Here is a 56,597-nt window from a genome sequence, read left to right on the forward strand (position 1 = left end):
CCGGGCACCTGCGGTCCATCGTCGGCGGGCTGACGGTCGAGCAGATCATCCGGGAGCGGGACCGCGTCGCCCAGGAGGTCAAGGAGGGCAGTCACACGGAGATGGAGAAGCTGGGCATCGTCGTGGACGCCCTCCAGATCCAGGAGATCGTGGACAATTCCGGCTACATCACCAACCTGGCGGCGCCCCACGCCGCGGCCGTGGCGAGCCAGGCCCGCATCGCCCAGGCCAAGGCGGACCAGGAGGCCACCGAACGGGAACAGGAAGCCTCGGCCCTGAAGGCCATGTACGAACGGGACACCGCCATCAAGCGCGCCGGTTTCCAGGCCGAGACCGAACAGGCCAAGGCGCAGTCCGCGCAGGCCGGGCCGCTGGCCCAGGCGCGGGCGTCCCAGGAGGTCATCGAGGAACAGACCGCGCTCGCGCAGCGCCAGGCCGCGCTGACCGCACAGCGGCTGGAGGCCGAGGTGCGCCGCCCCGCCGACGCGGACGCGTACCGGCAGCGGACCCTGGCCGAGGCCCGCCGCGACCAGGCGAAGTTCGAGGCGGACGGCGAAGCGTACGCACAGCGCGCCCTCGCCCAGGCCGAGGCCGACGCCAACACGGCACGCGCCGCCTCCCTCAGGGACGGCAACCAGGAACTCATCGCCGCCAACCGCATCGTCGAAAACCTCCCCGCCCTCGCCGACGCCGCCGCCCGCGGCATCACCGGATCGAACCTGACGGTCCTCAACGGCGCGGAGGGCGTCGGCGAGATCGTCACCGGCATCGTCGCCCAGGGCCTGGCCATCCTGGACACGCTCAAGCAGTCGACGGCACGGGCGGGGAACGACAGCGCGCGCAAGGACGAGCACACGGACGGCTCCGAGCCCAGGCTGCTGCCTGAGCGGGTGAGGGTGGAGGAGAAGTAGGCGCGGCTGCGGGGTGGGAGTGGGCCGTGACGGGGTCAACTCGGCTTACACCTGAGGACCATGTCCTCCGGCTTCTTTCCCCTCGGCTACGGGCCGCCGGTACCCGGCTCGCGACGCCCGGCCTCCGGTCGTCACCACGGTCGAGGCGACCCGGCGTTGACCTCGGCCAAGCGGACCGACAGTTCCTCGCGGGCCGTGGCAGGACGCACCGCTCCCGGTTCCGCCTCCCACTCTTCCCCACCGCATACCGCTCGCAGCACCAGACGCGATCCCGCCTGCCCCACCACGCGGCCCACACGGTGGCGCTTCGCATCGTAGGCAAGGGCACAGCACGGAAGGTCATCCCCGAGCACGACCCGCTCCCCACTCGATGACCTCGGCCAGTCGCAGCGCCACGTCGGCCCGTACCCGGCCCAGTTGCACCAGGCCCAGGTCCGGCGACGCCGTATCGGCGGTGAGGGACGGCAGGACGATCCCCGCCCTGCCGAGCGCCGCGTGGAGAGCGTCGGCCGCCGCGTCGGCGTCGGTTTCCCTCTGGGGGTGTGAGTTGGTCATGGCAGGGACGTTAGGAGAAGGCTCAGCAGGCCATCCGGGGATTTTCTCGCTTCTCTCCGGGGGCCCGGGAATCTTCTCGGAACTTCTCCTTCGGTCCGCTCCCGCGCCGTGCCCCGGCACACCGCGGTCGTTGAAGCTGTCAGGACCAGGACCGGGAAAGGACGCCACCATGAGGCGGCTGCGCTTCAACGGAACGGGTAGCGGCATCAACGGCTGTCCGTCGGTGCACGAGGACCTCGACACCGAGGAGGTCATCGTGCATGGACCACCCCTCACCGACCCCACCGATCTCGCTCAGCTACGGCACTTCTCTCCCGGCGAGACGGCCATCGTCGTGCTGCGCGCCCTGCTGGTCGACTTCGGCCCGAAGGAGGTCATCCGAGTGCCCCGGATCATCGACTTGGACGCGTTCAATCGTCTGTTCACCCAGTTCGACCGCACGGCGTGGCGGCTGGAGAGCCGTACCCGTTACGCATCGGACGAGGAAACGGACACCTATCGCCAGTTCACCCGCGGCGGGCGCGTGGACTGGAGCGGAGCCGACCCGGAATGGTGCGCGGAGCGCCGGGCGCAGCATGCGCTTGGTAAGCGGTTTGAGCGCGTGCGGGTGGTGGACGACCCGCCCACCACCGGTCAGCTCTACTTGCTGGACAATGCGCGGCGGAACAGTGCCGTGGGCGAGGACATCCGCAATCTGCGGCGCCGTGACGCCGACCGGCTGGGCCTGCCGAACGAGGATTTCTGGCTCTTCGACTCCCGGCTGGTCGCCCTGCTGCGCTTCGGTCAGGACGACCGGCTGACCGATGTGGAGCTGATCACCGAACCGGCCACGGTGTTGCGCTACGCCCAAGTGCGGGATGCTGCGACGCACTACGCGGTGCCGTACGAGACGTTCGCAGCGGAGGTGTCATCCGCGAGGTAGGGGTGCCAGGTGAGTACGGATTTCCGGCAAGCGCGGGTGGCTCTCGGCGTCCGGCTGAGAGAACTGCGCCGCTCCTGCGGGACACGGCTCACCCAGGTACAGCTCGCCCAGCGCCTTGGCTGGCCACCATCCAAGATCAGCAAACTGGAGACCGGCCGGCAGACCGCCAGCACCACGGACGTACGGGCCTGGGCCGAGGCCACCGGCCGGCCGGAGCAGGCCGAAGAACTGGTCACCCGGCTGGCCGGTCTCGAATCACACATCCGCTCCTGGCGCCGCCAGCTCGCCACCGGTCACACGGCCGTCCAGAACACTCTCAGCACTGAATTCGCGCGGTCCTCGCTCTTCCATGCCTGGGAAGGCTCGATGATCGTGGGCGCCCTCCAGACCGCCGAGTACGCGCGGCACATTTTCACCCGTTACGCGACCCTCCAACGCTCTCCGCGCGACACCGACGCCGCGGTGCGTGCCCGTATGAAATGGCAGGAAGGGCTCTACCGGCCAGGAACGCGATACCGCATTCTCATGTGGGAGGCGGCGCTGCACGCATTGGTGTGCCCGCCCTCAGTCCTGGCCGCCCAGCTCGACCGACTGGCCGGCGCCATCGGCCTGGACACCGTGGAACTCGGCATCATTCCGCTCGGGGCCTCGCTCAGAATCCCTCCCGCAAATGGTTTCTGGGTCTTCGACGAGCATCTGGTCATCGTGGAAACCTGGCATGCCGAGCTATGGGTCGACGACCCGGACGCCGTCGCCGTGCACCTGCGCACCTGCGCACCTGGCAGACCTTCCGGGAATCCGCCGTGTACGGGTCCGATGCCCACCAGGTGATCGCCCGGGCGCGGCGATCCCTCAGCACGCCCTGAAGATCCCAGCGTGCCGAAGACTTCCCCTGACGATTGCGCAGGAGATTCAGTGGTCCGTCCACATCGACTGGCCCACCACAAACACACCCGGCGGTGAACGCGACAGTAACGCAACAGGCATCCAGAAACTGATCCTCTGTACTGGGGTGTTTCGCTCGGAACAGCATATGGGGCAGTTGTCCTCCCTTACCTGGCCATTGTTAAGGTCCTGTCCGTGACCCACCCACTCCCCCATTTCCCCTATCACCCCGACCCCGTCGCCACCGGCGCCGTCGTTCCTTCCGAGGAGGGCTGCGTCCGCTGTGGGCAGGCTCGCGGATTCCTCTACAGCGGTCCGGTCTACACCGGGGAGAATCTCGACGACCGGCTCTGTCCTTGGTGCATCGCGGACGGAAGCGCCGCCGAGCGCTATGACGCTCATTTCACCGGCGGTTTTCTGGGTGATCGGAACGTGGACGCCTCGGTGCGGGAGGCCGTGGACCGTCGTACGCCGGGCTTCTCCGCGTGGCAGGAGCCGCAGTGGTTCTTTCACTGCGGTGACGGTGCCGCGTTCCTCGGGTGTGTGGGGGCGGCGGAACTCGCGGACCATCCCGAGGCCATTCAGGTATTGCGGGAGGAGGCCGGTGACTGGGGCTGGCCCGCCGATCAGGTCGAGCACTATCTCGCTTCCCTGGACAAGGACGGCGAGCCGACGGCTTACCTGTTTCGGTGCCGGGTGTGCGGTACGCACCTGGCGTTTTCCGATTTCTCGTGAACGCTATTGACGTCATGAGCGCCACGAACGCCATGAAAGCCGCGAAAGCCATAGAAACCATGAAAGCCATGGAAACCGTGGAAGCGGGCTGGCAGGCGGTGCGGGAGGACGGGCAGGTGCGGCCGGAGTTGCTGGACGCCGCTTACGCCGAGCCCCGCCTGCGGCAGTTGTTCCCGTGGACGGGTATGGGCGAACTGCATTTCAGCCGGTGCACCGAACCGCGGTGGACCTGGGACATTCCCTATATCCAGCCTCTTGCCGACGGCGGCTACCGGGTATCCGGTCCGTCCCGCTCGCGGACGGTGGGCGTGGCGGAGACCGTGGCCGAGGCCGTCGCCATGGTGGTGGAACGGCTGCCGGCCGGCTGCAGGCCCGCCTACCTCGGCACCCCGGAAGAACTCGCCGCCCAGGAAGCCGCCGTCGCGCGCGAGCGCGGAGAGGATCGGTCAAGTGGATTTCCGTAGGACGGCGGGCATCGGAAGAGCTAGTTTTCGTTCTCTGTAGGACAGCGGACGCCGGGAAAACTGGTGTCCGTCCTCCGTAGGACGACGGACGCTGGGAGAGCTGGTTTCCGTCAGAAACAGGCATCGGGAGGACGCGCCCCCTCGGAGCGACGAACGCGTTCGATAACGCCTCGGCCCCGTCCCCACACCTGTGCGATGCTCCCTGACCATGAACACGGAAGCTGACGCACTGCCGTGGGACGAGGCGGCGAAGGTCGTGGACGTGGTGCGCCGCGTCCTGGGAGACGGTGTGGTGGGGGCGTATCTGCACGGGTCGTCGGTGGTGGGTGGGCTGCGGCCGGATAGTGATCTGGACGTGCTGGTGGCCGTGCGGCATGGGGTGACCGGGGCGGACCGGCGGCGATTGGTGGACGGGCTGCTGGAGGTTTCCGGCCGCCACGGCGAGGACGTCAGCGAAGACGTCCGCGGGGGCGTCAGCGAGGGCGTCAGCGAGGGCGTCAGCAAGGACGTCCTCGGAGGCGTCCGTGGGCGCTCTCGTGGGCCGCGTCCCGTCGAGGTGACCGTCGTCGTTCGGGATGACGTCGTGCCGTGGCGCTTCCCGCCCGTCAGTGATCTGGTCTACGGGGAGTGGCTGCGGGAGGAGTTCGAGGCCGGGAAGGTGCCCGCGCCGGGGCCGGATCCGGATCTGGCGATCCTGCTCGCCGGCGTCCGGGAGCACGGACGCACCCTCGTCGGGCCGCCTGCCCGCGAACTGTTCGCCCCCGTACCGGACGAGGACGTGCGGCGCGCGATCGCCGACAGCCTGCCCGATCTGCTCCACGGGCTACGGGGTGACGATCGCAATGTGGTGCTCACTCTGGCGCGTATGTGGGTGACGTTGTCGACGGGCGAGATCGTGCCCAAGGACGTCGCGGCGCGGTGGGTGCGGGACCGGCTGCCCGCCGAGCACCGGCCGGTGCTCGACCTGGCACGGGACGCGTACGTGGGCGAGCGCGCGGATGACTGGTCGGGGCTGGTGGAGGACGTTGACGCGTTCGCGGAGTTCGCGGCGGCGATGATCGCCGGGCTGGCGCGCGGGGAGTGAGGAGGTGAGGGACGGGGGCATGGTGCCGGTGGAGTACCGGCGCCGTTTGTCCGCCGCCCCCATCACCCCCCCCCACGCGGACCGGTCCGCCCCGGCGTCAGGGCGTACGCAGACCGACGATCACTTATTCGCCCTCGGTGGCGTGCCAAGTGATCGGCTGCGCCCCATGCCCCTTGCCCTGGAAGACGACGACGGCCGGGCGGTCGCTCTTGGGAAGCATGTGGATGGAGCACTGGACCACCGTGGCGTCCGGCTTGACCATCTTGTAGGGCACCGACTCCGGGCACTGCGTGACGCCGTCGCCACCGATGTCGATCAGCAGCAGCTTTCGCGCCTGCTGCCCGCCGGCGCCCCTCAGTTCCACGCCGTCCTGCATGTCCGGATACAGGTCGTGCTCGCCGGTGTTGCGATATTCCACGGTGACGTAATACGGGACGAGCTTCTTCTCGTCCGCGCTCAGCTTGAAGTGGCTGAGGTCGGCCACCGTCCCGGCCTTGACGCTCTTGGGTGTGGCCTTGATGGTGACGGTGCGCTCGTGGCTGTCCTGCCAGAGGCCGTCGGTGGGCTTGCCCGCGGGGAGGACGCCGTCGGTGTCGCCGGTGGCCTTGCCGTCGCCGGCCTGCCAGATGACCGGTTCGCCGTCCTTGTCGGTGTACGAAACGGTCGTGGGCGCCTGCTTCGGCGCGAGCATGAAGATCTCGCACGCCTCCGCCGAGGCGCCCGGGGCCAGCGTCTCCGACCCGGACTTCCTGCACTGGTCCGGCAGGCCGGAGCTGGTGGCCAGCGGGTTGGACATCAGCCACATCCGCTCGCCGGGCTCACCGTCCGCGCCGACGACGGCGAACTCGCTGCCCAGACTCGCCCGGTGCAGCGCCTCTTTACCGGTGTTGACGTAGGTGAAGGTGAGGTAATAGGGCACCAGGCCCTTCAGGTCGTCGTCCAGGCGGACCCGTTCGAAGTCCGCCTCCGAGCCGCGCGCCAGGCTCTTGGGCGCGATCCGCAGTTCGTGCACCTGCTTCTTGTCGTCGGTCCAGGTGGCCGGGCGGGAGGTGGTCTCCACCCGTACCGGCTGTGCGGCGGCAACGGACCGGGACGCCTTCGGCGCCGCCTTGGTGCCCGATGGCCCGCCACCGCAGCCGACGGCGAGCAGCATCAGCACGCTCGCCCCCGCCACGCCCGTCATCCGCTTGCGAGCCCGCATGGAAACCCCCGTCGATCCGTGTTCCGTACTGCCGTACCGCGCGTCGTCCCGTGCCGGGCACCGCGGTGTTTTGCCTGGTCCGGGCATGTGCGGCGGACCGGCCCGCCAGCTTAACCACCCGCCCGCCGGCCTCCCGGCCCGGCCCTCCGCGGCGTCCGGACGGCCCCGCCCCTCCACGGCGTCGGCGTCCGGACCCGGCCCGGCGGGACAGGCCCTCCGCCCCCACACCCGCCGATCCGCTGACGGGGCGACCGGCCGGGGAACGGCACCGGGGAACGGCGCCAAGGAATGGTGCCGAGGAACGGCGCCAAGGAATGGTGCCAAGGAATGGTGCTGGGGAACGGCCGGTTGGTGGTTGGTGAGGGGGCGCTGACGTGTGGCGGGGCGGGGGTCAGCGCAACGTTAGTGGGACGTCAGTTCTCCAGCACTGGGACGTAAGTGACGGGCAGCAGACTCATTCCTGTCAACGAACGACGCACGGCCCGCCAAACGACCTCGGCGGTCCGTGCCCTCACCCACGGGGGAGATCCCTTGCGTACGAACCGCAGCCGCGCCGCCATCCTCGCCGCCACGAGCACCGCCGCGCTCACGCTGTCCCTCATCGCCGGTGCCGGTGCCGCTTCCGCCGCCAAGCCCGCCGCGAAGCCCACCACGAAGACCGCCGCGTCGGCGCCCGCCTGCACCACCAAGGACGTCAAGATCAGCGCCGCCTTCCAGGACGGCCCGCCCTACACCCACATCGTCCTGACCGCGAAGAACACCACGCGCCACAACTGCAAGCTGAACGGCTTCCCGGAGATCCAGTTCCTCGAAAGCCACCGGGAGAACGTGCCGGCCGTCCCGAAGAGCAAGCCCGCCGCACCTGTCGTCCTCACGCCGGGCGCCCCCGCGTACGCGCTGGTCCGGGTGTCGGGCGGCGGTGTCGACGAGGACGTCGAGCCGGTGACGGACTTCTCCGTCACGCTCCAGGGCAACGGTGGCATGGCCGCCGTGAAGGCTCCGGGTCACGGCATCGCCGTCAACCCGTCGAAGTGGAAGACCGGCTACTGGACGCACGAGCTGCGCAACGGCGCGGACGACTTCTGAGCGGACGACTTCCGCGCAGACGGCTGCTGAGCGGACGGCTTCCGAGCCGCGGCCCCGCTCTCCGTGACGGAATCGGATCGGAGAGCGGGGCTTTCGCCGATGCTCTGGTGGCTTCCTACCGTGTTTTGTTCTTACCGCGATCCGTCCTGACCACGACCCATCTTGACCACGGTCCGTCCTGACCGCGATCCGTCCTGACCACGGTCCGTCCTGACCGCGCCCCATCCTCACCACGATCCATCCTGACCGCTGCCGGTCTAGATCAGATGCGCCAGCCACGGATGCGATCCGCCGCCTGATAAACGCTGGCTTTGCCGGCCTGGATGTCGCGCACCAGGTCGACGAGGGCACCGTACGGCGGATCCAGTCCCTCACCGGCGGCGTTCATGTAGGCGGAGGCGACCTGGCAGGCGTACAGGGAATTGCGGTACGGGAGGGGCTGGAGGCGCACCAGGGTGTGCAGGAGCGCGGCGGCGCGCCAGGACGCGTCGGGCTCGGCGGTCGTGGGGCGCGGAATGCGCGTCTTGTGCCGGGCGACGGCCGCGACGAGCGCGGAGTAATCCGCGACCGAGACGTCTTCGGGCACGGCCTGTTCCTGGACGTCGAGGAGCCAGGGAACGTCGATGTAGAGCACCATCAGGCGGCTTCGGCTCCCTGTCGGCGCCCGGCCGGGGGCACCTCGTCGGGGAACGCCTCGTCGAACTCGGCACGGTGCGCCTCGCCCCAGGAAACGGCGTACCGGACGAACTGGCGGCGGTGTTGTTCCCGCAGCGGCAGGTCGTGCACGAACTGCTTGAGGGACTTGCCCTCGGCCGCCGCCGCGGCGCGGACCTCTTGCAGTTCCTCGTCGGTGAAGGTGATGTTCAGCGATGGCATGCCCGCATGGTACCTAGTTGGTACCTAGGCTGGCGAGCGAACGCCCCGGCGGGCGCGAGGGGCGGTCGACAGCCGGGAAGCCACGTGGGTGACCGGGCGCCGGTCACCTGCTCTCATACCGCAGCCGCGGACGGCTGATCCTCTACGGCCCACCGCGCAGGTAACGGGCGGCGGCGTCCACGAAGTCGTCATGCGCGGCCACCGCCGCTTCACGTGCCCTGGTCAGTCCGTCCCTGCTGGACCACGCGCCGTGCATCGCGTACGTCAGCGCGATCATGCGGTCGGCGGTGGCCCGCACGGCCTGGTCCTCGATGAGGAGGCGCATCGTGACCAGCGGGCGAGCGACCATGCCGCGGGTCTCGTGGCCCTCTTCTCGCAGGGCCTCGATCCGCTCGTCGCCAGCACGCTTGAGGACGGCGTCCCCGCGCTTCCAGATCGCCCTGCGATGGTCGCTGACGGCACAGGCCAGCACCGTGACCGCCTCCAACTGATCCCGGCGGATCGCCGCATCGTGGTTGACGCGCACCGCGCGTTCCGCGGCGCGCTCCTGGAACAGGCCGCTGACGATCGAGCCGAGCAGAGCGCCGACAATCGCCAGAGCGGCAGTCACGAGTGTCGCCAACACGGTCCCTCCCCAGCAGACACAGACCCGCCCGGTCTCACACTCGCCGCTTGAGTCCGAGCCTGTCAGGTGTCAGGCGGCTACGAGCACCTTGCGCCCGGAGTAACAAGCGCGCAGAGCAACAAGCTCACAGAGCAACGAGCGCCCGGAAGGCCAGTGCTCGTAGATACCGACACCCGGAAGGCCAGTGCTCGTAGATACCGAACTTGGCCGAACAGCACGCGGATACTTGTGAGGCAAGCGCGAAGCGAGCCACTTGAGTCACGTGCCTGATGCCTTTCTCGGTTCCGAGATAGCCGAAGCTCCCTGGAGGAGGGCGAACGGCCTCCTCCCCTCACACGGCCCAGGTGATCGTCTGTTTGACAGGGACGCAGTGATCAGGGAAACGGTCGGACCCCGGGGAGCCGTCCTCGCGCCGCCGGAGCAGGTGATCCTCGACGCGTTCCCACAGCGGTACGGGTCCGCCCTCCTCCACGATCCAGCGGTCGCCGTGGCGACACAGCGCGGCCCAGGACGCCGTCCCCACGTCCAGGAAACGCCCCGCCGCGGTCCCGTCCTCCCGGACGGTGAGCCGTGCGTGCCAGCTCGGAGGAGTACAGCCGACCGCCGACGGTGGCGAGAATCCGTCCCCCGGTTTCACCTGCTCCAGCCACTCGGCGGGGATGCGCGGCACCGCGCAGGTGGCGATCAGCCGGTCGTACGGTGCCCCCACGACCCACCCCTTGCAGCCGTCACCGCCCCTAAACTTCGAACGGCCCCGGACGCGGCCCGGCCGAGCGCGGACCGGGCCCGGGCCGAGACGTTGTCGTCCACCTCTACGGAGAAACACCATGTCGAAACCCCCGCTTCCGGAAGCGGCCATCGCCATGCTGAAGAAGGCCAATCCGTCCGTCGTCACGACGCTCCGTCCGGACGGTCAGCCGGTCTCGACGGCCACCTGGTACCTCTGGGACGACGGCCGGGTCCTCATCAACATGGACGAAGGCCGCAAACGGCTGGAGCACCTGCGCAACGACCCCCGGGTCACGCTGACCGTGCTCGACGAGGGCAACTGGTACACGCACCTCAGCCTGATCGGCCGGGTCACCGAGTTCCGCGAGGACGAGAACCTGGCCGACATCGACCGGCTCGCCCGCCACTACCTCGGGGAGCGGTACTCGCGGCGGGATCGCCGCCGGGTCAGCGCCTGGATCGAGATCGAGCGCTGGCACGGCTGGGGAACGCTGAAGGACAACAGCCAGGCCGGGTGACGCGCAGGTTTCGGGCAGACGTGCCGGTGCCCGTCCGTCCCCTCTCGCCGGACGGGCGCGCCGTCACCGCCTCCGACCGATGCCGTTAGGATCCGAACACCAGAGCCCGGCCCGTTCCACGCCGCACCGACTGCGTTCCCGGAGGCGACATGAGCAGCGCCCTTCTTGTGATGGACGTCCAGCGGGCCATCGTGGACATCGCCGACGACGGCTCCGGATACCTGCCACGCCTGCGCAGGGCGATCGACGGGGCGCGGGCGGCGAACCTCCCCGTGATCTACGTGGTCATCGCGCTCCGTCCCGGCTTCCCGGAAGTCGGCACGCGCAACAGGGCTCTCGCCGCCATCGCGCAGGCCGGACTCCACGTCGAGGGCGCCCCCGGCACCGAGATCCACCCCGAGATCGCGCCACAGCCCGGCGACGTGGTGGTCACCAAGAGGCGGGCGAGCGCGTTCTCGGGCAGCGACCTCGACGTGGTGCTGCGGGCACGCGGTATCGACAGCCTCGTACTCACCGGCATCGCCACCAGCGCTGTCGTGCTGTCCACCCTGTGCCAGGCGAACGACCTGGACTTCGGCCTCACCGTCCTCTCCGACGCCTGCCTGGACACCGATCCGGAACTGCACCGCGTCCTCGTCGAGCGCCTGTTCCCGCGGTGGGCGGACGTCGTCACCGTCGACGACTGGCTCACGTCGATCACGCCTCGATAGACGATCGCGCGTCATACTCGACAGACGATCGCGCGTCATAGAAGACCGCCTCATCAGCAGCGGACCAGACTGATCACGCTCCCCGAAGCCCCTCCCCTCCCCCTTCCTCCACCGCTGTCCGTTTTGGCGGTCGCCGAGGTCGTTACGTACGCTCTCGAACACACGGGCGCCGTCAAGAAAGCGTCAACGGCGCGTCAAAGGGCGCGGGGAACTGTGGTGGATCAAGAGACGGTACGGCCGTACCTCGTCGGTTACGGCGACATTCTGCGCGAGGTGGCCACCACGGGCCGTCGGCTCACGCGCGCCGAACTCGACGCCCGGCGGGCGCTGGGCGAGCAGGCCGCCGACGACGGGCACAGCCTGCGCAGGCTGGTCCGGGAGCACCTGAGTGCCACCCGGTGCGCGTGGCCCCATCCAACCGGGTCACCGGAGAGCGTGCTGGCGGCCGTCGAGCAGGCCGTCGACGCGTTCGCCGAGGGGTACGAGCGGGCGCAGCGGCTCGCGGTCCGCCAGGAGGAGGCGGCCCGTCGGGAGTTCATCGACGACCTGCTCTACGGCCGCAGCGATCTCGGCCGGCTCGCCGAACGCGCCGAACGTTTCGGGCTGCTCCTGTCCCAGACCCACGCCGTCGCCGTCGCCAAGGGCCCGGATTCCTACACGGACGCCGACCCCGTCGCCCGCCGTGTCGAAAGCGCCCTGATCAGCCGGTTCGGCGACCGGCACTTCCTGCTCACCACCAAGAACGGGCACCTGGTCTGCATCGCCCCCGGCGATCAGGACGACCTCCTGCAATATTTCGCGCGGCAGGCGTACGCGGCCACGGAGGGCGGCCGGATCGCGGTGGGCCGCAGCCAGCCGGGCGCCGGCGGGGTGGTGCAGTCGTACGAGGAGGCGCTGAGCACGCTCGACCTGGCGGAACGGCTCGATCTGGACGAGCCGGTGGCCCGCGCCGCCGATCTGCTGGTCTATCCCGTCCTCACCCGGGACCGGCAAGCCATGATCGACCTGGTGACCGGCACGCTGGGCCCGTTGCGGCAGGCTCGCGGCGGACCCGAGCCCCTGCTGGAGACGCTGGAGGCCTACTTCGAAGTCGGCTGCACCGCCGCACAGGCCGCCCGCCGCCTCTCCCTGAGCGTGCGGGCCCTCACCTACCGCCTGGAACGCATCCACCAACTGACGGGCATCAACCCCGCCGACCCGATGCACCGCTACACCCTCCAGACGGCGGTCATCGGGGCCCGGTTGCTGGATTGGCCGGCCAGGGAGTTCTAGGCGTTCGTCCGGCGCGTCCCGCCCTCGGGAACGCGTGGGCCCGCCTCCCCCGGTCTCTACTCGGGGAGACGGGCCACTCGCTCCGAGCAAACGCGTCAGGGCTGACGGAACCTGCCCTCGCACACTCCGGCGACGAATCCGCCGAATACCTCGGAGGCGAAGAGCAGGGCAGGCCCACTCGGATTCTTGGAGTCGCGCACAGCGATCCCGGCGTGCGTACGCGTCACGTCAGCGACTTCCACGCACTGCCCTTCGCTGCCCCCGCTGTAGGAGGACTTCCTCCAGACGGCGTTTTCCAACGTACCGGCCATGCAGGTGGATCCGTTCATCGTAGTCACTTGTGCAGTCCTTCCAGATACTCGTGAAGACGATCTCGCGACTCGCCGACGGCAAGCGCGATGGAGGAGATGGCGGCGAACTCCTTTTCCAGGAAGTCGACCTGTGCCGTGTCGTCGGTGTGGGTCCCGCATCAGGTCCGCCGGCGTGCTGAGTGCGGTCAGTTACCGCTGTTCAGGTGTTCAGGGGCCGTCCGTGCCTGGTTGCCTGACGGCGTCCGTGCCGGAGCGCCGTGCCCGGCGGCGGTGCCAGGCAAAGGCGCCGGCCGTGGTGGCCAGGGCGGCTCCGCCTCCGCCGGCGGCCCAGGCGACCGTGCGGGTAGGGGAGGCGCTGGTGTCGTCGGAGGCCGGATGCGCGGTTTTGGGACCGCAGTCAGCCGTGGCCGGGGTGGAGCCCTGGGTGGATGGGATGCGCAGGCGTGCCCACAGTTGGTGCCGGTAACCCGGGGAGGCGGTGGGCTGGTCCTGGTAGACGGGGTACAGGCCGGGTTTGACATCGCATTTGATCGTCGCGGTGGCCGTCAGGACGGCTTTGTCGCCTTGCAGGACGGGGCGGTTGGCGAAGGCGGGGGAGACGAGGGTGATGAGGCCACCCCGTCCCTCGTTCTCGTTGTCGGTGATCAGGAGGCGGCTGCCGGGCTGGAAGGTGCGGACGTCCCAGGGCGTCCGCGGCCAGGGGGTGCCGGAGGGCCAGGTCTCCTCCGGGTCGGCCGGGGGGAGCTTCTTCACCTTGGCGCGGCAGGCCGCGCGGGCGCTCTCGTCGGCCGGCTGGACCCGCACCTTGGCCCACGGTTCGCCGAGGTTCTCGGGCCGGCCCCAGGGCGCTACGAGGTCGACCCGGTAGGTGCCGGGGCGTACGGCGCAGCCGATGGCGACCGTGGCCGTCAGGTAGGGCGCCTTCATGCGCAGCGGTTCGGCCGCGTGGAAGGCCCGGGAGGTGGCCAGGTCGCCGCTGTCCGCCTGATCGTCGCGAGCCTTGATGGTCAACGTGTCGCCGGGATGGACGGAGCGGACGCTGTCCAGGGGTAAGAGGGGCGACTGCTGGGCTGCCGCGGGCGGTGCCGTCATCAGGACAGGCAGCGCGAGCAGCGATGCGCACAGGGCGGCCGTGCGGGGGCGGTTCATGGCCTGACCTGGCTTTCTGTCAGCGCAAGGGCACTGGATCCTTGCCGTGATGGGTAGACTCGCGATCTTCGCTTCGAACAGTCGGGCGATTTTGCTGTTGGGTTGTTGCTCGGCCTCCAGCAAGACGGGAAGACACCGTGTTACGTTCCGGACCCCCTGCCGGCTCTCCCCCTTGTCCTGGGCGTGGGGATCCTCGGGGCTGCTCCCACCGCCGCCGCGACCGGTGGCACCCCCAGCCGTCCGCCGCGTCGATGGCGCAGCCGCAGGGGCCGGTGACCGCCGGCTCCCCGCCGCGCTCCCTGCCCTCCTCGTCACCGAAGGATGCGGCACCCGCTCCGTTGCCTTCCGCGACGAAAGCGATGGACGAGCCGGACATGGAGGAGCTTGAGCGGTACTGGACGGCCGAGCGCATGGCCGAGGCCGTGCCAGTCGACGCCGCCCGGGGCGAGGCCCCGCCTTCCTCCGCCCCGCGACGTGGCTTCCGGGCCGCCGCGCCCGCCCCCAAGGAGGAGAACCCCGGCCACTTCGACGGGCATCCGATGGTGGGCACCTTCTTCTATGACGGCAGCCCCGTCAGCGACGGCGGCACCTCCTGCACCGGCAGTGTGGTGCGCACCGAGGCCAAGGACATCGTGCTGACCGCCGCGCACTGCGCCATGGGCATGAAGAAACCGAACAAGCACGCCGTTTTTGTGCCGCAGTACCGGTACAAGCGCTCCGCCGCGCAGCAGCCCCACGGCATCTTCCCGGTGAAGGCCATCTTCATGGACCCCCGCTATGTCACGTACAACAGCAAGGCGGCCGACTCCGACCTGGACGTCGCCTTTGCCTACGTTGCCCCGAACTCCAAGGGCAAGAAGGTCGAGGAGGTCACCGGGGCACTGATCTTCACGCCCGCCACCAGCTTCCAGCACAACGTGACGGTCATCGGTTATCCCTCCGCCCACAGCACCAGCCCGACCCACCGGGCGTGGCGTTGCGCGAGACCGACGACGCGGCTGCCGGGGTTCCGCCAGATGCGCATGGAGTGCAGCGGATTCTATGCCGGCGTGTCCGGGGCCCGTGGATCACGGACTACAACAAGGAAACCGGCACCCGCAAGGTCATCGGCAACACCGGCGGCTACAACGGCGGCGGCAATGACGCCAACGTCCACTGGATCACCTACGCGCCGGTGTACGGCAAGGACGCCCAGGATCTGTTCGACGACGCCAAGGCGCACCGGCAGCCGGGGGAGAAGCCCCCGTACGTCTCCGCCGTGCTGCCCGGGGCGGCGGACACCTGGAAGCACGCCAAGCTGATGGCTTCCGGCAACTTTGTCGGGACCGGACACAGTGACCTGCTGGTGGTGTGCTGGACCCACGCCACCCTGCTCACCAGCGGCGAATTCTCCGGCAACAGCAAATGGGACCTGATGGTGCGCTGGTCCGACGGCGAACTCGACACCTACGTCGGCACCACCACCAAGGCCCTGGGCACCGAGGCACGCATCCTCAACGCCAATGACCTGTGGACCCACGACACCGTCATGACCACCGGCAACTACACCGCCAACGGCCGCACCGACGACCTCGTCATCCGCTGGTCCGACGGCGAGACCACCATGTACACCGACACCAAGACCAACCGCCTGGGCACCGAACGCATGCTCGTCGCCCCACCCACCTGATACACGCCCTGCGGCGCAGCTCTCCCGTGAGCAACTGCGCCGCAAGGCCGGTTCACCGCAGGCGCCCGTGGTGGTGCCCCCGTAGGCGCATGTCCGTGCACAGCACGTCACCCGCAGAAACCGGTCGATCCAGCGACCGAAAAACGAGTGGCCGGCTACGCGCTCCTTCGGACCCGCGTCCTGACCACCACGGGCTTTACGGAGCTGGGGGCGCAGCATCGCTCTTCACGGAGTGAGGCTGCCGCGGGTTCCGATGAGGTGGTCCGGGCCGGGTTCGGCCGGCTGCTCAGGGGCGTCGGACAGCGGGGGTCGCATAGCCGTCAGAAGGACGTACTCGGCGGGCCGGGACCAGATGGCCTTCCAGTCCGCGGACGGGCAGCCGGTCTGCGGGTCCGGCTCGATCTCCAGCCGTACCGGGCGACCGGGGGCGACGGTGCGCCGTTCGGCCACGGCGGCCACTTCGGCGCCGGTCGTCGGCGCGTCAGGGGAAATGCGGTGGCCGCCGATCTGGTCCACCACCCGGCCACTGTCCCGGTGCAGCACCAGCACGGACACGTCCCTGAGCCCCTGCTCGAACACCACCCGGCGCGGCGCGCTCAGCTCCACCTCCACCACCGGAGCGCCCGCCGTCCCCCGGTGTACCGCCACCACCTTCGCCCCCAGCCCCGTATCCGCGTCCCGCGTTACCACCAAGCCCGGTACCGGCCGTCCGCACCGCAACTCCTTCTGGGTACCGCCACCTGCCGCGCCCACCGCCGCGGATGGCCCGTCCGCCCCCATCGCCGTCAGCGTCAGCCCGCCCACCGTGGCCCCCAGGGCGCACACCGCCCCTGCCAGCAGCGCTCCGCGCGCCCGCCGCCGGCGCCGCACCGCCGCCACCAGTCCCCGCTCCGGGACCTGCGACGCCCTGGACTGCTCGGCCGCGCGCCGCACCAGGCGTCGCATGTCCTCGTCCCGCAGAACCTTCTCCTCATCCGGCATGGCCCTCGCCTCCATTCGTCACCAGCAACGGCGTCAAGCGCGCCATCGCGTCCGCCAAGTGCCGCTTGACCGTTCCCTCGGCCACCCCCAGCCGCGCCGCGATGTCCCCCACCGCCAGGTCCTCGTAGAACCGCAGCACCACGCACGCCCGCTGCCGCGGCGAAAGCGCCCCCAGCGCCGCCGCCGCGTCCACCTGTCCGGGAACCTCCGCGATGCCCCCACCGTCCGCCTCCGGCGTCGCCAGCCGGGGCACCAGCCGTCGCCAGCGCTGCCGGCGCCGGTACCCGTCCAGGTAACAGCGCAGCATCACCGCCCGCACATAGGCCTCCACCGCCTCGATCTCCACCACCCGACGCCGCGCGAACACCCGCACCAGCGCCTCCTGGACCAGGTCCTCGGCCGCCTGATCATCTGCGGTCAGCACATACGCATACCGCCGAAGAGCCACGCCGCGCACCCGCACCAAGGCCGTCAGCGCCTCATCCCACCCGGCCACGACCACCCCTTCGTCCGCTTCCACCCCTCATGACGACGGCCCGCCCCCGAACGTTGGGGACGGGCCGCACATTTATTTCGCACTCAGGTCAGGTGAACGTTGAACGCTCGGTAGATGTCCTTGGCCTCGGTCCAGAACATGTTGGTCTCGGAACCTCGATGTTCGGCGCTGACCAGGCCCAGCACCTTCCGGGGCTTGTTCGCCCCGCCGTTCAGAGCGAAGACCAGGCCACCGCTGTCACCGGCCTGGACGGCCTTGCCGCCTCCCATCTTCTGCCCCGCGACCCCTCGCGCCTCGAAGGTGGGGTAACTGCTGCTGACGCGCGTCCAGATATCGTCGTCGTAGACCTTGATATTGCAGACCACCCCTGAGGTGTAGCCGTCCTGGCACACGTAGTTTCCTTTGAGCGAGTACGAGGTTCCCTTCAGCGGGACGATTCTTGAGTTGTTGCTGTGCCCGTCCCACTCATACGCTTCCACATCCTTTACAGGGTAAAGAGCAGCGTCCCACCTTGTCTGGTACTCGCTGATGGTTCCCTCGTATACCCCGCCACCATTGCGTACCAGGTTTCCGGTGCGCCCACAGTGTGAGGCGGTGACGATGTAAGGCTTATTGCTGCCGTTTTTTCGTACCGGTATGCCCGTCGTGCATAAGCGCGTGTCGATCCTGATACGTCCGCCCGCAACGTAGGGCGATGTGTCGGCCAATCGACTTTTCGCTTCCACTGCCTCCCCGGGCACCACGTCCACGGGAACGCCGGCTTCCCGAGACAGTTCGTCAGTCACCGACGAGAACCCGGCGGGGGAGTCCGTGGCGACTCGCAGGCCCGCACCGTCCGTCTTCACCGACATACTCACTATGTGGTATTTGTCAGCCTGTGGGGCGAGCTTCTCCCGCGCGGATCGCAGGTCGTTTTTTGTGTGTTTGGCCGCGACTACGTCAATCATGCTCAGGTCGACGCCCGGAGAGTCACGTTCAGCCGCTTCGAGCAATGCTCCAGCCCGGGACGGCTCGGTGATATAGAGCTTCACTTTTGCGGCCGGCGCGTCCAGTTCGACGCCGGCGTAGATGTCTGCCGAGGCACCACGCCCCTGGGCATCAACGGCTTCGGCAGCTTCCTGCAGAGGAGTCAATATGCCGGATTGCTCCTCCAAAGGCAGCGCGACGAACTCCTCTTCCGTCATGGGGGCGGGCTGTGCGCTTGCCGGGGACCCGGCAAGCGCGATTCCCGACATCAGAACGAATACCGCGCTCAGCGAAACAATCGACCGCTTCATGAAGCTACCTCACTTCCTGCCAAATGACCGCTTCACGGGGTGGCGCAACCGCCAGAAAATCGAAGCCGGTCCCGGCCGCATGCCGAGATCTCGCAGCCCACTTGAGCTTTCGGCGGAATTTCTCAATTTTCGACTGGATACGACATCACATCGAAGCAGCAAGCCGCGCTCCTGACGAAAGAATCGTCCACGCAAGCGCGCCCTGACATCCTGCGGCATTCCATCATTCGCGCCGCCCCGCCTTTCGGCAACATACTTCACAAGAACAACAGTTTTCACAACCTCTGGGTCGCCGGATGACCGAGACCAACTTCCGATCCCCGGGGATCCGGTCCGCTCCATCGCCCCTTGCCGTGCCGGCGAAAATTCCTCCAGAGATTCCATCCGCGAGGTCACGGCGCAGAACAGTCAATGGAGTCTGCATCGGACTCATGCAGTTGTGCTGGGTCGGCCGGCGAGACACACATGCCGCACTCCCTGCTTCGTGCCGCCATAATGGCTCATTCACGACTGTCGCCCTCCGCACCGGCGGCATGGCGATATCCGGAATGATTCCAACCACCTCGGCGACGCATCGCACCGCAAGCGTTTTACCCGAACATTTCCGATCTCGCATGTCACCGAGCAGATCGTCTGGGTGTCAGCTCCGCCCCACCGCATTTATGAACACATGTATAAGGGCAGCTGCAATACAAAGGAACGTGAGGGGGTGGGACCCGCTGTCCCCGTATCGCAATGGTGGGACGACGGGGGGATAGAACACGCGCGGTCACCTCCAGCGCAGGGCCAACCATCACCCATTCACGTCCCGGACCAGCAGGACCGTCCGCTTGTGCCCCTCCACGCGCGCTGTGGCAGAAATCCGCAGATCACCATGCGGCGAACCTCCAGCCAATTCGTGCAGCTCCTGCCGGGGGCACTTACCGCTGCGGGTCCCCCGGCGACCACTGTTCCGGGCTCAAGACGGGCTCTCCGGCCCGCGACGACCGCTCGTGCCGCAACCGATCGCGGGCTGCGATCCGCACATCCCTCGGTCTTTTCCTCGTCACGTAGGCGACGCCGTTGCCCCAAGCCCTGATCGGGCGGCGCCGCCCCGTCGTCACGACGTCCTTGTGGTGCTCGACGGCAGCCAGGGAGACGCCTCAACGCGACAGGGGCCCAGCGCAGTCACCCGCTGGGCCCCATTCGCAGTCGCGGTACCTACCGCGCCGCAGTGTGTCTCAGTCCGTGATCTCGACCTTCCCGCCGACCTCCGGGCGCCGCTCGCCGTTCACCGGGGCGTCCGGGGTGGTGCTGCCGCGGCGGGTGAGGCCCTGGAGCAGCTGGGCGAGGTCGACGCCGGTGGTGGAGTTGAGCAGTTCCAGGCCCTGGGCGACGTTGTCGGCGACCGTGCGGGAGAGTTGGCCGGCGCCGTCGGTGGAGATCACCGTCATCTTGTCGACGGCGCTCAGCGGCTCGGAGGCCTTCGCGACGACCTGCGGCAGGACCTCGACCAGCATCTGGAGTACGGCCGCGTCGCCGTAGCGGCCGAAGGCGTCGGCCTTCTTGTGCATCGCCTCGGCCTCGGCGGTGCCCTTGGCGGCGATGGCCGCGGCCTGGGCCTCGCCCTCGACGCGGACCGCCTCGGCGAGCGCGGCGCGCTGCGCCTTCTCGCCCTCACCGGTGAGGCGGGCCCGCTGGGCGTCGGCCTCGGCCTGCTTGACCAGGGCGATGCGGCTGGCCTCCGCCTCCTGCTCCGCCTTGTAGCGGGCGGCGTCGGCGGGCTTGCGGACCTTGGTGTCCAGTTCGCGGTCGGTCAGGGCGGCCTGCCGTTCGGCGACCTTCTCCTGTTCGGTCAGGACCTCCTGCTGCCGGGCGGCCTCGGCCAGCGGGCCGGCCGCCGCGGCGCGGGCTGCGGCCTCGTCCGTCTCCGCCCGGATCTCCGCCTGCTTGAGCGCGAACGTCCGCTGGGCGATCGCGATCTCCTCCTCCGCCTTGAGGCGCGCCTGCTCGGATGCCCGGCGGGCCACGGCCTCGGCGATGTCGGCCTCCTGCTTGGCGCGCGCCGCCTCCGGCCGGCCCAGGTCCTCCAGGTACGAGCCCTCGGTGGTGATGTCCTGGATCTGGAACGCGTCCAGCACCAGGCCCTGCCCGGACAGGCTCGCCTCGGCCTCCTCCGCCACCTGACCGGCGAACGCGGCCCGGTCACGGATGATGTCCTCCACCGACATCCGGCCGACGATCGACCGCAGGGCGCCCGACAGGACCTCCTGGGTGAAGCCCACGATCCCGTCCTGTTGCTGGAGGAAGCGCTGCGCGGCGGCCCGGATGGAGTCCTCGGTGCCCCCGACCTTGACGATCGCCACGCCTTCGAGGTGCGCCTTCACACCGCGCAGGGTGACCGCGCCCCGGACGGCGACCGGGATGTGCCGGGACGACAGGTCGAGCGTGAACTTCTGCTGCACGAAGGGGACGACGAAGACACCCCCGCCGACGACGACCTTCTGGCCGCTGTTGTCGGTGAAGACCTGACCCGTCTGCGGGTCGGTGGATGTCTTGCCGCGCCGCCCGGTGACGATGAACGCCTCGCTCGGACCGGCGACCTTGTAGCGAGTGATCACGACCAGGGCCAGCAGGACCAGGAGGACGACCACCCCCACCACAGCGACAACGACAGGACTCATGTATGCGCCCCCAATGGCAGCAAGTCAGTAGAACGAACAGAAAGGGAGGGGCGGCCGAGGGCCCCGTGCTTCAGGACTCGGCCGGGCGTACGGAGACGGAGGTCGCGGAGAGCGACGCGTCGACCCACACCTCGGCCCCGCGCGCGACCGGCTTCGTGCTGCGCGCGGCGAGCTTCATCGGCTGCCCGGCGAGCCGCACCAGCACCTCGCCGAAGCCGTCCGCCGGAATCGCGGTGACGACCGTACCGGAGACCCCGACAAGATCGTCCCCGCGGGGCGTGGCGGCGGTCTGGTCCCGCATGAGCGCCTTGCTGAGCCGGTAGACCAGGTAGCCGGTGCCGACCCCCGCGACGGCACCGACTCCCGTGGCCAGGACCGGCCCGGCCTCCGTCACCCCCCGCACGATGGCCCCGCCGAAGCCGAGCATCGAAAGGAACCCCGCCACGACCGGCAGCGACAGCCACCCGTCGAACAGCCCCCCGAGGGCTCCGTCCAACAGCCCCTCCAACACTCCGTCGAAGATCAGCGACAGGGTCAGCAGCACAACCCCCGTGATGCCCAGTCCGAGAAACCAGACCATGTGCACTGTCCCCCTCTCACCCCGCGCTGACCTCCGACGTGTCCATATCTTCACAGCCGGGGCCCGACATCGTCATTGCCGGTTTCCGGCAATCTTTACGGGTCTTTAATGCCGCATTGACGCGGGGGGCGATGCGACGCATTGATGCGGGGCGATACGGCGCATGAGGGCGCATTGTTGTACAGGGCCGCTCGGGGCACGTGGGTCGGTGGTCCGTCGCAGGTCGGCCGGTATTCCTGGTCGGGTCGGTCGGTACTCCTGGTCGGGTCGGTCGGTTGTCCGGGCAGGTCGGTCGGTTGTCCGGGCAGGTCGGTCGGTTGTCCGGGCAACGGCCTTCAGCGGTTCGGGGATTGGCCGTCGTTCTCTTCGCGGAGGTGCTGGGCGAGTTCGTCCTCGGCCAGGTCGTCGCTGTCGGCCTGACCGGTGCGGTAGGCGGCCCGGCCGACCATGTGGGAGGCCACCGGCGCGGTCAGAAGCTGGAAGAGGCCCACCAGGACGAGGGTGCCGAGGTCGTTCAGGTTGCGCAGCCGCAGCATGCCGCCGGCCAGGATCAGCAGCAGGCCGAGCGCCTGCGGCTTGGTGGCGGCATGCAGCCGGGAGAGGACGTTCGGGAGCCGCAGCATGCCGATGGCGCCGACGAGGCACAGCAGCGCGCCGGACAGCAGGAAAGCGATGCCGAGGCCGTCGGCGAGGCGGGTCCAGGGGGTCATCGGGGGTCCTTTCCGGGAGGAGGGGAGTCCTCGTCGCCGTGCGCGGACTCGTCGCCGTCCGGGTTTTCGTCGCTGTGCGGGGCCTCGTCGCTGTGCGGGGCCTCGTCGCCCTCCGGGACCTCCCCCGTGGCTTCCGTGGGCTGCTCGCCGTCTTCCGTGGGCTCCTCGCTCTCCTCCCCGTCCCCCGACGCGTTGTCGTAGCCCGAGGCCGGGCCGCTGTCGGGAGGTTGGGCGCGGGCGGCGCTCTGCTCGTCGTCCGGATCGTGGTCGTGGAAGGCGATGAAACGGGCGATGCTCACCGACCCCGTGAAACCGAGGAAGGACAGCACGAGCAGGACGGGCAGGAAGAGGCCGGTGCGGTCGTGGGCCGCCAAGGTCGCGACACCGGCGACGACGATGATGATCAGGACGTCCACGGCGACGGCCCGGTCGAGCATCGACGGGCCGAGCCAGATCCGTCCCAGGACGACGGCCGCGGCGCAGAACAGCAGCACCGTGGTCGCCGCGTACCAGGCGTTCATCGGGCGTCGTCCTCTCCGGTCGGCGGGTCCTCTCGGGTCGGTGGGTCCTGTTCGGTCGGTGGGCCCTGTTCGGGAGGCTCGTCGTGCGGAGTTGTATTCGGGGGCGGTTTGTCCTGGGGAGGGGCGTCCGGGGGAAGTGCATCGTGCCCGGGTGCGTCCTGGGGAGGAGTGTCCGGGGGAGGTGTGTCCGGGGGAGGTTTGTGCCGTGGGTGGCATTTCGGGTCGGCGGGGTGCTGGGGTGGGGGCGCGGTGACGCGGGCGATCTCCTGGCCGGTGCCGAACGCGCGGACCACCAGTTCCTCCGCGCGCCAGACCTCCTTGCGGGCCCGGTTGACGGCCTCGTGCCCGCTCGCGTCCAGGACGTGCAGGAACAGCGTGGCGGTGGCGCGGTGGAGGTCGATCACGACGCTGCCCGGCACGGCCGAGACGATGACGGCGGTGACGGTGAGCATGAGGTCGTCGCGGCAGCGCAGCGGGACGCTGAGCACGGCGCTGGGCCGTGACCCGGGGAAGACGATCTGCCGGGTGACGCGGGTGCCGGACACCGCCATGTCCACGCTGAACAGGACGGCCAGCCGGAGGAAGGCCACCGGGCGCAGGCGCAATCCCAGGTCGATGGGCGGAAGGGGGAACAGCAGGCACAGGACGGTGCCGACGACCAGACCGGTGATCAGGTTCGCCCAGGTCACGTCGCCCCACAGCAGCAGCCATACGACGGTGAGCCATCCGATGACCGGGAGCTGGATGACGCGCGGCCGGCGCCGCCCGCCGACCGAGAAGCTCAGCGGCGGCAGCGGGCGACGGGGGCGGCGTCCCCGGTCTGCGGACTTCCGGGCGTTCCATCCGCCTTCGCGTCTTTCATCCCCACGGCCTCGTTCTGTGCGCCCTTCCTCCCGCCTTTCCTCTCCCCGGCTCCCCTCCGCGTCCGTCATCGGCCGATCACCGCCTCGATGTACGGGGCCCGGGTGAGGAGCTCGTCGGCGGAGCGGTTGACGAAGCCGACCAGCGGGCCCGCGCACACGGTGTACGCCAGGCCGAGCGCGACCAGCGCCCACGTAGTGGCGACCATCGAACGGGGCAGCCGGTCGCTGGTGGTGATCTGGCGTCCGCTCATGGACAGCGGTACGGGGTGGTCTCCGGCACCGGCCAGGCGGGCCCCGGAGTCCGCCGCCCCGGCATCGCCCCGGCCGTCACCGGCCCGGCCGTCCCCGACCCGACCGTCACGGGTCCGGCCGTCCCCGGCCCGACCGTCACCGGCCCGACCGTCAGCGGTCCGGCCGTCCCCGTCCTGGCCGTCCCCGTCCGCTTCCGCCGTCGATTCCGGCCCTTCCCGCCGTTCTCCCCCGTCTCCCGTCCCCTGCCCATCCGCCCGGCGCTCCCCCTCCGCTTCCGCCTCCGCCTCGGCTTCCGCCCGGGACCGTGCGTCGCCGCCGCCGTTCTGGTCGCGTCCGCCGTAGCCCTCCTCCGTCTCGTGGGACTCCAGGACCGTGCCGACCTTGGCCAGTTGGGGCGGCGCCGCGCGCCAGAAGGCCAGGTTCCAGGCCTTCGTCATCGCGTACAGCGTCAGCAGGCTCGTCAGCGTGCCGCCCGCGACCAGGACGTACGCCCACACACCCGCGTCGGCCACGCCCGCCCGCAGCAGGCCGAGCTTGCCGAGGAAGCCGGACAGCGGCGGGATGCCGGAGAGGTTCATGGCGGGGACGAAGAACAGCACGCCGAGTGCGGGTGAGAGGCGGGCGAGGCCGCCCAGCCGGTGGAGTTCGGTGGAGCCGCCCCGGCGTTCGACCAGTCCGGCGACGAGGAAGAGGGTGGTTTGGACGGTGATGTGGTGGGCCACGTAGAAGATCGCCCCGCCGATGCCCGGCCGGGAGCCCAGCGCGATGCCGAAGACCATGTAGCCGATGTGGCTGACCAGGGTGAAGGACAGCAACCGTTTCAGGTCGCTCTGCGCGACCGCGCCGAGCGCCCCGATGAGCATGGAGGCCAGCGCCACCACCATCAGGACGACGGTGAGCCGGCCGCCGGGGAACAGCAGGGTCTGCACCCGCAGCATGCAGTACACGCCGACCTTGGTGAGCAGGCCCGCGAACACGGCGGTGACGGGCGCGGGGGCCGTCGGGTAGGAGTCGGGCAGCCAGGCGGCGAGCGGAAAGACGGCCGCTTTGATGCCGAAGACGGTGAGCAGGGCGATGTGCAGGACGGTGCGGACGCCTGCGGGCAGCGCGTCGAAACGGCCGGCGAGCTGGGCCAGGTTCACCGTTCCGGCGGCGGCGTAGACCATCGCGATGGCCGCCGTGAACACCAGCGAGGACATCAGCGACATGACGACGTAGGTGGCGCCGGCGCGGATGCGGGTGAGGGTGCCGCCGAGGGTCAGCAGCACGTAGCTGGCGGTCAGCATGATCTCGAAGCCGACGTAGAGGTTGAACAGGTCGCCCGCCAGGAACGTGTCCGAGACCCCGGCCACCAGCACCAGGAACGTCGGCCGGTACACCGCGAGCGGCGTCTCCGCGTCCCGGTCGGCCATGCCCTGGCCGATGGAGTAGCCGAACACGCACAGCGTCACGGCGGAGGAGACGGTGAGCATCAGCGCGGAGAGCCGGTCGGCGATGAGCGTGATGCCGATGGGCACGGGGTGGGTGGCCAGTTGGACGATCTGCGGTCCTTCGGCGTCCGCCGTGACGAGCAGGACGAGGGAGACGGCGAGCACCGCCGCCAGCGCGCCGACGCTGGTCGCGCGTTGCAGGCGCGGGGCGTGCGGGCCCAGGGCGAGCTTGAGGGCGGCGGCGAACAGGGGCATGACGACGGGCAGCGGGACGAGGGAGTTCACCGGTGCTCCTCTCCGGAACCGCGCCCGAAGGCGATGACGGTGACAGACCGGCCCGAACCCCCCGCCCCCCGCACCACCAACACGCTCACCAGTCCTCCCCGAGAATGCCGTCCCACAGATCGCCGGAGGCGTGCCGGCTGTGGGTCCGGCGGGCGCGTTCGACGCGGATCTCGCGGCGCAGGCCGCGGCGGGCGGAGCGGTAGGCGGAGCGCGTGGAGGCGCCGGTGCGCCGGGCGCCGCGGCCTGCCGGGCGCCGCCTGCCGGAGGAGTGGTGCCTGCCGGAGGAGTGGCGCCGTTGTCCGGCGCGGGCCCGGTGGTCCTCGGCCTCCCGGGCGGCCCGGCGGTGGATGTCGATGGCGCGGCGGGCGACGCGGCGGTCCTCGATGTCGTCCTCGACCTCGTCGCCGCCGGTCAGTTGCCAGTTGCGGTAGGCCATCGCCAGCAGGAAGCCGGTCATGGCGAGGGTGATGACGATCGCGGTGAGGATCATGGCTTGCGGGAGCGGGTCGGTGACGTCCTTGGGCCCGGTGCCCGATCCGAGCAGCGGCGGGGGTCCCGCGGGCCCGCCCGTGGAGAGCACCAGGAGGTTGACGCCGTTGCCGACGAGGATGGCGCCGAGCAGGATGCGGGTCAGCGCGCGGGCGAGCAGCAGGGTGACGCCGGTGGAGATCAGCACGGCGCCGGTGGCGAGCAGGGCGAGGGTGACGGTCACGGGGCCCGCCCTTCCGCTGCGGCGCCCGGGGCCCCGGCTCGTCCGGCGGCGGCCTCCCCGCTCTCGTCCTGGTCCCCCGTCTCCCGTTCCGTCTCCCGTTCCATCCCGCGTTCCGCCTGCCGGTCGATCTTGCCGCCGAGCGCGCGGACGATGTCCAGGACGACGCCGAGGACGAGGAGGTAGACGCCGGTGTCGAAGAGGACGGGGCTGGAGAGGTGGAAGGATCCGAACGGCGGCAGCTCACCGTGGAACGTTCCACTCTGCAACACCGTGCCGCCGATCAGGCCCCCCAGCGCCGTGCCCGCGCAGACGGTGAGCCCGAGGCCGGTCAGGAAGCCGGCGCCGACCGGTGCGGCCTCCGCGAGTTCGAAGCGTCCGCCCGCCAGGTAGCGCACGACCAGGGCGAGGCCGGCGACGAGTCCTGCGGTGAAGCCGCCACCGGGCAGATTCTCGGCGCAGAACAGCAGGTAGACGGAGAGCACGAGCATCGGATGGAACGTCAGCCGGGCCACCACCTCGAAGATGACCGAGCGGCGTTCGGGCGCGAGGGACTTGCCGGCGGCCAGCCAGTGGTCCTCGGGTGCGCCGGACGGAAGGCGCCGCAAGTGCGCGAACTTGCCGTGGCTCAGCGACCAGACGCGGTGGTCGCCCGCCTTCTGACGGCGCACGGCGGGCGGCGGGGGCGGCCCGGCCCGTACCCGGAGGAAGATCAGGCTGGTGACGCCCGCGGCGGCGGTGACCAGGACCGCGGACTCGCCGAGGGTGTCCCAGGCCCGCAGGTCGACGAGGATGGTGGCGACCACGTTCTTCAGCCCGTGGTGGGCGGTCTCCACGGCCAGTTCCGGCCCCGCGGGGGCGGCGGTCCGCGCGGCGGCGGCGATCCACACCAGCGTGGCGGTCAGCACGCCGGTGGCCACGCCGAGCGGCAGGTGCCCGGCCTGGCGCCACCGGCTGACCGTCTCGTCGAAGCGGACCGGCAGCCGCCGCAGGACGAGGACGAAGACCACCAGGGAGACGGTCTCCACGGAGAACTGCGTCAGGGCCAGGTCGGGCGCCCCGTACAGGACGTAGAGGACGGCGGTACCGTAACCGGTCAGCCCGGCCATGGCGACGGCCGTCATCCGCCGGTCGGTCCGCACGCACAGCACGGCCGCGGCGGCGACGCCCAGTCCGACGGCGGCTTGGGCGGACGAGTCCCAGACGCGGGGCGCCATGCCGTCCGGCCAGGGGTGGTCCACGATCAGGACGGCGATCTGCCCGCCGAGCAGCACGACCAGCGCGGTGGCCAGGTAGACGGGGAGCGAACCGCGCTGGACCGTGCCGGTGACCTGGAGTGCCAGCCGTTCCAGGCCCAGCAGGACGGAGCCGAAGGCGCGTTCGGCGGCGGGCCAGGCCAGCCGCCGCTGGAGCCGCAGCAGGGGCTCCCGCCGCCAGAACAGCGCCGCGCCGCCCACCCACGCCAGCCCCGACAGCGCCAGGGCGGTGCCCACGCCGTGCCAGAAGGAGAGGTGGTAGGGGTCGCCGGAGACGGGGAACGCGGCGGCGTACCCGGCGAACAGCGGTTCCTCCCAGCGCGTGAGGGGCCCCAGCACCAGCCCGGCGACGGCGAGCACGGCGGGCGCGGCCAGGAACAGCGGGCCGGCGGCGTGCACGCGGGTGTCCTCGCGGCCCGGTTTGCGGGCGAACGCGCCCCACAGGAACCGCAGCGTGTAGGCGGTGGTCAGCGTCGAACCGACGACGGTCGCGGCCAGCGCCCACCGGTCGACGGCGGTCCCGTCCAGCAGCGTCTGGAAGGCGGCCTCCTTGCTGGTGAACCCGTAGGTGGGCGGCAGCGCCGCCATCGACACCGAGGCGAGCACGGCCACCGCGCAGACGCCCGGCATCGCCCGGCCCACACCGGACAGCCGGCGCAGTTCCCGCGTCCCGGTGGCGTGGTCCACGATGCCGACCACCAGGAACAGCGGCGCCTTGAACAGCGCGTGCGCCAGGATCATGGCCGTCCCCGCCAGCGCGGTATCCCGGTTCCCCGCCCCGACCAGGACGAGCAGGAACCCGAGCTGACTGACCGTCCCGTGGGCCAGCACGAGCTTGAGGTCGTACAGCCGCAGCGCCCGCCACCCGCCCAGCAGCATGGTCGCCGAGCCCAGCACCATCAGCACCGGCCGCCACAGGGGCACGTCCGCGTAACCGGGGGCGAGCCGGGCCACGAGGTAGACACCGGCCTTGACCATGGCGGCGGCGTGCAGATAGGCGCTGACCGGCGTGGGGGCCGCCATCGCCCCGGGCAGCCAGAAGCTGAACGGCCAGATCGCGGACTTCGTCAGCGCCCCGAGCAGGACGAGCACCAGCGCGACCGGCAGCACCGCCCCGCCGGACGCGCGCGGCCCGGCCACCAGCTCGGAGATCCGGTACGTCCCCGCGCTCTCCCCCAGCAGAATGAACCCGACCAGCATCGCCAGCCCGCCGACGGTCGTCACCAGCAGCGCCTGGAGCGCCGACCGCCGGGCGCCCCGGCCGGTGCTGCGGTGGCCGATGAGCAGGAACGAGAAGATCGTGGTCAGTTCCCAGAAGACATAGAGCACGATCAGGTCGTCGGCGAGAACGAGCCCGAGCATCGAACCGGCAAAAGCGATCAGCGTCCCGGCGAACGCGCCGAGCCGCGGCTCGTCGTCCTCGAAGTAGCGGGCGCAGTACACGCACACCAGCGCCCCGATGCCACCGGCCAGCAGCATCATCAGCGTGCCCAGCTCGTCCAGCCGCAGTGCGATGACCACCCGGTAGTCCGGAATCCATCGCCAGGCCGCCGCCACCGGCCCCTCCGTGCCGATCCACGCGTACAGCGCCCACCCGGCCGCCGCCGCGGGCGCCATCGCCAGCAGGAAGAACGCCCGCCGCCCGGCCCACCGCACCAACGGCGGGGCGAGCCCCGCCAGCGCGAAGTGGAGCAGGATCAGCGTCAGCACGCACGGCTCCACGGGACTCGGAACTCGGGACTCGGAACTCTCGGGACCGGCCTCGCCGGCCACGGCAGGATGCGGCAACAGCGAATATCCCAGACTTCCGGGCGAAAGCTGCGCATATCGGGTGGGGGGTGTTGCTGAGGATTCGATAACGCGCCAGGGGTGTGCGTGTGCGGGCGGATCTCGCGTGGGACGGGCTTTATCGAGGGACGAGGATCCGCGGCGGACGAAGAGCTGCGGCGGACGAGGATCCGCGGCGGACGAGGTTCCGGGGGCGCCCCGCGGCCGACGCCCCGCTCCTCACCGCCCCGCCTCCTTACGTCCTCCTTACGTCACGCTGTCCCCGCGCGCCCGTCCCGTGGTCCGAAAGCGCCGAGCGCGTCCGCGTCGGTGGCGCGGGCGCGCAGGTAGTAATCCGCCCAGGCGGCGGCGTCCGGGTACGAGGAGTCCCGGACGACCTCGCGGACGGCGGCCTCGATGTCGTAATCGGTGGTCCGCAACTCCACGCCGGGCCCCAGCAGCGCCCAGTGCGCCCCGCTCCGGCCGTACGGCATGCCGACACTGCCCGGGTTGACGACGAGCCGGCCGTGCGCGAGCCGGACGAACGGCATGTGGGTATGGCCGCAGACCACCGTGCGGACCTCCTCGTCCACCCCGTCGAAGACCTCCCGCCACCGGTCCGGACGGGAGTCGACGACCACCATCTCTTCGTCGTCCCGTGGGGTGGCGTGGCAGAACAGGACCTTGCCCAGGCCCCGCACGTCGAGGCTGAGCGACAGGGGCAGGCCGGCGAGCAGGTCGAGGTGGTCCGCGCGCAGTTGCCCGGCGGCCCACGCGCTGATCGCGTCGGGGACGGCCGCGACGTTCCCGCGCCGGTACTCGACCAGCTCCCGGTCGGCGTTCCCCCGCACCCACACGACGCGCTCCCCCAGGCCCGCCAGCAGGTCCAGGACCCGTACCGGCTGTGGCCCGGCCGCGATGTCGCCGGTGAGCACGATGCGGTCGGCGGCCCGGACCTCTGGCTCGGCGAGCACCGCTTCCAGGGCGGGCAGCACTCCGTGGATGTCGGACAGGACGGCTGTTCGAGTCTGCATGAGCGACACTGTGCCGCGGCGTGCGGGGGCGGGTGGGGTGTTTCGCCGTGCGCGTAGTGCGGGGTGGGGCGGTCGGGCGGAAGGCGTTGATGGGTCGGACGGGCCGCGTCGGTCGATCGGGCCGACAGACAGCACCGGTCAATCAGGCAGACCGTGCCTCATGGGAGTGAGGACCGGTCGGACGGGCCGCAACATTCGATCACGCCACCCGCGCCAACGGATTGACGAACGGCCTCGGCCGGAGATGCAGGAGCACGCAGCCCAGCAGGAACAGCGCCGCCGCCTCGGCCGCGCCCCAGTAGGACGTCGCCTCGTGGATCGGCCACGCCCAGGGCTGGGCGCCCCCGCCCGGCCGGTGCCCCGCCGCCGCGCACACGAGCGGCAGCGCCGCGACGCAGACGGACGCGATCCCGGCGCCCAGCAGAGGCCGCACCACGAGCGCCGTTCCGAGGAACCCGACGCTATTGCGGGCCAGCTCCAGCGCCTCGGGCCGGTCCAGCACCAGATGGACGAGGACTGCCGACAGCACCCAGAACGCCGCGAACGCGAGGCACAGCACGATGTTGCGCCGTCCCGCGCCCCGCACGGCGACGTACTCGGCGCTGGCGTCGCCCCGTTCCATCCCGTGCAGCAGCAGGACGGCGGGGAGCATCCCGAGGACCTGCGCCACCAACAGCCGGCCGGCGGTCCCCACGATGGACGGTACGGGGATCGCCGAGTCCCGGGCCAGGACGGCGGCGAGGAGGGCCACCAGCGAGGCGACCAGGACGGCCGGTACGCCCTTGGTCTTCAGCCACCAGGTCACGCCGTCTCCCCTGCGGTCCGGCGGGGCGCCGCCGACGGGACGGGAGCGGGCTGGGTGGTGCAGTCCTGGAGGGCCTTACTGTTGTGGCGGTACCACGCCAGTTGTTGCTCCCGGGAGGCTTGCCGGACCTTGACGGCCGTCGCCGCGTCCTGTCGGCCGTAATGGGTCGCCGCCGTCTCCTCGTCCGCTCCGGCGGTGAGCAGCAGCCACGAGCCCACGGGTCCGGAGGCGTCGATCCCCGGATGCGAACCCGCCTCCGCACAGCGCGGCGGCTCCATCGGCATCAGGGCCTCCCCGACCGCGTCGCGTACGAGGTCCGGGGTCGGCCGCGCCCCGACGCCGATGAAGAGCGAGCCGGGTTCCGGGGCGCTGCTCATGGTGATGACACCGGGCACGGACAGGCCCGCCTGCCGGAGCCGCCGCCATGCCTCGGACGCGTTCTGCCGGATCATGGTGATCTCGTCCACCGCCTCGGGCCACACGCACAAGCGGGGCGCGTTCCCCGAGCAGACGAGTTGGTCGGCGGCGCGGGGAGTCGCCGGTTCGGCAGGCAGCCCGTAGGCGAGCCGACCGCTGCCCACCAGCCCCGTCGCCAGCAGCGCCAGGCACACGATGCCGCGCGTGAGGAGGCGCGACGACGCGGCGATGGCGACGGACGCGGCGGCGATGACGCCCAGCGCCAGCACGGCGGCGCTGGCCGCCGCCCGCCAGTCGAAGGTCTCGTCCAGCGCACAGCACGAGGACGTGCCACCGGCCACCATGTGGCGGAGCCACAAGGGCTCGAACGCCGCCGGATAGGCGATCAGCACGAAACTCAGAATGAGGGCCAAGGGCGCGGCGACGACCAAGGGCAGGTACCTGCCGAAAAGCGACCCGGCCATGCCGTGCGCGATGAAGATGAGCATCCATACCGGCACGATGCCGAGGGGCGGGAAACCCGTGCGGGGTTGTGTCGCGGAAATGGTGACCGCCATGGCGACGGCCATGCCCACCATCCCGAGCACGAATACCGGGAGTAATAAGGGAAGGGTGATGCCGAGCCGGGAACGCGCCGGGGCCCACACTCCCACCTGTCCCCGGGAAAGCCTCGACGCTTCCCACGCCCCGGCCGCGGCGCACGCGGGGGCCACGAAAGGGAGAGCGAAACCGGCGGCGCCCAGAGCGCCGGCCCAATACCCGTCACTCGCGTGAGCGGTCATGTCGTCCCGGAGGAGAAGGGCGATGAATCCGGCGAGGAGCGGTGCCAGCCATGTCGCCGAGGACGAACGCAGAACGGTACGCCATCGCACGGCTCACGCCTCCTGGGAAATGAGCTGCGTATAGGCGCCCTCGGCCCGTCGTCCCCCGGGGACGTCCGGCCCGGCCAGGGAAAGGAATCCCGCGGTGTCGCCGTCGAAGCGGACCCGCCCCTGGTCGAGGACGATGACGCGTTCGTACATCTCGTCCAGGTCCTCGGTCTGGTGGGTCGATACGACGACGTGGACGTCGGCCAGCAGGTCCGTCACCAGGTCGCGGAAGACCTTTCGCTGGGACGGGTCCAGACCGGCCGTGGGTTCGTCGAGGAGGACGATCTCGCTGCGATGGACGAGCGTCCCCGCGATTCCCATGCGCCGGAGTTGTCCACCGGAGAGTTGATGGCTCTTGCGGTCCGCCAGGCTCGCGAGTTTCACGCGCTCCAGCGCCGGAGCCGATTGGTCCCATGCCTCGGTGCGCGACATCCCTTTGAGCCAGCCGATATACGCCACGTTCTCCCGCACGGTCAATCCCGGCATGGGCTTGACGTGCTGCGGTAACCAGCCAACCGCCCTTCGATAACGCGCCAGTTGGGATTTGCGATGGGTTTCCATGCCCCGCCAGCTCACCGACCCATCGGTCGGCGCGAGCCACGACGAGGCGATGCTCAACAGCGTGCTCTTTCCCGCGCCGTTCGGGCCGAGCAACACGGTGGCCCGTTGGCCGATTTCCAGACTGAGCCGGTCGAGAACCGGGACCTTCCTGCCGTATCGGCTGTATTGGCCGTACTGGCCATATTGGAAGGAGCATTCGTTGAAGAGCAGAGACATGGCTTCCTTGGTGGGTGGTCGGTCGTTCGGGTTTTCGCGACCGTACGGAGCACCGAGGTTCGTCCGGGTGGAATCCGGCCCGGATCGGGGCTCTGCCGTCGATCGGGAGCTCGCCCTGCCAGGTTTGGTGTTTGGTGAGCCCGTCTGACCAGACCCTCGGATGCCCGTCGTCGGTTCCCCGAATTCCGGACACCGAATTCGGCCATTCCCTTCCGACCGGGGTACTGCCGACCGGGGTACTGCCGGCCGTGGTCCCGACATGGCAGCGTCGGCCGTAGGGTGCCCGATCCGGACGCCCTACGGCCGACGGCCTGGCCGGTGTCGCTGTGCCTGGCGTCGCCGTGCCTACCTGCTGTTACCTGCTGTTACCTGCTGTCGAAGCTCCAGCGTTGGTCGTTGCCAACCGGGTTGCTGCACGTGAACTGGACGACCTTTTCCCCGGCGGCCGGTTCGTGGATCTTCTCGTCGAAGACGTCGACGCACAGCCCCGCTCCGGAGATCAGCTGGTAGCCCTTGCCCGAGGCGACGGCTCTCCAGAGCTGGTTGCGTCCGTTATGGCAGTCGTACTGGATGAGTTCGGCATTCGCCTCGCTGGAGTCGCCCCGGACGTCGAGGCACTTGCGGCTGTGGACGTTGCGGAGCTCGAACTGCGAACCCCCCTTGGGCACTGCCAGCCAGAGCTGGTCATTCGCGCCCGTGTAGTGCTGCACATTGACCCCCGCCCTGTTGTCCGTGGTGGAACCGGCGACGTCCAGTACGAGGTCGGGGCTGGAGGTGAGGCGGACGGCCACGCCCCGGTGGGGAGGAACGGGTATCGGGTCGGTCTCGGCGGCGGCCGAAGGAGCCAGGACTGCCGCACCGGCCAGCAGACCACCGGCCGCCGCGACCACCGCACTCAGCCGCGCCGCCGCACCGTGGCGGGACAGGAACTGGGACATGACGTTCTCCTTGGTTGTCTTTCCTTGGTTGTCTTTCCTTGGTTGTCGAAGTTCTCGGAGTTCTCGAAGCCCTGCGAGTCCTCGGAGTCCTCAAAGTTTTCGGAGTGTTCAGAGCGCTCGGAGTTCTCGGAGTGTTCGGAGCACTCGGAGTTCTCGGGGTTCTCGGGGTTCTCGGATTCTTTTGCTTTCTGCTTCGGGGGCCGTGGAACGCGTTCCGTACGAGGCCACCGGACCCGGTCCGCACGCGGAGGCGTCCGCGCCGCACCACCGGTACCCCCACCTCTCACTGCTATGTGCACAGGAATCGCCATCGCCGTCACTGTCCGTAGCCACGCGAAACGGTGCTTGGCTCCCGGCAGGCGGCTTGTGTCCGAGCAGGAGGACGTGGGGTGGCGAGCCCTGGCTCCGCCACCCCACGTCAATCCGTGGCGCCCGCGGCCCTTCAGTCCGTGCCGGCAGCCCGTCGGCGGGGCACGGCGGGCCGGTCCGTGGGATGGGTGGCGTTCTTGCCGCTGTTGCAGGCGCGGTGGGCGGCGCGCATGTTGCCGCGCACGTGGTGGCCGCCCAGCGCCAGCGGCATGTGGTGGTCGACCGTCGCCGCGAGCGGCGTCAAGCAGTCGACGTCCTGCGGGATGCGCTCCCCGCAGAGTTCGCAGCGCCAGTCGGCGGCCTCCAGGACGTCCAGCGGATCGACGTCCTCGAACCATGTTCCGGGCAGCGCCCGCGACTCCGCGCCTTTGCGGAAGCCGCTGATGCGGGCCGCCGGGCTCCTGGTGACGTAGGCCGGTACGACCGTGCGGGCCGGGCGGCACGCGATGCCGCAGTAGTCGTCGACGTTGGACGGGTCCAGGGGCGCACCGCAGCCCGCACAGTGGCGCTCCACCCAGGCGGCGTGCGCCGTCTCGGCGAGCCGCTTGTTCAGACGCCGCAGGAAGGGGCTGGTCATGCGGCTCCGTACGGTCCGCGCCCGGCGGCGTGCCGGCCGCAGTCGCAGCGACGGCCGCGCAGAGCGATGCCGAACTCGCTCGGCGGCGGCAGCCGGACGGTGACGCCGAACCCGTCCCCCGTCAGGACGCAGGTGCCGCCGAAGGCCTCGTTCAGCCGGTCGAAGGCGGTGTCGGCGGTGGACGGGTCCGTGACGCGGACGATGCGTTTGCTCTGCACCGTGTGCCCGATGCCGTCGAGCGCCTCGGCGACCTGTTCCTCGACCTGGCCGAGGTAGTCGATCTCGCACATGGCCTGGGGCTTCCCCTTGGGCAGCAGGGACCGGACGGCCCGCGCCGCGGCGTCCGACGCCGCACGGTGCCGCAGGGCCTCCCGGGCGGTGTCGGCGGCGTTGAGCATGTCCACGGCGACGGCGGTCGTGAAGCGGTCCGCCGATTCACGGGCGATGCCGACCCAGCGGTCGAGTTCGTAGGCCCCGTGGTCGTCGGGGCGCTGTCGTACGGCCGCCGCGGCCCGGGCCCGCAACCGGACGGCCGCGGCCCGCAGGGTTGCTTCCTCGTCGGACGAGAGGGGACCTGGCGGCGGATCGGCTGCGGGCGCGGCTGCCTGTGTCCTGGTGGCTTCCGGCGTGGTGGCTTCCGGCGTGGCTGCCTCTGGCCTGGTGGCTTCCGGCCTGGAGGCGCGCTGTCGGAGGGTGCGTAGTGCGGCCAGGGTGAGGCCGCAGTCTTCCGCCGCCGCGGTTTCCAGGGCCTCGATGGCGGCCATGGGGTCGTCCGCCTGGTGGGGTTCGGCCCGTGTCGTCCGGTCCGGCCGAGCGGCAGCGGTCGCTGCGGGTGACGGCCACAGGTCGGCGCCCCAGGTCTGCTTTCTCCGGGTGACGTCGACGAAGTAGGCGGGGTCGGGGGCCTCCAGGGCCGCTTCGACGATGTCCCGTTCGGCGTCGGTGAGCAGCGACGAGGACGCCGCGCGGCGCAGACGTTCCCCGCGTGCGGTGCGGCCCGGCACATGGTCCGTCGCCGCCGCTATCGGCACCAGCCCGTACAGGGCTTCCCGTGGCAGGGCGTCGAAGAGCGTAGGCCGCCCACCGGAGTGCGGCGCGGCGGTGCTCCGACGGGCGATGCGCGAGACGTCGCGGAGCGCGTGCCGGAAGAAGAGCACGGCCGTCCACGCGGCTTCGTCACGGAGCCGGACGCCCCGCGCCCGCGGCATGTGCCGCATGAGCTCGTACAGCCGGTCGGACTCGTACAGCAGGTGACGGACGACGCCCACGGGCCCCAGGCGAACCGGCGCGACGTGGCGGTGGTCGGTGCCGCCACCCCCGAGCGTCTCCCCGTCCGGCTCCCCGTCCCTTTCCTCGTCCGGCTCCTCGTTTGCCGCCTCGTTCGCCTCCCTGGTCGTCGCCTCGTTCGTCTCTCCGGTCGTCGCCTCGTCGTTTGTCGCCTCGTGGAGGCGCAGCCATGTCGTGAGGGCGTTCCGGGTGGCGGTGTGAGTGGCTTGCGCTTCGGCGCGCGGGGTCTCTCGTGTGGCCGTCAGGTGGTGCACGATGGCGGTGAGCGACGCGTACGGCGGTGGCGCGTCTCCGCGGATAGTGGTTGTACTCAGCATCGAGCAGGAAGTTTGCCAGGGTCTGTCGGCGTGTTCCGGCTGAGGTCCCTATCCGGGTGGGGGCGGTGGCGGCTGACGGGTCGGCAGTCGCTGCCGCTCCCACCTGGTGTTTGTCGTCAGGTCGGGCTCGTTCGCTACTCCTGGCGGTCGTCCGTCTCCCGCCACTGCTCGAATTCGTCCGGGGTGCGGACGCCTCCGTCGAGGACCGCCCGGTAGACCGCGAAGCTGCGCACATCACGGCCGTACCGCCCGCTCCGGACGAGGTGCCGTTTGATGCGCAGGATCGCGATCCGGGCCTCCTGTGTGAGCCGCGGTGGCAGGGAGCGCAGGTGGGCGAGGTCGGGTTGGCGCTCGGGTTCGTCCACGAACCAGATGTCGAGGTTCCACTCGCCCTGCGGCCCGTCCGCTCCGTCGTCTGCCGACGCGCCTTGTGGTGCGTTTCCGTCCGGCGCGCCTTGAGGTGCGTCCTCGTTTCGCGCGTTCTCTGGTGCGCCCTCATTGCGCGCACCTTCTGGTGCGTCCTCGTTGCGCGCACCTTCTGGTGCGTCGTCCGCCCGGTACAGCACGCGGAGGTAGAGGCCGTCCGGGTATGCCGTCGGCTCGGCGTTCCACCGGCCGGTGTCGTTCCGGAACGTGACCTCCCTGACGCGGGGGTGCCCGCCCAACTCCGCGCCGAGCCGGAGGACGGCCTGCCTGGCCACGGCGTCCAGCCGCGCGCAGACGACCGTGATGTCGATGTCGCGTACCGCCATCAACCCCAGAGCCGAGCTACCGGTACGGACCGGGTCACCCAAGGCCCGCAACGTTCGGTCGAGTCCCAGCGCGGAGACGACGGCATTGGCTTCGCTTTGCAAGGCGTCCTGCGCTGACAGCAGGTCGTCCTGCGGTGAGGCGGATGGTTTTTTCGAGGTTGCCGCGTATCCGGCCTGAGACATCAAAAGTCGCTTTCCTTCCGTACATTTCCTCGGCTTCGTTCGCTGTGCTGTTGCCTGCCTCGCGAGGGATCAGAGTGCGCGGTGGTCGTTCGCACCCAGGTCGATGGTGCGCACAGCGTCCGTGGTGAAGCTCAGGGCAGTGTCGCTCGTGGGTTCCTGACGAGGCCAGGCCGGGAGACGCGGATCGAGTGTGCTGGGCGTGCCGGGTGTACCAGGGGTGCCAGGGCTGTCAGATGTGCCAGGGGTGCCGTTGGGATCGCCGGTCGCGACGAGCCGGGGCCAGTACCCGATGAGCCGTGCGGCGAGGGTCCGCCGGTCCGCGATCAGCGATCAGCGGTCAGCAGTCAGCGGTCAGCGGGGGATCAGCCGGGAAGTCGAAGAGGTAGGGCACTGGGGAATTCGAGGTGTTCGTCCTGGGTGTTGCCTTGCAGGAGCGGAACGGTCCCGACCGGCCGGTGCGGTCATCGGGGAGCAGACGCTCATCGCGTCGACGGACTCTCCGGCCGGGGTGATCCGGCGGGGATCGCCGCCGAAGCGGGCGGTGTTGGCCCGGACCCAGCGCAGGGCGGCCAGTTGGTCCTGGCGGTCCAAGTCGCCGTTCCGGCCGAGCCGGGGGTGGGGGACGAATCCGAAGACGCCCAGCCGGTAGTTGACCGTGACCACGATCATTCTCCCGGCCCTCACCAGCCTCGCCGGGTCATGGATCAGGGCGACGGGTGATCCGAGTAATCGCGGCATCGGTCGCCGGATGTTCGCCGCTGTCACTTACGCCGCCCGAGCGCCTTCGCCTGGTCGTGCGACCAGCCGGCCGTCAGGGCGCCGATGACGGTGACCACGATGTAAGCCGTCAGCACGGCCGGGAACCCTCCGGGGAACCAGCCGAGCAGTCCGGTGTTGTCGTGGTCGACCAGGAGCCGGATCGCCCCCTGCGCGCCGAGAACGGTCAGGACTGCGCCGATGATCTGCAGAACATCGAACTTCATAATGGCCATGCCTTTCAGGACGGTGCTGGACGGTACTCGTCGAACGCGGTGCTCGTGGAACGCGGTGCTTGCGGCACCTGGTGCTTGCGGCACCTGGTGTTTGTCGAAGCCGTGCTGGTCAGGGCGCCGGCAAGGACGGGGAAGGAGAACGACGCCGGCGGAGGCCACCCGAAGGCGGAAGTGAAGCGGCAACGCGAACGAGAGCGCGCTGCCGTGAGCCGGCCGACTCTCGGCAATGCACTTGCATTGTATTAATCTGCCGTCGCCGACGCAATGCGATCGCATTGCAAACATTGGAGGAGTGCATGCCGAAGGTCGTGGACCACGCAGACCGCAGAAGGCGTCTGACGGAAGCCGTGTGGACGCTGACGATCCGCGACGGGCTCGAAGGCGTCACGCTGCGCAAGGTCGCGACCGAGGCCGGTGTCTCGATGGGCCAGGTCCAGCACTACTACGGCACGATGCAGGAGCTGGTCAGGGACGCCATGCTGCGCGCCGTCAACGCCGTCAACGCCAGGATCGAGGCGTCCCTACAGGCGGCCGGCACCACGGACGCCGAGGCCGCGCTGCGCGCCTGCCTCCAGGCGATGCTCGCCCGCGACGAGGAAGGTGCCCGGCTGCTCCGCCTGGGCGTGGCCACCCTCAGCCGCTCCATCACCGATCCGGACATGGCCAGGGTTCTCGACCCGGGCGATGACGACGAGCTGCTGTCGTTCACGTCCACTCTCATCGCCGCCGCCCGCGAGGCACGCGGCGCTGCGCCCGGCGGGGACCACCTGATCGAGGCGGACATCTGCTGGACCCTCGCCGCCAGCCTCGGCGTCGACGTCATGCGCGGGGCGCGGTCTCCCGAGGACGCCCAGAAAGTCCTGGATCACTACCTCGACAGCATTCTGGGGTGAGCGGCGCGCCGGCCGGACCACGGGAAGAGCCGGTGCCGCACCGGTGCGATGCTGCTGTGCGCGCCCGGCTCGAAGCCCTACCCCCCAAGGCCACCAGCGCGAGCCCGGCCCGAGTCCGGGGCGAGTGCGGGGCGAGCCCACCAGCGCGAGTCCGGCGCGCGCCCGGCCCGAGCCCGGCGCGAGCCCGGCGCGCGCCCGGCGCGCGCCCGGCGCGAGCCCGGCCCGAGCCCGGCCTGAGTCCGGGGCGAGCCCACCAGCCCGAGCCCGGCCCGAGCCCGGCCCGAGCCCGCACGCCACGCCGCGCCGAACCTGCCGGTCGGTCACACGGCCCCGAGATCCGGGGCGAGCCGCATCGGCCGCATCGCGGAAGGAGCCGGTGCGCTCACGCCTCGCGGCCTCGATGCCGGGACACACCTCACCCCTGCTGCCCCGCGTCCCGGGCCAATAGGGCGGCCTGGACCCGGTTGGTCACCTCCAGGGTGGTGAGGATGCGGCTGACGTGGGCTTTCACGGTGCTCTCGCGCATACCGAGCCCCTCGGCGATGTCGGCGTTCGTCGCGCCTTCGGCGAGCAGGGCCAGGACGTCCCGCTCGCGGGGGGTGAGGCGGTCGATCCGGGCCCGGGCGGCGGTGGCCTGGGGACCGGCCGTGCGGTGGTAGCGGTCGATCAGACGGCGGGCGGCCGTGGGGTGGAGCATGGCGGAGCCGGCGGCCACCACGTGGACGGCCCGCAGGATGTCGGCCGGGTCGGTGTCCTTGAGCAGGAAGCCGTCGGCGCCGGCGGCGAGCGCGTCGTACACGTAGGCGTCGAGGTCGAAGGTGGTCAGTGTGATCACCTTCGGCGGGTGCGGCAGGGCCCGCAGGCGGGCGGTGGCGGCGATGCCGTCCATGCGCGGCATCCGTACGTCGACCAGGGCCACGTCGACACGGTGCGCGATGGCCCGTTCGATGGCCTGGAGGCCGTCGGCGGCCTGGGCGACGACCTCGATCCCGTCGTCCCCGTCGAGCAGGTCGGCGAGCCCGAGGCGGACGAGTGCGTCGTCATCGACGATCATGGCGCGGATCACGTGCGGGGACCATTCTGCTGAGGGGATGCCGGGAGGGGAGGGCCGGATGCGGGAGCCGCTTTTCGTTCCGGGGGCCGCGCATCGGGCCCGTTTTCGTTCCGTTGGATGGAGGGGCCGCACTGCAAGCCAAAGGGACCGTCCTGCTGGACAGAGGGGTCGCCCAATCGGTCGGAGAGACCGCCCTGTTGGACAGAGGAGCTGCCCTACCGGTCACAGAGACCGCCCTACCGGTCAGAGAGGCCACCCTACCGATCAAACGGACCGCCCTACTGGACAGCAAGGTCGCCCTACTGGCCGGATGAACCACCCCGCCGGTCTCTTGGCCCGTCATGCGGAGGAACGATTCTGCTGATGGCCGACCGGGGGATGAGGAATGCGGGCGGACACTCTCCAGGCGCCATCGTCGTGGGAGCCCGCGCGCAGTTCGCCGCCCAGTGCCTGGACCCGCTCCCTGAGGCCGACCAGGCCGAAGCCGGACGGCACCGGGTCCCCGGGGCGGGCCGCGGCGGCGTTGGTGACGTCCACGAGGGTTTCGGGCGGCCCGTAACGGATCCTGACGTGCACCGGCGCGGCGGGCGCGTGCTTGCGCGCGTTGGTCAGCGCCTCCTGGACCAAGCGGAAGACCGCGAGCCGGTGGACCGCGGGAGCCCGTTCCGGGTGGCCGTCGAGGTCCACCTCGACGCGTTGACCGGCGGCGCGGGCCTGCTCGACCAGCTCGTCCACCTCCCGGAGGGCGGGGTCGGTGGACGCGCCCGCCGGAGAGCGATCCGGGTCGCGCAGCGCGCCCAGCACGTCGCGCAGGTCGGCGAGCGCCTCGGTGGAGGCGGTGCGCAGCAGGCCGACGCGCTCGGCGACCGGCTCCGGCAGTTTGTCCTTGCGCGTGGTCAGCACGCCGGTGTGCAGAGCGATCAGGCTGAGCCGGTGGGCCAGGACGTCGTGCATCTCGGCGGCGACGGCGGCCCGCTCGGCGAGCCGCGCCGCCCGTTCACGCAGTTCGCGTTCGACGCGCAGGTGCTCCACCTGCGAGGCCAGCGCGTCGACCAGACGGCGTCGGTTACCCGCCCACAGCCCGAGCACCACGGCCGAAGCAGGCAGCATGACCGGGCCGTAGGAGCGCGTGCTCCACAGGACCATCGCCGGGTCCACCAGGGCGTTCAGGAGCAGTGCCACCACCGCGCCGCCGGCTGCCTCCCAGGTGCGGCCACGGGCGGCCAGATGGAAGAGGGCCACCAGGAACGGCGCGGTCAGGTGCCACCCGCCGGCCGCGATCACCGTCACGGCGGCGACCGCGAGCGGCCACCGCCGCCGCGCCGCCACGGACAAGCCGGCGACCAGGGCCACGGCGATGGTCGGGTCGAGGAGGGCGCCACCGGCCGAGACGCTGGCTTCCTGCACCGACAGGACGGTCACCAGCGCCACCAGCGCCACCTCGGCCACCCGCCGCAACCACGGGGACCCGGCCCAGCGGGAACTGATGTACGTGCTCACCCGCCCACCCTAAGCAGCCCACCCACCGTTCCGGATCCGACGACCGTCAGCACTACCCCCTACTTTCGTCGGGGGTAGCCGTCGTACAAGGACGGATTTCCGCGTCACGCGCCGTCCCTAGCGTCGCCGGTATGAACCACTCGACCCCCTCCCACCACCGCTTTTCCGATCGGCGCGACGCCGAGAGCCGGGCCGCCGAGGGCCGGGCCGCCGAGAGCCGAGCCGCCCAGAGCCGAGCCGCCCAGAGCCGAGCCGCCCAGAGCCGGGCCGGCTGGGCGTTCCTCGTCGAATCGCTGCGGGACATGCGCACCACCGGCGCCGTCGCACCCAGCGGTCGGCAACTGGCCCGCGCGCTCGCCGAACCGCTGCGCGCCCGGGGCGGCGCCGCCCTGACCGTCCTGGAGGCGGGCCCCGGCACCGGTTCCGTCACCCGCGCCCTCATCCCCGCGCTGGGCCCCGGCAGTCACCTGGACGCCGTCGAGCCCAATCCCCGCTTCGCGGCCCGCCTGCGCCACCTGGTCCAGAGCGATCCCGGAACGGTCGGGACGGGAGGACCGCAGGTTCGCGACCGAGGCCAGGCCGGGACCGGGGCCGAGTCCGAGACCGGGGTCGAGACCGAGACCGAGTCACACTGTCCGGCTCGGCCCCGCAACCAAATCCACGTCCGCGTCCACGACCCCCAAATCACCATTCACGTCCACGAGACCTTCGTCGAGCGTCTGGATACCGACCGTCGCTACGACGTCATCGTCTCCGGCCTGCCGTTCACCAACTTCACCCCCGAACAGGTCGAGCTGATCATGGAGCGGTACCTGGAGCTGCTGCGCCCCGGCGGCACGCTCACCTACTTCGCCTACCTCGGGACCAGCCGCGCCCGCCGCCTGCTGGCCTCCCGCTCGGAGGTGGCCCGGCACCTCGCCGTCGAACGGCTGCTGGCCCGCTACCAGTGCCGTCACGCCACCGGCCACCGGACCATATGGGGCAACGTGCCCCCGGCCAGGGTCTGGCAACTGCGCGCCCCTCACCCTTCCGCCGCACCCCACCCGTTGCGGGCCGAGGCCGGAGCGAACCGGTGAACGCCCTGGTCGGCCTCCTCGGCCACGTTCCCGTCCCGGTCGCCTACGCGTTGCTGACGGGCGCGGTGCTGGCCGAGTCCCTGCTGCTGATCGGCGCGTTCGTCCCCACCCTGTCCCTGCTCCTCACCGCCGGCGCCCTCGCCCGCGCCGACATCCTCCACCTGCCCTCCGTCATCGCCCTGGCCGCGGCGGCCGTGGTCGCCGGGGACGCGCTCGCCCACCGCACCGGGTGGCTCCTCGGCGACCGCCTGCGCACCAACCGTCTCGGCCGCCGCATCCCCGCCGCCGCCTGGCGGCGCGCCACGGCCCTGATGGCCTCGCGCGGCGGTCAGGCCGTCCTCGTCTGCCGCTTCCTCCCCGTCATCCGCACCCTGACCCCCCACCTCGCCGGCGCCACCCGCGTCCCCTACCGCCGCGTCGCCCCGTACAGCGCGACCGCCGCGCTCCTGTGGGCGAGCGCGGAGGCCGGCACCGGGTACCTGGCCGCCGCGTCCGTCGAACGCGTCATCGCCGTAGGGGGTACGACGATGGCGGTGGGAGCGTCGGCGGCGTTGGTGGCCGGGTTGTCGTGGCTCGGGATACGGCGGCACCGGCGACGACGTCGGCATACGGCGCTGACGATGACGCCGGCGGACGTGCCGGGCCACGCGTCGACCACCCGCGTCAGCGCGCGCGTCAGCACACCGGTCTCGGACCCCGTGAGCTCGCCGCGTGACGAGGTGCCGTGTCTTCGGCGTGCGGGTTCGGCTGCTGATTGCTGACGGTCGCCGGTAACGGTGGTGCCCCAGCGCGGGTCGATGCGGCCCAGCCATGCGTCTTGCCTGTCGGCTTGGCTGTGGGATCGCCTGTCGGCTTGGCTGTCGGCCAGTGGTCGCTCCACGGGAAACGGGAGGAACCGGCAGGCGAAGACGAGCCCGGCATCGTCACCGTCGCCGCTGACGTGGTGCTCCCACGCCTCGGGGGTGTCCGCGGGCACGCGGAGGTGAAAGAAGCTGGTTCGCCGTGGCTGCCCCGTGTCGGGGTGAGGCCTGTCCTCCACCGCGATCCGCCGGACCACGGTGGCTGTCAGCAGGCCGGTCTCCTCGGCGGTCTCCCGAAGAACCGCTTCTTCCAGTCCTTCGCCTGATGTGACCCCTCCAGGGGCACGAGAGGCGGACGACGGGCGCCCGACCAGCGGATTCCGAGGCGGAGAGCGCACAGCCGAGGGGATCAGTCCGGCAGGCGGTCGAGGAGCCAGGTGCACAGTTCCTCGGTGGCGGCGGCGTGCCCGGTGGTGGCGGAGGAGCACAGGAAGTCGTCGAGCTCGCTTTCGCTCGGGTCGAGGGCGTTGATGTCGGTGTAGAGGTCCTGGTTGTCGTCGAGGTCGCGGATGGCTACGGCGCTGACGGAGGGCACGAAGCAGACCTCTTCGTGGCGCAGGTCCACCTCGGCGCCCTTCTCCCGCAGCGCGTCGGCGAGGATGCCGAAGGAAGCCAGGGTGCCGCCGGGGGCGCCGTCGAGTTCGGGGAAGTCGTCGGTGGTGATGGTCCTCTGGGCCCAGGGCAGGCGGCGCTTGAGTTCGGCGACGACGGCGTTGTGGCCCTGGGCCTGGGCGTAGAAGGTGGTGCCGGGGAAGATCTTGCGCACCACCAGGGTGACGTCCCCGGGAGGGATGGCCAGGCCGGTGCCGTCACCGCGCCCGTTGGCGACTCCGAACCGTTGCGGGATGCGGGGCCAGCCGCCGATCTCGTGGAGGTGCCGCAGGAACTCGGTGCGTTCGGGTGCGACGCCGGTCTTACGGGTCGTCGGGTCGTAGTGGCGCCAGAGCATCTGCCGGGCGGCGGGGCTGTTCATCTGGCGGGCGAAGTCGTTCTTGCCCGGGATGAAGTGGGAGAACGCCTGGAGACCGATGGGGACGACGGCGCCGCGGTGGGGGCTGTCGTAGGAGAAGTACACGGCGGTCTCGTGGTCGGTGCGCCGGCTCTCCATGCGGGTCAGCGCGTAGCGGGTCACCAGGCCGCCCATGCTGAAGCCGCCGACGACCAGCCGGGCGCTGCCGATCCGCTCGGTGACGGCACGGCGGATGCAGGCGGTGGCGGTCCGGGCGTTGTCGAGGAGAGAGGCGGAGCGTTCGCCGTAGCCGAGGAGGATCACGTCCCGGCCGCGGCGGCGCAACTCGGTCAGGAACGGGAAGTCGCGGTTCAGGGCGGCGTAGAGCCAGGTCAGGTCGCTGGGGCCGAGGCTGAAGCCGTCAGCCATGATCACGGGGCGGACGATGCCCTGGTTGCCTTCGCCACGGAAGACATGGGCGGTACCGCCCGGCAGCGTCCAGACATCGTCCGGCTCCGGTACCGGGTAGGGCAGGGGGACGGGGGCGGCGTCCAGGGGGCCTGCGAGGGTGAACGCGCCGACGTACTGTTCGGGGTTTCCACCTGGTTGGGACACGGTTCCTCCTTCGGAGACTGATGTGGCGGTGCGATGCGAAGGCTGCGGACCGGCGGGCCACCGCCCGTGCGGGGCCTCGGAGGCCGCTGCGGGGATGCGCGCCACCGGGCGGGACAAGGCGCCCGTTGGGCGGCGCGTCGGTGGGCACGCCCGGGTGTTCCGCTGGGTGCCGGGTGCCGGGTGCCGGGTGCCGGGTGGGTGTGTCAGTCGATGTCCGGGGCGGACGAGTACGAGCGAGTACGGACGAGTACGAACGAATGCCGCCAAGTACCGACGAGTAACGGGCCGTTGACGTCGCCGGAGTGCTGACGTCGGAGTGCTGCTGGCTGGGTGCTGCTGTCGGAGTGCTGCTGGCAGGGGGCTGGTGTCGGAGTGCTGGTGTCGGCCACCCTCCTTGTCCGCATCGACGCCGCCCCGACTCACGGCGAAAACGGCACCGCGGCCCCACAGACCGCGGCAGCCGGACTCGGCCCGCGACGCCCCTCGGGCGACGCGCATGTCGTCTCAGCCAATCAAGCGCAACGCGCGTCCGAAAACACCATGTTTGCCATGAAACCCTCCGTATGACGCAATCGCTGCACTATTGTCCAGAGGAAACGCAGGCCGGGCGCGCCGAGGCTCCCCGTGCAGGTTGACCGGCCTGTTCTGTGCCACAGGGTGGCCCTCTATCCAGTCCCCGGCGGCGCGGAGGATGCCGGACTCCTCGTCTCCGGTGGAGGGGACGCAAGCCTCCGTCGCCGGACGAGAAACGATGGTCGGTCGTGATCGCCTACGTGATCACGTGGTCGCGGCTGGCCTGCGTGATCACGGCTGGCCTGGACGTGGACATCAGCCGGTGGGGGTGACGGGACTCGGGGAACTCGGAGCCCGGCCAGGAGACTCCGGCCCGGAATCGGGGTCGCCGTCGCGGTCGCGGTCGCGTTCACCGTCGGGGTCGCGTTCACCGTCGGGGTCGCGTTCACCGTCGCGCCTGCGCTCGACGAGCCCGAGCATCACGCCGGCGACGATGATCACCCCGCCCAGAAGCTGGTTGGTCTGTACGACCTCGCCGTTGATGACCACGGCCCCCAGCACACCGAACACCGGAACCAGGTTGAGGATGTTCACCGCGACGCTCGACCGCATCCGGTGCAGGCCGAAGTTGTAGAGCAGGAACCCGCCGACCGAGCAGGCCACGGCGAGGTAGGCCAGCAGCAGGGCGCTGTCCGCGCTGGGCCACCGCCACCGCGGGGCCTCCCAGAGAGACGCGAGGAGGAAGCCGGCCGCGCCCGCCGCCGTCTGGTGGTAGGTGACCCTGAGGGCGCTGTGCCCCGCCCCGGACACCTTCGCCACGACGTTGTACCCCGCCCACACCACACCGCCGAGCAGCAGCAGGACGTCACCGAGCCACCGGCCGTCACCGCCCACTGCCGCGCCGTTGCGCACGACGAGGAACGCGCCGAGTGTGGCGAGCAGGACTCCGGCGATCCGCGGCAGCGGCATGGGAACGCGGAAGGCCACCAGTTCCAGGAGCATGGTCATCAAGGGATAGGAGGCCACGATCAGCGAGGCGTCGGAGGCGGTGGAGAACTCCACGCCGACGTTCTCCAGCACGAAGTAAGCCGTGATGCCAAGCAACCCGCTCAGATACATCAAGCGTCGTTGGCGCCGGTCGGGCCGGGGGCCCGCGCTCCGTCGCATCAGCCTCGTCATCACCAGGAGCAGCCCGGCGGCAAGCGTGAACCGCACCGCGCCGATGCTGAGCGGTCCGACCTCGTCCAGCACTTCCTTCGTCACGGCGTAGGAACTGCTCCAGAACAGCGCGGTGGTTGCCACGGCCGCCACCGCCCCGGCGTGCACGGCCCTCCCCGCCCTCTCCGGCCGCATGGTGTTTCCGGCCTCCGCCGACCTGGTCCTCTTCCCTGCTTTCTCTGCCTTCTCTGCCTTCACGGTGATCTTCCCCTCCGGTCAGCGCCTGCGGCCCCCACACTCAAGGGAGGGCCCACGAACACCCATCGAATAATGCGCGAAAAAATCGGCCGTGAGCGTATCAATTTGCCGAGCTATGCGAGTAAGCTCCGAATTTAATTCGGTTCCACAGCGTGGGAGTTGAACATGGACGAACTTGATTCGGCGCTGTTGCGGCTTCTCCAGCAGGATGGTCGGCGCAGCAATCGGGACCTGGCACGGGAGTTGGGCATCGCTCCCTCCACGTGTCTGGAGCGGGTGCGTTCCCTGCGTGAGCGCGGACTGCTGACGGGCTTCCACGCCGAAGTCGACCTCGGCGCTTTGGGCCGGGGGCTGCAGGCGATGATCGCCGTGCGGGTACGCCCCCCGACGCGCGCGGTGATCCACGAGTTCCAGCGGTTCGTGGAGGAGATGCCCGAGGTGATCGCCGTCTTCGTACTGACCGGCACGGACGACTTCCTGCTGCACGTCGCCGTGCGGGACATCGAGCACCTGAACGCCGTCGTCCTCGACGAGCTGACGAAGCGTCAGGAACTGGCCGATGTCCGCACCTCCGTCATCTACGGCCACCACCGGAAGAAGGTCATCGACCCGGCCTGAGGTCACCGCAGGTCCGGACCGCCACCGGGCTGGGCCGCCCCTGCCGGGCGCCGCCGCCATCCGGTCCCGCGTCTTCCCGCCCCTCGGGCCTGCCCGGCCCCCGCGCCCTTCCCACCCCGGCGCTCCCCGGCCACCATCACTGCCGAACGGCTACCCACCAGTGGAAAGGGGATCGATATGAAGGCAATCCGCATCCACAAGACCGGCGGCGCGGGCGGTCTCGTCTTCGAAGAAGCACCGGTTCCGCACACCGCGACCGGGGACGTGCTGGTGCGGGTGCGCGCCGCCGGCTTCGTCCCGGACGAGCTGAGCTGGCCCGGAACCTGGGTGGACCGCGCCGGGCGGGACCGAACTCCGTCCATACCCGCCCACGAGGTGGCCGGTGTGGTGACCGAGGTCCGGTACGGCACGCCCGGATTCGCCGTCGGCGATCACGTCTTCGGCCTCACCGACTGGCACCGTGACGGTGCCGCCGCAGAGTACGTCTCGGTGGAGGCGCGCAACTTGGCGCCGATGCCACGGTCCCTCGACTTCGTGCACGCGGCGGCGTTGCCGCTGGCCGGGCTGACGGCCTGGCAGGGGCTGTTCGTCCACGGCCTGCTGCGGTCGGGGCAGACCGTGGTCATCCATGGCGCGGGCGGTGGAACGGGTTCGCTCGCCGTCCAGCTCGCCCGGGAGGCCGGTGCGCACGTCATCGCCACCGGCCGGGGCGGGGCCGCCGAGCTGGCGGCCGAACTGGGTGCCGAGACCTTCATCGACCTGGAACGCGAGTCGTTCGAGGACGCCGTCGACCGGGTGGATCTCGTCTTCGACACCATCGGCGGCGATCTGCTCGCCCGTTCCGCCGGCAAGGTCAAGCCCGGCGGCGCCCTCGTATCGATCACCGCCCCGCCCCCGGTCCAGCCCAAGGGCGCCCGGGCCGCCTTCTTCATCGTCGAACCCGACCGCGCCCAGCTCACCGAGCTCGCCCGCCGCGCCGACGCCGGGCTCCTACGACCCCACGTCGGCGCCGTCTATCCGCTGGCCGAGGCCAAAGCCGCATTCACCGCCAAGCGCGGCACCCTGGGGAAGGTCGTGCTCCAGCCGTGAATCTCCTGGGACGAGTTCCGGACTTCGGGGCCCGTTTCTGCTGCTTCTGCCGCGCGCATGTCGTGGTCGTCGGAAGGAAGTAAGGAGAAGTTAAGGAGGAAGGAGAAGTAAGGAAGTCGGGGACGGGGGGCCGGACCTTTCGGAGCGCGGGGTGATGGACGAGTTGGGTGATCGGCGTGTCCGGATGTGACAGGGAATCGTCATTGCGGCCATGAGGTGCCGTGGTGAGGATGGGGGCATGCCCAGTTCGCACCGTGTCGTCATCGCGGTCTTCCCCGATGTCGACCTCCTCGACGTCACCGGCCCGGCCGAGGTCTTCTCGCTGGCCAACCGGGAGACCGGGGGCCGCGCCGGATACGAGGTCCGCCTCGCCGGCCCGGTCGCCGGTGAGGTGCGCACGTCGGCGGGGGTGCGGCTGCTGACCGACATGGCCTTCGACGATGTCGGCGGGCACGTGGACACCCTGCTGGTGCCCGGCGCGGTCGACATGACCGACGAGGGCCCCCTCCCCCGTATCGACGGCACCGTCGTGGAGTGGGTGCGGGAGACCGCCCCGCACGCCCGGCGGGTCGCGTCGGTGTGTGTCGGCGCGCACGTGCTGGCGGCGGCCGGGCTGCTGGACGGGAAAACGGCGACCACCCACTGGTCGACCGCCGCCCAGCTCGCCGCCGACCACCCGGACGTGACGGTCGACCCCGACCCGATCTTCGTCCGTGCCGACCGCGGCCGGCTGTGGACCGGCGCCGGGATCAGTGCCTGTCTCGATCTCTCCCTGGCCCTGGTCGCGGAGGACCTGGGCGAGCAGACCGCGCTGGCGGTGGCCCGGCAACTGGTGATGTATCTCAAACGGCAGGGCGGTCAGAGCCAGTTCTCCGTGCCGCTCAGCCGTCCCGCCGCCAGCCGCCGGGAGATCGACGAACTACGTCTGTGGATCGCCGAACACCTCGACGAGGACCTGTCCGCGCACGCCCTCGCCACCCGCATGTGCCTCAGCGAACGGCACTTCGCCCGCGTCTTCAAACAGGAGACGGGCACCAGTCCCGCCGCCTATGTCGAAGCGGCCCGCACCGAGGTGGCCCGGCGCCTGCTGGAGACCACCGACTGCGCGCTCGACCAGGTCGCCACCGCTGCCGGGTTCGGCTCGGTGGAGACCCTGCACCGGGCGTTCAGACGTCAGCTCGCCACCACCCCGGCGGCCTACCGCCGCCGCTTCCGCACCCAGGCCGCCTGAGACCCCCCTCCGCCCTCCGGCCACCCTCATCCCCCGGCATATCCGCGAGGCGGACTACTTCGCCATGCCCTCACCTCCTCTTCGTCCTCTTCGTCCTCTTCCTCCTCTGTCCCTTCCTCCTCTTTCGCCTCTTCATATGAAAGGTTTCTCATGAGCACGAGCACCCCTTCCACGACCCTGCGTGACGTGATCGGTCTGGACAACCAGCCGCCCCGGCTGAGCGAGTCCGTCCTGATCATGATCGACTTGCAGAACACCTACCGCACCGGCGTCATGGCCCTGGACGGTGCCGAGGAAGCCCTCGCAGCCGCCGCCCGCCTGCTGGAGCGCGCCCGCGCCGCCGGCACCCCGGTCGTCCACATCGTCAACGACGGCGGCGAGAACACCCCCTACGACATCCGCGCCCACATCGGGTCCATCAGCGACGAGGTCGCCCCGGTCGACGGCGAACCGGTCGTGGTCAAGCAGTTCCCCAACGCCTTCCATGCCACCGAACTGGAGAAGACCCTGGCCGACCTGGGCTTCGGCGCGGGCAGCGGCAAGGACCTCGTGCTGGCCGGGTTCATGACCCACATGTGCGTCACGTTCACCGCCCAGGGCGCCTTCAACCTCGGCTACCGGCCCACCGTGGTCGCCGAGACCACCGCCACCCGCGCCCTGCCCGGCCCGGACGGCACCGTTATCTCCTCGGCCTCCCTCCACACGGCTGCCCTCACCACCATCACCGACCTGTTCGGCCTCGTCGTTCCCACGGTCGACGCCCTCCGTTCCTGAGCCGGTGGGCGGGGTACGGCCGGCGAGAAACCCGCCGTGCCCCGCCCGACACCGGCTCACCTCGTCCCTTTGCTCGGACCACCAGCTCTGCCTTGGATCAGCAGATTTGCCTTGTAGCAGTTGCTTTGCCCTGTATCAGCAGCTCTGCCTTGGATCACCAGCATCTCGGCTTCGGCGTGGTCGGCACATCCGGGTCATCCCCCATGCATCCCGGAGCAGAGAGGCCGAGATCCCCGAGTGCGGAGGCTTGGTTTCCCGGAGCACGGACGCCTGGATTCTCGGTGGCTGAGAATCTGGATTGTCGGGAACGCGATGGCCGGGATCCCGGTCCCGTAACGGAAACCCGGCGAGAAGACCCCCGGCGACGGAAGCACCCCGTTGCGGTGGAGACCCTGAGACGCGGGCGTCAGGGTCCCGTCCAAAATCCCTGAGCCCCGCGAGTCGAAGCCCGCCCCGGCATCCCGTCCCAGCGCCCTGTCTCGCCCCGGCACCCTGTCCCGTCCCGGCCTCGCACACTCCATTCCGTCCCCGGCCCGGCCCCGGCCCTCCCCCGGCGCACCCCCATCCGCCTCCCTCCCCTCCCCCGTCCGCTCCTGTCCCCGCCCCACGCGCGGATCTTCTGTGATCCGATTTTTTGTGTGGCGATTTTCTGTTATCCATCCCGGGCCGCAGGATCTCCCCAGTGTCAGAAGATCTACCGCCGGCTGAGGAAGCGAGTGGACAGGCGTGATCAGTGAGCGCGGAGCCGCGTTGGTTGTGGCGGCGCAAGACGGTGACCAGCGGGCGCAGGACGAACTCATCGCCGAGTACCTGCCGCTGGTCTACAACATCGTGGGCCGGGCGCTGAACGGCCACGCGGACGTCGACGACGTGGTGCAGGAGAGCATGATCCGGGTGCTCGACGGGCTGCCCGGGTTGCGGGAGCCGGAGAGCTTCCGGTCGTGGCTGGTGGCGATCACGATGAACCAGATACGACGGCACTGGAACGCGCACCAGTCGGCCCCGGTCGACGGCAGGTTGCAAGACGCGCACGGCGTGGCCGACCCGGGTGCCGACTTCGTGGACCTGACCATCATGCGGCTGGGCCTGGCCGGGCAGCGCCGCGATGTCGCCGAGGCCACCCGCTGGCTGGAGGCGGACGATCGCGCGTTGCTGTCGCTGTGGTGGCTGGAGGCGGTGGGCGTGCTCACCCGGGCCGAGGTGGCCGCAGCCCTGGAGCTGTCTCCGCAGCACACGGCCGTTCGGGTGCAGCGGATGAAGGCGCAGTTGGAGGCCGCCCGGGTCGTGGTGCGGGCGCTGTCGGCCACGCCGCGCTGCCAGGAGCTGGCGCCAATGGTCGCCCAGTGGGACGGCGTACCGTCCGCGCTGTGGCGCAAGCGGATCGCCCGGCACGCCCGGGGATGCGCGGTCTGCTCGGGGCTCTGGAGCGGTCTGGTGCCGGCCGAGGGGCTGCTCGCCGGGCTGGCCCTGGTGCCGGTGGCGGCGACGCTGGCGGCTTCGGTCGGCTCGGGTGTGCTCCGGAGCCAGAGCGTGGCGGCGTTCGGTCGTGACGCGGCGGGCGAAGGGCTCGCCGGGACCGGCACGGCCGGGGGCTCCGGGGGCACTGGCGTCGGGGGCTCCGGAAGCGCCAGCGCCGAAGGTGCCCAAGGTGTCGTACAGGTCGGGAACCCGGGCGGGCGAGCCACGGGCGGGCGGGCCGCGGTCCGTGGTGGTCATAAGGCCGGGGCCGGGCAGCACGCCCGTGGACGGGGTGCCGAGACGGGCCGGGGACAGCGCCGCCGGGAGCGGCAGCGCGGCAAGCGGCGGGCGGCGGTCGTCATCGCGGGGGTCACGACGGTGGTCACCGCGGTCGGGGCGTTCCTGCTGGTGCCCGACGCGTCGCAGGACGGCAAGGGCGACAAGGACCGCACGGTATTGGACGCGGCGGGGGACAGCCGCGCCGTCGTCGCCCGTACGGGCGGCAGCACGGCCTCCGGAAGCCCGTCGGCGACGCCGCGCCCCAGTCACAGCACCACCGCCAAGCCGAGCCCGTCCGCGTCCGCATCCCACAGCGACCGGCCGACCGACCAGCCCACCACCTCGGCCACCCCCACCCACCGCCCCACGTCGGCCTCGCCGACTGCTCCGGCGGCCCCCAGTGCCTCTCGTCCCTCGGCGCCCCGGGCCGTCGCCAACCCGGCGTCCTCAGGGGCGGCCGGGCAAGTGATCGCCCTACTGAACACCGAGCGCGCGGCGAACGGGTGCGGCCCGCTGCGGAACAACGCCCAGTTGCAGACAGCCGCACAACGGCACGCCGACGACATGGCGGCGCGCGGCTTCTTCGACCACACCAACCCGGACGGCACCGGGCCCGGCGAGCGCATCACGGCCGCCGGCTACCGGTGGAGCACGTACGGCGAGAACATCGCGCGCGGGCAGCAGAGCCCCGCCGAGGTGATGAAGTCGTGGATGAACAGCCCCGGCCACCGTGCCAACATCCTGAACTGCTCCTTCAAGGAGGTCGGGATAGGGATCCACAACGGTTCCGGCGGCCCTTGGTGGGTGCAGAACTTCGGGGCCCGGTTCTGATGAGGGAGTGAGGGGCGGGCGTTTTCGTTAGGGGGCAGCGGCATGTTCATCCGCTGCCCCCACCGGTCCGGCCTCTACCGGCCGGGCCTATAGGCGGCCAGGCCCCACCGGCCCGCCTATAGGTCGGCCCGGCCCGATCGGTCCTATAGGCCGACCCGGCCCGATCGGTTACCCAGCCCCGTCGGAGAGCCCGGCCGTCTTCTCCTTCCGAGCCGTCTTCCCCTCCCCGCCCGTCTTCCCCTCCCCGCCCGTCTTCCCCTCCCCGTACGACGCCGTGACCGGCTCGTCCGTCAGCCTCCGGGCAACGAGGCATCGGCCGTTCCCCGTCCCGGCGTCGGAATGCTGGCCGTTCCCCGTCCCGGCGTCGGAATGCCGACCATTCCCCGTCCCGGTGTCGGGATGCCGACCGCCCCCCGTCCGCCGCCCCGGGCCGGTGACGACGAGGAGGACTCCGGCCAGCGCGACACCGGTGGCGGTCCAGAACGCCGCGGTGAAGCCGGACGCGGCCGGGAGCGCGGTGTCCCCGATGGCCCGGGAGGCGAGGATCGCGGCGGCGAGCTGGCTGCCGACCGCGCCGCCCACCGTCCGCGCGACGGTGTTGATGCCGTTCGCCGTGGCGGCCTGGTCCGGGGTGGTGAGGTTGTGGACGAGCTTGGGCAGCGCCGCCATCGCGAAGCCGAAACCGGTCCCGATGACGGCGTAACAGCCGGCGACCTGCACGGCATCGGCGTGGAACCGCGTCAGCAGCGCGCCCCCGGCGGCGCTGATCCCCAGCCCCAGGGCGAGCGGCGCCCGCGGGCCCCACCGTGCCTCCACCCGTCCGGCGCCGATGCTCGCCGGCAGCCCGAACAGCGTGCCGGGCAGCAGGATGAGCCCGGCGACGGTGACGGAGAGACCGAAGCCGTAGTCGATCAGGCGGGCGTCCGCCGCGGGGAGTCCCACGGGCAGTTCGGCGAGCTTGGGAAGCAGGATGTAGAAGACGAACTGCGTCGTTCCCAGGAGGAACGCTCCCACGTGCGCGACCAGGAGGGGGCGCGCCAGGAGGAGCCGGGGTGCGATGAGCGGGTGGGCGGCACGCCGTTCCCACCACAAGAACACCGCGGACAGCAGCACGCAGCCCGCGAACAGTCCGAGCACGCCGCCCGACCCCCACCCCCAGCCCGGCCCCTCCGTCAGCGCCAGCAGCACACAGATCAGCGCCAGCCCGAGGAGGACGGCGCCCGGCGCGTCCAGCGGTTCGCCGGCGGTGCGCGGGCTCTCCGGGACGTAGCGCACCACCAGCCCGATCGCGGCGGCGATCAGAACGCCGCCCGCGACGAACAGCCAGCGCCACGACGTGTGGTCGACGATGAGTCCGCCGCCGAGCAGGGCGGCGCCGGCCGCGCCGGCGACCAGCCCCGAGACCAGGCCGAGTCCTGAGGCGACCCGCCGGGGCGGTAGCACTTCCCGCACGAGGCCGAGGGCGAGCGGTAGCAGTGCCAGGCTCACCCCCTGGACGGCGCGGAAGGCGATGAGCGAGGCGACGTTCCACGCGGTGGCGGCGCCGAGGGTGCCGAGCAGGTGGACGACGAGCGTGATCAGCAGCATCCTCCGCTTGCCGTGACTGTCGCCGAGGCGGCTGAGGAGCGGGGTGAGCACCGCGCTGCTGAGCAGGGTGGCGCTGACCACCGCCCACGAGACGCCGGTCGCGTCGGTGTGCAGTTCGCGCTGGAGGACGCCGATCGTGGGGACGAGCATGGTCTGGACGAGGGAGTAGGACAGGACGGCCAGGATCAGGGCGACCATCGGGGCGGTACCGGTTCGGGTGGGTAACGGGGACAAGGTTCCTCGCAATCGGCCTTCGGCTGTGGGATAGCCGGGGCAATCGGCCTTCGGCTGTGGGGTGGCCGGGCATCAACCTGCACGCTCAAGTGCCCTTGAGCGCAAGCCGTTGAGAGGATGGAGGCATGTCAGACGACCGCTTCTCGATCAGTCAGGTCGCGCGCCGCTTCGGCATACCGGTGTCCACGCTGCGGTACTACGACGAGCTGCGCCTCCTCCCCGCCGCCGAACGGCGCGGGAACGTGCGCCACTACGGCCAGGAGGAACTGCGCCAACTGGCGCTCATCCAGCGGCTCCACCACCACGGCCTCGTCAGCCTGGCCGACACCGCCGCCCTGATCGCCGAGCGGCCGGAGGCGAACCATCCTTCGGGGCGTGAGGTGCTGACCGCCTCCATCGATGCCATCGAGAGGAAGATCGACGGCCTGCGGTCCGCCCAACGCCTTCTGGAATATCTGCTGAGCTGCCCGAAACCCGACCCCGTGCGCGAATGCGCGCACCTGCACGCCGAATTGGAACGGGCTGTGGACAACGCACTCGCCGGGCCCGGTGGAATCACCGAGTCCGGCGGAAATGCTGAGCACGGCGGAAACGCTGAGTCCGGCGGAATCACCGGATCCAGCGAAAACGCTGAGCCCGGCGGAATCACCGGATCCGGCGGAAACTCCGCTGAAAGGGTTTCCGCATCAGGGGAATAGATCGCCGTCGCCAGAGCAGCGAGTGAGCGCAAGCGGCAAGAGGAATCCGCAATTCCCCCAGGGATACCTCGAAAGCCACTCCCCGACCTCCCCGGAGATCAATTCCATCCCGT

The 56,597-nt window shown here is 70.7% G+C and carries 52 protein-coding genes and 4 pseudogenes (1 of these 56 running past the window's edge); 21 read left to right on the forward strand and 35 right to left on the reverse strand.

The window, feature by feature from the left end:
* Positions 1–911 carry the 3' portion of an SPFH domain-containing protein gene (locus ABZX96_RS17210; RefSeq protein ID WP_355544866.1) on the forward strand. Its footprint begins 322 nt before the window's first position, so 911 of the gene's 1,233 nt are visible here — the last part of the coding sequence; the start codon falls outside the window, past its left edge; the stop codon is at positions 909–911.
* A 339-nt stretch (positions 912–1,250) separates the two neighbouring features.
* Here ABZX96_RS17210 and ABZX96_RS17215 read toward each other — a convergent pair whose 3' ends face one another.
* A complete protein-coding gene (locus ABZX96_RS17215) occupies positions 1,251–1,466 on the reverse strand; it encodes a hypothetical protein (protein ID WP_355544869.1) in 216 nt (71 codons plus the stop codon).
* A gap of 169 nt (positions 1,467–1,635) precedes the next feature.
* Between ABZX96_RS17215 and ABZX96_RS17220 the strand changes: the two genes are divergently transcribed.
* From ABZX96_RS17220 to ABZX96_RS17240, 5 genes and pseudogenes are all read left to right on the forward strand, one after another.
* Positions 1,636–2,388 carry a DUF6879 family protein gene (locus tag ABZX96_RS17220; protein ID WP_355544872.1) on the forward strand — a complete coding sequence of 251 codons (753 nt, stop codon included), beginning with the start codon at positions 1,636–1,638 and terminating at the stop codon, positions 2,386–2,388.
* A 9-nt stretch (positions 2,389–2,397) separates the two neighbouring features.
* Positions 2,398–3,254, forward strand: a pseudogene (locus ABZX96_RS17225) (helix-turn-helix transcriptional regulator).
* A gap of 214 nt (positions 3,255–3,468) precedes the next feature.
* Entirely contained in the window at positions 3,469–4,008 is a 540-nt protein-coding gene (locus ABZX96_RS17230; RefSeq protein WP_355544874.1) for a CbrC family protein, read from the forward strand.
* 14 nt (positions 4,009–4,022) lie between these two features.
* Positions 4,023–4,472, forward strand: coding sequence for a DUF6193 family natural product biosynthesis protein (locus tag ABZX96_RS17235; RefSeq protein ID WP_355544877.1), 450 nt, complete (start codon positions 4,023–4,025; stop codon positions 4,470–4,472).
* Between the two features lie 208 nt (positions 4,473–4,680).
* A complete protein-coding gene (locus ABZX96_RS17240; RefSeq protein ID WP_355544880.1) occupies positions 4,681–5,556 on the forward strand; it encodes an aminoglycoside adenylyltransferase family protein in 876 nt (291 codons plus the stop codon).
* A 124-nt stretch (positions 5,557–5,680) separates the two neighbouring features.
* Here the strand turns inward: ABZX96_RS17240 and ABZX96_RS17245 are convergent, their stop codons facing one another.
* Positions 5,681–6,757, reverse strand: a complete 1,077-nt coding sequence (locus ABZX96_RS17245; RefSeq protein ID WP_355544883.1) for a hypothetical protein — start codon at positions 6,755–6,757, stop codon at positions 5,681–5,683.
* 531 nt (positions 6,758–7,288) lie between these two features.
* On the opposite strand from ABZX96_RS17245, the gene ABZX96_RS17250 reads away from it, so the two are divergent.
* Positions 7,289–7,843, forward strand: coding sequence for a DUF4232 domain-containing protein (locus ABZX96_RS17250; RefSeq protein WP_355544886.1), 555 nt, complete (start codon positions 7,289–7,291; stop codon positions 7,841–7,843).
* 262 nt (positions 7,844–8,105) lie between these two features.
* On the opposite strand, the gene ABZX96_RS17255 is transcribed toward ABZX96_RS17250, so the two are convergent.
* The 4 genes from ABZX96_RS17255 to ABZX96_RS17270 form a co-directional block, all read right to left on the reverse strand.
* Entirely contained in the window at positions 8,106–8,480 is a 375-nt protein-coding gene (locus ABZX96_RS17255; protein ID WP_355544889.1) for a toxin Doc, read from the reverse strand.
* Complete coding sequence (locus tag ABZX96_RS17260; RefSeq protein WP_355544892.1) at positions 8,480–8,719, reverse strand: hypothetical protein; 240 nt, start codon at positions 8,717–8,719, stop codon at positions 8,480–8,482. Before ABZX96_RS17260 ends, ABZX96_RS17255 begins: the two co-directional genes overlap by 1 nt.
* A gap of 142 nt (positions 8,720–8,861) precedes the next feature.
* Positions 8,862–9,344, reverse strand: a complete 483-nt coding sequence (locus ABZX96_RS17265) for a hypothetical protein (RefSeq protein WP_355544895.1) — start codon at positions 9,342–9,344, stop codon at positions 8,862–8,864.
* Between the two features lie 331 nt (positions 9,345–9,675).
* Positions 9,676–10,053, reverse strand: a complete 378-nt coding sequence (locus ABZX96_RS17270) for a hypothetical protein (RefSeq protein WP_355544898.1) — start codon at positions 10,051–10,053, stop codon at positions 9,676–9,678.
* Between the two features lie 118 nt (positions 10,054–10,171).
* On the opposite strand from ABZX96_RS17270, the gene ABZX96_RS17275 reads away from it, so the two are divergent.
* From ABZX96_RS17275 to ABZX96_RS17285, 3 genes are all read left to right on the forward strand, one after another.
* Complete coding sequence (locus ABZX96_RS17275) at positions 10,172–10,591, forward strand: PPOX class F420-dependent oxidoreductase (protein WP_355544900.1); 420 nt, start codon at positions 10,172–10,174, stop codon at positions 10,589–10,591.
* Positions 10,592–10,740: 149 nt separating this feature from the next.
* A complete protein-coding gene (locus ABZX96_RS17280) occupies positions 10,741–11,301 on the forward strand; it encodes a cysteine hydrolase (RefSeq protein WP_355544903.1) in 561 nt (186 codons plus the stop codon).
* Between the two features lie 216 nt (positions 11,302–11,517).
* Positions 11,518–12,573: a helix-turn-helix domain-containing protein gene (locus ABZX96_RS17285; RefSeq protein WP_355544906.1), complete on the forward strand. Its 1,056-nt coding sequence runs from the start codon at positions 11,518–11,520 to the stop codon at positions 12,571–12,573.
* A gap of 95 nt (positions 12,574–12,668) precedes the next feature.
* On the opposite strand, the gene ABZX96_RS17290 is transcribed toward ABZX96_RS17285, so the two are convergent.
* Both ABZX96_RS17290 and ABZX96_RS17295 read right to left on the reverse strand, forming a co-directional pair.
* Positions 12,669–12,902, reverse strand: coding sequence for a DUF397 domain-containing protein (locus ABZX96_RS17290; protein ID WP_355545028.1), 234 nt, complete (start codon positions 12,900–12,902; stop codon positions 12,669–12,671).
* Positions 12,903–13,091: 189 nt separating this feature from the next.
* Entirely contained in the window at positions 13,092–14,033 is a 942-nt protein-coding gene (locus ABZX96_RS17295) for a hypothetical protein (RefSeq protein WP_355544909.1), read from the reverse strand.
* 539 nt (positions 14,034–14,572) lie between these two features.
* Between ABZX96_RS17295 and ABZX96_RS17300 the strand changes: the two are divergent.
* Together ABZX96_RS17300 and ABZX96_RS17305 are read left to right on the forward strand one after the other, a co-directional pair.
* Positions 14,573–14,929: pseudogene (locus ABZX96_RS17300) on the forward strand (trypsin-like serine protease); the annotation flags it as partial.
* 74 nt (positions 14,930–15,003) lie between these two features.
* Positions 15,004–15,702 (forward strand): hypothetical protein, encoded by a 699-nt coding sequence (locus ABZX96_RS17305; protein ID WP_355545037.1) that lies wholly within the window; start codon positions 15,004–15,006, stop codon positions 15,700–15,702.
* Positions 15,703–15,927: 225 nt separating this feature from the next.
* Here the strand turns inward: ABZX96_RS17305 and ABZX96_RS17310 are convergent, their stop codons facing one another.
* The 21 genes and pseudogenes from ABZX96_RS17310 to ABZX96_RS17410 all read right to left on the reverse strand — a co-directional run bounded on the left by ABZX96_RS17310 (position 15,928) and on the right by ABZX96_RS17410 (position 38,800).
* Positions 15,928–16,683: a hypothetical protein gene (locus ABZX96_RS17310; RefSeq protein ID WP_355544912.1), complete on the reverse strand. Its 756-nt coding sequence runs from the start codon at positions 16,681–16,683 to the stop codon at positions 15,928–15,930.
* The gene (locus tag ABZX96_RS17315; protein WP_355544915.1) at positions 16,673–17,179 is read right to left on the reverse strand and encodes a sigma-70 family RNA polymerase sigma factor; all 507 of its coding nucleotides are present in this window, start codon (positions 17,177–17,179) and stop codon (positions 16,673–16,675) included. The genes ABZX96_RS17310 and ABZX96_RS17315 overlap by 11 nt, the downstream gene beginning before the upstream one ends.
* Before the next feature lie 83 nt (positions 17,180–17,262).
* Positions 17,263–18,456 (reverse strand): hypothetical protein, encoded by a 1,194-nt coding sequence (locus ABZX96_RS17320; protein WP_355544918.1) that lies wholly within the window; start codon positions 18,454–18,456, stop codon positions 17,263–17,265.
* Between the two features lie 1,220 nt (positions 18,457–19,676).
* Positions 19,677–21,119, reverse strand: coding sequence for an SPFH domain-containing protein (locus ABZX96_RS17325; RefSeq protein WP_355544921.1), 1,443 nt, complete (start codon positions 21,117–21,119; stop codon positions 19,677–19,679).
* A 70-nt stretch (positions 21,120–21,189) separates the two neighbouring features.
* Entirely contained in the window at positions 21,190–21,699 is a 510-nt protein-coding gene (locus tag ABZX96_RS17330) for a hypothetical protein (RefSeq protein ID WP_355544924.1), read from the reverse strand.
* 335 nt (positions 21,700–22,034) lie between these two features.
* A complete protein-coding gene (gene mnhG, locus ABZX96_RS17335; RefSeq protein ID WP_355544927.1) occupies positions 22,035–22,409 on the reverse strand; it encodes a monovalent cation/H(+) antiporter subunit G in 375 nt (124 codons plus the stop codon).
* A complete protein-coding gene (locus ABZX96_RS17340) occupies positions 22,406–22,930 on the reverse strand; it encodes a monovalent cation/H+ antiporter complex subunit F (RefSeq protein WP_355544930.1) in 525 nt (174 codons plus the stop codon). The genes mnhG and ABZX96_RS17340 overlap by 4 nt, the downstream gene beginning before the upstream one ends.
* 236 nt (positions 22,931–23,166) lie before the next feature.
* Positions 23,167–23,724: pseudogene (locus tag ABZX96_RS17345) on the reverse strand (Na+/H+ antiporter subunit E); the annotation flags it as partial.
* 134 nt (positions 23,725–23,858) lie between these two features.
* Positions 23,859–25,760, reverse strand: coding sequence for a Na+/H+ antiporter subunit D (locus ABZX96_RS17350; RefSeq protein ID WP_355544933.1), 1,902 nt, complete (start codon positions 25,758–25,760; stop codon positions 23,859–23,861).
* An 85-nt stretch (positions 25,761–25,845) separates the two neighbouring features.
* The gene (locus tag ABZX96_RS17355; protein ID WP_355544936.1) at positions 25,846–26,472 is read right to left on the reverse strand and encodes a Na(+)/H(+) antiporter subunit C; all 627 of its coding nucleotides are present in this window, start codon (positions 26,470–26,472) and stop codon (positions 25,846–25,848) included.
* On the reverse strand, positions 26,469–29,435 hold the full coding sequence (locus tag ABZX96_RS17360) for a Na+/H+ antiporter subunit A (protein ID WP_355544939.1): 2,967 nt from the start codon (positions 29,433–29,435) through the stop codon (positions 26,469–26,471). Before ABZX96_RS17360 ends, ABZX96_RS17355 begins: the two co-directional genes overlap by 4 nt.
* A gap of 329 nt (positions 29,436–29,764) precedes the next feature.
* Positions 29,765–30,526, reverse strand: a complete 762-nt coding sequence (locus ABZX96_RS17365; protein ID WP_355544942.1) for a metallophosphoesterase family protein — start codon at positions 30,524–30,526, stop codon at positions 29,765–29,767.
* 199 nt (positions 30,527–30,725) lie between these two features.
* A complete protein-coding gene (locus tag ABZX96_RS17370; protein WP_355544945.1) occupies positions 30,726–31,331 on the reverse strand; it encodes a hypothetical protein in 606 nt (201 codons plus the stop codon).
* On the reverse strand, positions 31,328–32,317 hold the full coding sequence (locus tag ABZX96_RS17375) for a hypothetical protein (RefSeq protein WP_355544948.1): 990 nt from the start codon (positions 32,315–32,317) through the stop codon (positions 31,328–31,330). Before ABZX96_RS17375 ends, ABZX96_RS17370 begins: the two co-directional genes overlap by 4 nt.
* Positions 32,318–32,623: 306 nt before the next feature.
* Positions 32,624–33,394, reverse strand: a complete 771-nt coding sequence (locus ABZX96_RS17380) for an ATP-binding cassette domain-containing protein (protein WP_355544951.1) — start codon at positions 33,392–33,394, stop codon at positions 32,624–32,626.
* A gap of 365 nt (positions 33,395–33,759) precedes the next feature.
* Complete coding sequence (locus ABZX96_RS17385; protein ID WP_355544954.1) at positions 33,760–34,332, reverse strand: RICIN domain-containing protein; 573 nt, start codon at positions 34,330–34,332, stop codon at positions 33,760–33,762.
* Between the two features lie 442 nt (positions 34,333–34,774).
* Complete coding sequence (locus ABZX96_RS17390) at positions 34,775–35,278, reverse strand: HNH endonuclease (RefSeq protein WP_355544957.1); 504 nt, start codon at positions 35,276–35,278, stop codon at positions 34,775–34,777.
* Complete coding sequence (locus tag ABZX96_RS17395; RefSeq protein WP_355544960.1) at positions 35,275–36,882, reverse strand: hypothetical protein; 1,608 nt, start codon at positions 36,880–36,882, stop codon at positions 35,275–35,277. The genes ABZX96_RS17390 and ABZX96_RS17395 overlap by 4 nt, the downstream gene beginning before the upstream one ends.
* A gap of 134 nt (positions 36,883–37,016) precedes the next feature.
* On the reverse strand, positions 37,017–37,817 hold the full coding sequence (locus ABZX96_RS17400) for a hypothetical protein (protein ID WP_355544963.1): 801 nt from the start codon (positions 37,815–37,817) through the stop codon (positions 37,017–37,019).
* A gap of 351 nt (positions 37,818–38,168) precedes the next feature.
* Positions 38,169–38,555 (reverse strand): carboxylesterase family protein, encoded by a 387-nt coding sequence (locus ABZX96_RS17405; protein ID WP_355544966.1) that lies wholly within the window; start codon positions 38,553–38,555, stop codon positions 38,169–38,171.
* 23 nt (positions 38,556–38,578) lie between these two features.
* Positions 38,579–38,800, reverse strand: coding sequence for a hypothetical protein (locus ABZX96_RS17410; RefSeq protein ID WP_355544969.1), 222 nt, complete (start codon positions 38,798–38,800; stop codon positions 38,579–38,581).
* A 305-nt stretch (positions 38,801–39,105) separates the two neighbouring features.
* Between ABZX96_RS17410 and ABZX96_RS17415 the strand changes: the two genes are divergently transcribed.
* Positions 39,106–39,702 carry a TetR family transcriptional regulator C-terminal domain-containing protein gene (locus ABZX96_RS17415; RefSeq protein WP_355544972.1) on the forward strand — a complete coding sequence of 199 codons (597 nt, stop codon included), beginning with the start codon at positions 39,106–39,108 and terminating at the stop codon, positions 39,700–39,702.
* Between the two features lie 415 nt (positions 39,703–40,117).
* On the opposite strand, the gene ABZX96_RS17420 is transcribed toward ABZX96_RS17415, so the two are convergent.
* Positions 40,118–40,768 (reverse strand): response regulator transcription factor, encoded by a 651-nt coding sequence (locus ABZX96_RS17420; RefSeq protein ID WP_355544975.1) that lies wholly within the window; start codon positions 40,766–40,768, stop codon positions 40,118–40,120.
* A gap of 327 nt (positions 40,769–41,095) precedes the next feature.
* Positions 41,096–42,256 carry a histidine kinase gene (locus tag ABZX96_RS17425; protein WP_355544978.1) on the reverse strand — a complete coding sequence of 387 codons (1,161 nt, stop codon included), beginning with the start codon at positions 42,254–42,256 and terminating at the stop codon, positions 41,096–41,098.
* 302 nt (positions 42,257–42,558) lie between these two features.
* Here ABZX96_RS17425 and ABZX96_RS17430 point away from each other — a divergent pair, with 302 nt between their 5' ends.
* A complete protein-coding gene (locus tag ABZX96_RS17430) occupies positions 42,559–43,332 on the forward strand; it encodes a translation initiation factor IF-2 (RefSeq protein WP_355545031.1) in 774 nt (257 codons plus the stop codon).
* Positions 43,329–44,093 carry a DedA family protein gene (locus ABZX96_RS17435; RefSeq protein ID WP_355544981.1) on the forward strand — a complete coding sequence of 255 codons (765 nt, stop codon included), beginning with the start codon at positions 43,329–43,331 and terminating at the stop codon, positions 44,091–44,093. The genes ABZX96_RS17430 and ABZX96_RS17435 overlap by 4 nt, the downstream gene beginning before the upstream one ends.
* Positions 44,094–44,296: 203 nt before the next feature.
* On the opposite strand, the pseudogene ABZX96_RS17440 reads toward ABZX96_RS17435, so the two are convergent.
* From ABZX96_RS17440 to ABZX96_RS17450, 3 genes and pseudogenes are all read right to left on the reverse strand, one after another.
* Positions 44,297–44,620, reverse strand: a pseudogene (locus tag ABZX96_RS17440) (NUDIX domain-containing protein); the annotation flags it as partial.
* A complete protein-coding gene (locus tag ABZX96_RS17445) occupies positions 44,542–45,756 on the reverse strand; it encodes a hypothetical protein (RefSeq protein ID WP_355544984.1) in 1,215 nt (404 codons plus the stop codon). The pseudogene ABZX96_RS17440 and the gene ABZX96_RS17445, both read right to left, overlap by 79 nt.
* An 828-nt stretch (positions 45,757–46,584) precedes the next feature.
* Positions 46,585–47,622, reverse strand: a complete 1,038-nt coding sequence (locus ABZX96_RS17450) for a DMT family transporter (RefSeq protein WP_355544987.1) — start codon at positions 47,620–47,622, stop codon at positions 46,585–46,587.
* Positions 47,623–47,850: 228 nt separating this feature from the next.
* On the opposite strand from ABZX96_RS17450, the gene ABZX96_RS17455 reads away from it, so the two are divergent.
* From ABZX96_RS17455 to ABZX96_RS17475, 5 genes are all read left to right on the forward strand, one after another.
* A complete protein-coding gene (locus tag ABZX96_RS17455; RefSeq protein WP_355544990.1) occupies positions 47,851–48,303 on the forward strand; it encodes an Lrp/AsnC family transcriptional regulator in 453 nt (150 codons plus the stop codon).
* A 177-nt stretch (positions 48,304–48,480) separates the two neighbouring features.
* The gene (locus ABZX96_RS17460) at positions 48,481–49,392 is read left to right on the forward strand and encodes an NADP-dependent oxidoreductase (RefSeq protein WP_355544992.1); all 912 of its coding nucleotides are present in this window, start codon (positions 48,481–48,483) and stop codon (positions 49,390–49,392) included.
* Positions 49,393–49,630: 238 nt separating this feature from the next.
* Positions 49,631–50,623, forward strand: a complete 993-nt coding sequence (locus tag ABZX96_RS17465; protein ID WP_355544995.1) for a GlxA family transcriptional regulator — start codon at positions 49,631–49,633, stop codon at positions 50,621–50,623.
* Between the two features lie 150 nt (positions 50,624–50,773).
* Entirely contained in the window at positions 50,774–51,397 is a 624-nt protein-coding gene (locus ABZX96_RS17470; RefSeq protein WP_355544998.1) for an isochorismatase family protein, read from the forward strand.
* Between the two features lie 726 nt (positions 51,398–52,123).
* Positions 52,124–53,965 carry a sigma-70 family RNA polymerase sigma factor gene (locus ABZX96_RS17475; protein ID WP_355545001.1) on the forward strand — a complete coding sequence of 614 codons (1,842 nt, stop codon included), beginning with the start codon at positions 52,124–52,126 and terminating at the stop codon, positions 53,963–53,965.
* 168 nt (positions 53,966–54,133) lie between these two features.
* Here the strand turns inward: ABZX96_RS17475 and ABZX96_RS17480 are convergent, their stop codons facing one another.
* A complete protein-coding gene (locus ABZX96_RS17480; protein ID WP_355545004.1) occupies positions 54,134–55,786 on the reverse strand; it encodes an MFS transporter in 1,653 nt (550 codons plus the stop codon).
* A 125-nt stretch (positions 55,787–55,911) separates the two neighbouring features.
* On the opposite strand from ABZX96_RS17480, the gene ABZX96_RS17485 reads away from it, so the two are divergent.
* Positions 55,912–56,484, forward strand: coding sequence for a MerR family transcriptional regulator (locus tag ABZX96_RS17485; protein WP_355545007.1), 573 nt, complete (start codon positions 55,912–55,914; stop codon positions 56,482–56,484).
* Positions 56,485–56,597: the final 113 nt, after the last annotated feature.

The sequence above is a fragment of the Streptomyces sp. NPDC003077 genome (genome assembly GCF_040611095.1).
Classification (GTDB): Bacteria; Actinomycetota; Actinomycetes; order Streptomycetales; family Streptomycetaceae; genus Streptomyces.

What these genes read in the sequence shown, in the direction of transcription:
- ABZX96_RS17460 (WP_355544992.1), top strand. Translation starts at nt 48,481, where the DNA reads ATGAAGGCAATCCGCATCCACAAGACCGGCGGCGCGGGCGGTCTCGTC.
- ABZX96_RS17380 (WP_355544951.1), bottom strand. Translation starts at nt 33,394, where the DNA reads ATGTCTCTGCTCTTCAACGAATGCTCCTTCCAATATGGCCAGTACGGC.
- ABZX96_RS17245 (WP_355544883.1), bottom strand. Translation starts at nt 6,757, where the DNA reads ATGCGGGCTCGCAAGCGGATGACGGGCGTGGCGGGGGCGAGCGTGCTG.
- ABZX96_RS17295 (WP_355544909.1), bottom strand. Translation starts at nt 14,033, where the DNA reads ATGAACCGCCCCCGCACGGCCGCCCTGTGCGCATCGCTGCTCGCGCTG.
- ABZX96_RS17395 (WP_355544960.1), bottom strand. Translation starts at nt 36,882, where the DNA reads ATGCTGAGTACAACCACTATCCGCGGAGACGCGCCACCGCCGTACGCG.
- ABZX96_RS17400 (WP_355544963.1), bottom strand. Translation starts at nt 37,817, where the DNA reads ATGTCTCAGGCCGGATACGCGGCAACCTCGAAAAAACCATCCGCCTCA.
- ABZX96_RS17260 (WP_355544892.1), bottom strand. Translation starts at nt 8,719, where the DNA reads ATGCCATCGCTGAACATCACCTTCACCGACGAGGAACTGCAAGAGGTC.
- ABZX96_RS17330 (WP_355544924.1), bottom strand. Translation starts at nt 21,699, where the DNA reads ATGGTCTGGTTTCTCGGACTGGGCATCACGGGGGTTGTGCTGCTGACC.
- ABZX96_RS17415 (WP_355544972.1), top strand. Translation starts at nt 39,106, where the DNA reads ATGCCGAAGGTCGTGGACCACGCAGACCGCAGAAGGCGTCTGACGGAA.
- ABZX96_RS17390 (WP_355544957.1), bottom strand. Translation starts at nt 35,278, where the DNA reads ATGACCAGCCCCTTCCTGCGGCGTCTGAACAAGCGGCTCGCCGAGACG.
- ABZX96_RS17290 (WP_355545028.1), bottom strand. Translation starts at nt 12,902, where the DNA reads ATGAACGGATCCACCTGCATGGCCGGTACGTTGGAAAACGCCGTCTGG.
- ABZX96_RS17470 (WP_355544998.1), top strand. Translation starts at nt 50,774, where the DNA reads ATGAGCACGAGCACCCCTTCCACGACCCTGCGTGACGTGATCGGTCTG.
- ABZX96_RS17465 (WP_355544995.1), top strand. Translation starts at nt 49,631, where the DNA reads ATGCCCAGTTCGCACCGTGTCGTCATCGCGGTCTTCCCCGATGTCGAC.
- ABZX96_RS17385 (WP_355544954.1), bottom strand. Translation starts at nt 34,332, where the DNA reads ATGTCCCAGTTCCTGTCCCGCCACGGTGCGGCGGCGCGGCTGAGTGCG.
- ABZX96_RS17240 (WP_355544880.1), top strand. Translation starts at nt 4,681, where the DNA reads ATGAACACGGAAGCTGACGCACTGCCGTGGGACGAGGCGGCGAAGGTC.
- ABZX96_RS17280 (WP_355544903.1), top strand. Translation starts at nt 10,741, where the DNA reads ATGAGCAGCGCCCTTCTTGTGATGGACGTCCAGCGGGCCATCGTGGAC.
- ABZX96_RS17310 (WP_355544912.1), bottom strand. Translation starts at nt 16,683, where the DNA reads ATGCCGGATGAGGAGAAGGTTCTGCGGGACGAGGACATGCGACGCCTG.
- ABZX96_RS17220 (WP_355544872.1), top strand. Translation starts at nt 1,636, where the DNA reads ATGAGGCGGCTGCGCTTCAACGGAACGGGTAGCGGCATCAACGGCTGT.
- ABZX96_RS17215 (WP_355544869.1), bottom strand. Translation starts at nt 1,466, where the DNA reads ATGACCAACTCACACCCCCAGAGGGAAACCGACGCCGACGCGGCGGCC.
- ABZX96_RS17455 (WP_355544990.1), top strand. Translation starts at nt 47,851, where the DNA reads ATGGACGAACTTGATTCGGCGCTGTTGCGGCTTCTCCAGCAGGATGGT.
- ABZX96_RS17405 (WP_355544966.1), bottom strand. Translation starts at nt 38,555, where the DNA reads ATGCCGCGATTACTCGGATCACCCGTCGCCCTGATCCATGACCCGGCG.
- ABZX96_RS17340 (WP_355544930.1), bottom strand. Translation starts at nt 22,930, where the DNA reads ATGAACGCCTGGTACGCGGCGACCACGGTGCTGCTGTTCTGCGCCGCG.
- ABZX96_RS17430 (WP_355545031.1), top strand. Translation starts at nt 42,559, where the DNA reads ATGCGCACCACCGGCGCCGTCGCACCCAGCGGTCGGCAACTGGCCCGC.
- ABZX96_RS17485 (WP_355545007.1), top strand. Translation starts at nt 55,912, where the DNA reads ATGTCAGACGACCGCTTCTCGATCAGTCAGGTCGCGCGCCGCTTCGGC.
- ABZX96_RS17410 (WP_355544969.1), bottom strand. Translation starts at nt 38,800, where the DNA reads ATGAAGTTCGATGTTCTGCAGATCATCGGCGCAGTCCTGACCGTTCTC.
- ABZX96_RS17320 (WP_355544918.1), bottom strand. Translation starts at nt 18,456, where the DNA reads ATGAAGCGGTCGATTGTTTCGCTGAGCGCGGTATTCGTTCTGATGTCG.
- ABZX96_RS17235 (WP_355544877.1), top strand. Translation starts at nt 4,023, where the DNA reads ATGAGCGCCACGAACGCCATGAAAGCCGCGAAAGCCATAGAAACCATG.
- ABZX96_RS17365 (WP_355544942.1), bottom strand. Translation starts at nt 30,526, where the DNA reads ATGCAGACTCGAACAGCCGTCCTGTCCGACATCCACGGAGTGCTGCCC.
- mnhG (WP_355544927.1), bottom strand. Translation starts at nt 22,409, where the DNA reads ATGACCCCCTGGACCCGCCTCGCCGACGGCCTCGGCATCGCTTTCCTG.
- ABZX96_RS17275 (WP_355544900.1), top strand. Translation starts at nt 10,172, where the DNA reads ATGTCGAAACCCCCGCTTCCGGAAGCGGCCATCGCCATGCTGAAGAAG.
- ABZX96_RS17450 (WP_355544987.1), bottom strand. Translation starts at nt 47,622, where the DNA reads ATGCGGCCGGAGAGGGCGGGGAGGGCCGTGCACGCCGGGGCGGTGGCG.
- ABZX96_RS17255 (WP_355544889.1), bottom strand. Translation starts at nt 8,480, where the DNA reads ATGGTGCTCTACATCGACGTTCCCTGGCTCCTCGACGTCCAGGAACAG.
- ABZX96_RS17325 (WP_355544921.1), bottom strand. Translation starts at nt 21,119, where the DNA reads ATGAGTCCTGTCGTTGTCGCTGTGGTGGGGGTGGTCGTCCTCCTGGTC.
- ABZX96_RS17375 (WP_355544948.1), bottom strand. Translation starts at nt 32,317, where the DNA reads ATGGCCGTCGCCATGGCGGTCACCATTTCCGCGACACAACCCCGCACG.